The sequence below is a fragment of the Komagataeibacter medellinensis NBRC 3288 genome (genome assembly GCF_000182745.2).
Lineage (GTDB): Bacteria > Pseudomonadota > Alphaproteobacteria > Acetobacterales > Acetobacteraceae > Komagataeibacter > Komagataeibacter medellinensis.
Genome location: NC_016021.1, coordinates 1 through 57,671, shown reverse-complemented (window position 1 = coordinate 57,671; position 57,671 = coordinate 1). Strand labels below are relative to the sequence as shown.

Here is a 57,671-nt window from a genome sequence, read left to right as displayed (position 1 = left end):
CTCCATAGACGCAGAAATTATTATTCCACACTCTACGGATGTCATCGCACAGTTCTTTGTCTTTCTGGCTGCGCACACACGGATTTTTCTGTCTGGCAACAGTTGCATAATAGGCAGATGGTGCAATCGACAGAACCCTGCAGATTGACCCGACACCATATGTCTGCCGGTGCTCCTCAATGAAGCGTGTCATGGCTTGAAGATGCGGTCGAGCTCCGCCTGGGCAAAATATGCCGACGCCTTACGCAGGATTTCATTGGCCTGCCGCAATTCGCGATTCTCTCGCTCCAGTTGCCTGATCTTCTCTCGATCAGGCAGGTCACTCACCGCAGGCGCATTGGCACGTTCATGCAGACGGGTCCATTTTGACAGCGTGTCAGGATGAATATCCAGCTTTGGCGCTATCATCATCACTGCAGACCACCGCGAAGGATGGTTCTTCTCTTCCTCCAGAACCATGCGGGCTGCACGGTCACGAAACTCAGGCGGAAAACGCTTCGATTTATTGCTCATGAATTCTTCTTACCTCACGGGTCTTTCTGTCTCCACAAAACCCGGGGCAATTCACTCTAACGTCGAGCAGTTTTCCGCCGTGGCCGGTCGCGTCATGTCCGAGCTTAATTTTGTCCATCCTTTCCGCGAGGGAAATGGGCGGGTTCAGGAAGCCTTCATCGCCACGCTTGGGCAGAAGTACGGGCATGATGTCGATTTCTCCGTTATCACCAAGCCGCGAATGCTGGCCGCCTCCATCGCGGGTGCTGATGACCCTGCCAACCCGGCCATGCGTCATCTGGTCGAGGACGCGACGGACCGGGGAAGGGTGGCCGCCCTTCGGACAGCGTTTGAGCATCTGCGACAACAGGGTGCGGAGCCTTTGGCCCAGGACGTGCGGACCGCGCGTCCCGGCGAACAGATCACGGGCGTACTGGTCGCCACAGATACGCACAGCAGCAGCGTGAACACGGGAAAGGGCATCATCGTTGTACCGACGCAAGATCTCGGCCGCCAGAAGGCGGCCGCCGGCGACGACGTGACCGTGACTGTCAAATCCGGGTTCTCCGCAGCAGCGGCAGACCGCACAGCGCAGGAAAAGCCCGCCACCAGCCAGCGCGCTGCAAGCTACTGGTCCGGCCAGGTGCAGAAAGGGCAGGGTGCGCGATCCAGCCCCGCAGGCGTTATGAAGGAACCGGACGCGTCCGCGGCCAAACCGCGAGGCCCGAAGCTCCGCTAACCGGAAGGACCGCGCCCTGTTTCTTTCTCTCGAAACGCTCTGGTTGATTGGCGGCTCCTGCGTAATTGGTGCGGTCGTATGGCATGTCCGCCGCCGACCGCTTGGCAAGGCAACGCCGGCGACGCTCTCGGCCGACACGCCGGCCGAGAGCGTGCAGGAACCGCCCGAGCAGAACCAGACAGGGCGGGAAGCTATCCTGCGCAAACGCTATCAGCCCAAAGCCCTTCTATCGGATTGGGAACGCCGTGCCCTTCTTGCCTTTCGGGCGCAGATTCCGGCCGGACACTATGTCTGCCCGCAGGTGCGGCTTGCGGAGCTGGTAAGCATCGTGGTCGATCCACGCCGCTTTCCCGAGGCGTTGAATCGGGTAGCCGGTAAAAGTCTCGATTTCGTGGTGATCGAACTGGCGACGGGGCGGCCGGTCCTTGCCATCGAACTCGATGATAGAAGCCACCAGCAGCGACAGCGGCAGGACCGCGACCGCTTCGTCAACGATCTGATGGAAGCCCTCAACATTCCGTTGCGACGCTTTACACCGTCGATGACGCTCGACGTTTCCGGGCACTTCGCGCCCGGTCCGTCAGCGCGTCAGGTACTCGCGCGGCCAGCGCGCTAAAGCAGCCAGCGCCGCACATACTCCGCCCGCGATGAATGTCTTGTACGCAATGAGGATTCCGGCTGACCAGAGCAGCGACGCACCATGAATGAAGCAGAGCACCGCCAATATGGCGGCCGGAAGGCCGACGGCAAAAGCCAGCAGGGAGGCAAACGGGCGAAGCGCAAGCCACAGGCCCGGATTGAGTGACATTCTCCGCATAGTCTGCCCTCCCTTATGATACCGTGTCCCTGACTTTATTTGTTGTCCTGTGCAGCAGGAGGCCGAGGCGGCTCAAGCCAGAGCGGCGCGGCGCAAGCCTGTCGCCCGCCCTGATCGAAAGCATGAGCGCGGCAGGCCGATAGGACAGCCGGAATGTCGTTGTTCCGGACCAGTTCAATCAGGGCCGTCTCAGCGCCCGGGCCATGCTCCTGTAGCGCCGCGAACAGCGCCCCCTTGTCGTAAAGACCGTTCGTCCTGCCGTTTTTCCAGCCCGTGCCGTATCCGACACAGGCCGCCGTGATGGCGAGCACTCCGGCAATGCCGCCCGCCATGAGCAGCGTCTTGAGCTTGACCGTGCGTTCCTGAACCTTCACCTGCGAAGCGGTCAGCTTCAGGAGTTGGGGAGCCAGTTCCTGAACGATCCCGGCTTTCTGGCCTTCAAGTTCCAGCCGTCCAGCTTCGACCGCATCGCTTCGCGCGCGATCGAGGTCCGCGCTGATGTCGCGATACTTGTTGAACGTCGCCTTGTAGAGCGCGGCCTGAGCACCCAGCGTCTCGGACATCGCGTGCAAGGCAACACCCAACGGATCATCCGTCAGGTGCGCCTTGGCAATCGCCAACTGTAGATCCTGTCTTGCGCTGGCGATCGCGCCTTCAAAATCGTCTGCCGGTTCGTCCTGGCTTACGGAAGCCATGACATGATCCCAGCAAACCGGCGGTCCATCGCTTCGAGCCATGTCCGGACCTTTGAGCGGTCGAACATCCCGAGGGGAGGCGTGGTCAGGCCGTCGCGCGCGGCGCTGAACAGGCTCCGGCGGCTTTCGACGGCTGCCGCCGCATTGAGCCGGGGCATCCACAGCGGGACCGCCCCGTCCGTGACTTCATCCACGACCACGGCGCTTGTCAGCAGGCGGCCGAATGACTGATCGCGCGTGTGACCGATTTCCTTGGATGCCTCGTTGAACACGATCGCCCGCGCGTCCGGCGAAAACCCGCGATCGCGCAGTGTTGCAATCGGGGCCAGATCATCGACCTGCGACCCGACCAGCGAGATCAGGACGGGAACCGCGCCGGCCTCGGCAATCGCTGATGCGAAACCCGGCATTTCGGCCGCCGTCTCGCGCAGCGTGGTGTCGCCGCCGCCAAGATCGAGAACCGCCGTTGTCTGGTTTTCGACCGCGTATTCGATGAACCGCTGCATCCACTGCGCAACGCCTGCCGGATCGTCTGTGTTCGGTCGCGCCACGTCCTGAAAATACGACGAGAACGACGCATTGGTTGGGTCCAGATCCGCCATGAGGATCGGCCGGTTGCCCAGCAGAGCACGCTCGGCCGCCCAGCGCAGGAATGTGGTCTTGCCGGTCTTGCCGCGCCCGTTGACGAAGACGATCTTCGTCTTGCCGCTCAGGTCCATGCCCTCGGCAATCACCGGCTCGGCTTCTTCGACCTTACGCGGCGTGAAGGGTTTAACGTCAAAGACCGGTTCCTGCGCGAGTGTCTGGTTCAGATCGAACTTCGCAGGCTGGACCGGCTTCTTGGCAGCAGGCGCAGGGTTTTTGTTGCCTGATTTCGTGTCGCTCATTATGATTCCTCAGTCTTTACAGGACGATTAGTTAGCATTGCTAAAGCATCGGCTCTTGAGCGTTTCGGCCGCTCAGGAGCCGTTTGCGTTTTTACCGCCTTGGGTTCGGCTGTCGGGGGCAGAGGGGTTCGCAGTGAGATCGGCTTGAACTCCGGTTCGCCTTCCTCCCTTTCCGGGGCCTGTTCCAGCCACGCAGGCGAGGGGTCCGCTGACGGTCTGATGGACGAGGCAGCAGGAGCCGGTTTCACGCCTCCCGAGACGACTGGCGTTCTCGCGGGAACCGCTCGAACTGTCGTCGCCTCTGACCTGTCCTTCCGCGCCTTGTACGCTTTCGCGCGCAAGATCGACCCTTTCATGGGCACCTCGGTTTTATACGTGATGCGCGCACGAGCCATCGCCCGGCCGACATCATCCCAGGACCAGCCCGCACTCACCATCGCACTAAGCTCCGGCTCATGAGCGCGTATCCACGGCATCACCTGATCCTGTGGGGTCCAGTCCTGGCTGAACCGATCCGCAGCCTCCTGCAATTCCTCTTCAGTGCGAGGACGTTTGCTCGGAACTCCACGGATCGTCTGTCTGTTGGCGTTTTTCATGGCTTGAGAAAAATTGCATTTTTCTTCTCGTCCGTCACCTTCTTTTTTTTATTCCGTAGCCTCTAGAGTGCCCTCTAACGTATCCTCTGATGTGTCCTCTTTCGTGTCCTGATACGTGGCCTCTATCGTATCCTTCCATGAGAGGTAGGAGGGTGAGGGGGGAGTGGCGTTTTTTCTACAGACCAAGTCATGCTAGACGCATGGGGTGAAAAGGTGCGAAAAGAAGGCACTGATTCCGGCGCATCGCCTTCCGATTCATTGCTCACGTTTTCGTGATAATGCCGGGAATAAGGAGCCCGAACCCTCATGGCGAAAGACACCGACGGGGCCTATCTCGCCCATGTTTCCGATACGCTGGAAGAGCACGGTAAGCAGCTCTCGGCCATTCAGACCGTCCTCGGGATGATGCTCGACACGCTTCAGGCGCAGACCGAAATGCTGACCGAAGTGCTGGCAGCCGCCAGAGACGAGCCGGGGGATTCTCCGGTCGCGCAGGCCCTCACCAACCTGACCGCCGCCGTGGGCGAGAATACCCAGGCCGTCAACACAATGGCCGAAAGCATGAATGATATGGCGTCTCTTCTTGTCGCTTCCGGTCACGAGGCGTCCGATACCCCGGCACCCTGATGCTGACCTATCGGACAGGCGCGGCCGGGGCCACGTCCGCCGCCAAGGCCATGAGCGAGCACCTGCTTCAGCAGACCCTTCCGCCCGAGATGGCCGTGATGGCGGAGTACTACGCGCAGGGTGTAAGACCCCCGACCCCGGCCGAGGCCGCTGCCACCCGCTATGCCGGCACCACGAGCGGGATGGATGACCTGGCCGACACGCTGGCAATGGAAATCGACCGCCTGCGAGAAGCCACGTCCGATTCGGACAACGTGCTGGCAGTCCGCGCAGCCGGAACCTTCGTGGCGGCCAATCTGATCGACCGGGCCAAAGCCGAGGAATTGTTGCAGCAACGCGCCGTGCCCTTCACTGCCGACGCACTTGATAGCGAGATCCGCAACGCCAGCGCCGCCCGCGACTACAGCAGTGCGACAGCCATCCCACGCCGGGACATGAATCCCGAATTGGCCGCACGACTTGGGATCGACCCCACGAAGGGCCTGACACCGGCCGAAGTCGCTCACCTTCTGAACGGGCAACGAGCAGACGGACAGGATATTCCGGGGAAGACGAAAAGATCGGCCACGGAAGCAATCGGCAAAATCTTCGAGATGGATGAAAGCCGATTGCCCACGAGATCCGAACTGGAAGCCGTTCTGGCGGGCAAGACGGTTTCTGGCGGCGATATACCTGCTAAGAAAGCTGAACGGGCTGTACGGCGTTTTACGGCCGTCCTTGGTGCCGATGCGGCCAGCCTGACCAATGACCAACGCGAAAACATCCTGTCCGGGCGTATGGCCGACGGGCAGGAGTTGAGTGTGTCCGAATATCACGAGCGCATGGACACCAGTCGCGCCCGGATCGGGTATGTGGATTTCACCTTTTCCGCCCCCAAATCGGTTTCCGTTGCATGGGCATTCGCCCCGACAGAAGCCGAGCGCGGAATCATCCTTCAGGCACATCACGACGCGATCGCCTCAACCATGCAGGAAGTGGAAAAGGTGATCGGACGTGCGCGGAAAGGCGACGCCGGAAAAGATGGCTGGGACCCCGCATCCATCGGCTGGGTGTCCTTCGATCATTATACGGCACGGCCGACCGTTGAGGTCATCCGGACAGACGACCAGGGCGAGGTCTTTACCGAGCTGCATACGCTCCGTCAGGGAGGGGGCCGGGTGCCAGGCGATATGCAGCTCCACACGCATACTGCCATTCTGAACGCGGCACTGACCGACGAGGGCCGCATGGGCGGCCTGTGGCTCGATCAGCTTAACGGCAAGGTCAAGGAGTGGGGCGCCGTCTATCAGGCCCACCTAGCGACGAACCTGCGCAAGCAGGGGGTCGATATGGTGCTGGACGAGCGGACGGAAATGGGCAGGGTTGCAGCCATTCCCGAGAGTGTCTGTGAACAGTTCAGCCGCCGCACACTTTCAGGAACGGCCGCCGCGCGTGCCTATGCGGCAGGGCAGGGCCTTGATTGGGATACCCTCGATGCCAAGCGCAAAATCGGCCTTATCAAGCAAGGGGTGCAAGATCCGCGCGGCGCGAAGTCGGACGATCTTACCGACATGGCCTCATGGCAGCGTACGGCCGCAGAGATCGGATACAAGCACCGGAGCATTCTCCGGCCCGATGAAATCGCATCCGAGCGCGATCGGGCCGAGCGCCTGGAACACGCCTATGAAGCTGCACAGCATGTCTTTGACAAGCAGCTTCAGCAGCGCGCATCTCTTGACTGTTCTGATGCCCGGATCGCCGCCGCCAAAGGATTGATCGCAGCGGGGATCGACACAGCAGCCGACATCAACGCCGTGACCGCAGCCATGCGCAATCGCGGCGTCCGCCAGCACGGACGTCAAACCTCCCTGATTTGGGGAGAAGTCAAAGACCCGGAAGGCAGAGAGCGGGTCGGAATCACGACCGCCCTTCACGAAAGCGAAGAGCGCGACCTGATCCGCATGACGCGCGAGGCCGCGAAGGATCGAAGCGGCGCGCTCACGGACAAGCAGATTGACCAGGCCGTCAAGGCCCATCCCGAACTCAGTTTCGAGAGCGCGCACGGGCAGGCCCAACGCACGATGATGGAGGATCTAGGGAAGGGCGGTCAGGTCGTCGTGGGGATCGGCGTTGCAGGTTCAGGAAAAACCACACTCCTGAAGCCGCTCGTAACCGCGTGGAAGCAGCAGGGCCGGGACGTTCACGGCATCGCCTTGGCCTGGCGACAGTCCGACGATCTGTCTGCTACGGGTATGGAAGTCGCCAAGACCCGCGCTCTGGAATCCTTCCTGCGCCGGATCGACAGCGGCAAGCTCAAACTCACCAAGAAATCCGTCGTCGTCGTTGACGAACTCAGCCTCCTGGGCACACGCCAGCTCAATGACATCCTCAGGAAGCGAGAGGACATCGGCTTCAAGCTGGTGATGATCGGCGACCCGAAACAGATGCAGTCCGTTGAGGCGGGCGCGGTTATCGAATTACTGCAACGAGGGCTGGGCAAGGAAAACATACCCCTCTTGGGGACGTCCACGCGCCAGATTCAGCAGGAAGAGCGCGAAACCACCCTTATGTTTCGCAACGGGCAAACCGAGGAAGCCGTCAAGCGGAAGGCGGAAAATGGAACCCTGCGTGTTGCACCGGGAGGCTACGAGGAAGCCATCAAGGCCGTGGTCGATCTCTGGCAGCAACGCCGTACGGAGAATGCCGATCGCGACAAATACACCCTTTCGATCTCCACCCCGACGAATGCTGACGCCCACAACATCAGCCGCGCGATCCGTGATCGCCGGCGTGAGCTTGGGGAGATCAGCGCGGATCTGATTACCATCAAGGCACAGGCTACCGGAGAAAATACCTCCTATGACCTGTCCCTGGCACGCGGCGACAAGGTTCGCCTGTTCCAGCGGACAAATGCCCGCTTCCTCGACACCAATTCAGGCGGGAATCTCGGCCGCAACGGCACTGTGGTTGAAGTCCGTGACGTACGCGAAGAGGGGCTGGTTCTGCGAGGGGCCAATGGTCGGAATGGACTGGTAAAATGGGACTCCCTCAAGGAGAAGGAAACCGGTCGGTTTCTGCTATCCTATGGGGACGCGATGACCACCAATACCAGCCAGGGTGTCACCGTCACCGAGCATATTTTTGCCATTCCGGCCGGGTCACGGAATGTCACGGCGTTCGGTGCTTACACTTCGTCCAGCCGACACCGGGAGCAGACCTTTATGGTCACATCGGATGGCGCTGAACGGAGCGAGATTGCCGGCCGACGGCCTCTGGGGGATCAGCGTACAATTACCGCAACCGATGTCCTGAAAAATATCATCCGGAACTTCGAGCGCCAGCCCGAAAAAGAGACAGCACACGCCCTTCTGGAACGAGCGGAAAATATCCGGCGTGGCACCGTACGCGCTATGCAGCAGACAAAACAGGGTCTGGAAGCGCGGGAAGGAGAGGGCAAGCAACGTGCTACTCTGGCAGGCCGCTTCTCAACCCGCCGGCACGAGCAGAAGGCATCCGAGGGCCTTAAAAACACGGCTGAAGCCATGAAGGACCGAAACGGTATGATGGATCGGTTGCGTGAGATGACCAAAGCCTTGAAAGCGAAGGTCAGAACCATTCTCTCACGCAAAACCGAAGCCAAAGCGCAGGAAAAACAAAAGAAACGGCGCAGTGCGCGCCTATAAGGTAGGATCATGTCGGCAAATTATGAGCGTCCCAAGCCAATCGACACGATCCATTACCGGAAAGACTGCATCTTCCGCATTCGCTGCGGCTGCGGCCACTTCGTTGTCGAGCCTCTCGGTCAGTTTGCAACTGCTCGGGGGATTCCGGCTTCCACTCGCATCTATCGGATCATTGACCGCCTCAAATGCTCAAAATGCGGTGGATGCCCGACAGCCGAAGTAACACGATACTGATGATTTAGACCATTTATACTGTTGATTTTCACTGAGAACTGGGTTCTCCCGCACTTTTCGTGATGATGTTTTTGGTTATGCTGGCTGGAGGACACGAGCCCTGAGGAGTTCGAAGCCTGCTCTTCCGAACATGGTGCGCTTGATCATTTTCAGTCGGCTGATCTGTCCTTCAACCGGGCTGGTTGTCCACGGCGTGACGAGAGAAGCTTCAATGGCAGCCGCATCCCGTTCAAGCGCGGGAATCAGACGTGACAGGGGTCGTTTGCGGGAGGGGGCGAAATCCTACGCTAAGGATTTAGGCCAGCGATATTCACCGGTGAGGTTGATGTGTTCCCATCCCAGCGGTGAGACATGGGCGAGGAGATCAGGCGAGATGATGATGCCGTCCACGGCGCGTCTGTCCACGACCTCCCCGAGTTTCATGGTGTTCCAGAAGATGATGATGGCGGCGAGCAGGTTCATGCCGGCAATACGATAGTGCTGCCCTTCGCCTGAGCGGTCGCGTATCTCACCTCGACGATGGAAGCTGATGGCGCGCTTGATGGCATGATGGGCCTCGCCCTTGTTGAGACCGATCTGAGCCTGGCGCTGGAGACCGGCGTCGAGAATCCAGTCGATCATGAACAGGGTGCGCTCGATGCGACCGATCTCCCGCAATGCGAGGGCCAGCTCATTCTGGCGCGGGTAGGAAGCGAGCTTGCGAAGAATCTGGCTGGGGGCGACGGTGCCCGCTGCGATCGTTGCCGTGACGCGCAGGATGTCGGGCCAGTTGCGCTCGATGAGCGGTTCATTGATTTTGCCGCCAACCAGCGCTCGCACATTGGCGGGCGTCGCGTTGGGCGTGAAGGCATAGAGTCTTTTCTGAGAGAGATCTCGGATACGCGGTGCGAACCTGTAGCCGAGCAAGGAGCTGGCGGCGAACACATGATCGGTAAAGCCACCCGTGTCGGCAAAATGCTGGCGGACGCGGCGGCCTGCGTCATTCATGAGCAGCCCATCGAGTATATAAGGTGCCTCGCTGACCGTTGCCGGGATGACCTGGGTAGCGAAGGGTGCATATTGATCGGACACATGGCTGTATCCCTTGAGGCCTGGGACGTTGCCATATTTCGCGTTGATCAGATTCATCGCTTCGCCCTGCTCGGTAGCAAGGAAGAACTGCCCGTCGCTGGATGCGGATTTCCCTTGTCCCCAGAAGGCGGACATAGGCAGAGCGGCATGGGCTTCCACGATCATGGCGAGCGCCCGATCATAGGCGCTGCCTTCGACATGCCAGCGTGCGATCCGCAGCAATTCCCAGAAGCTGTGCGTATTGGTCGCCGCTGCCATCTTGCGTAGACCAAGATTGACGCCTTCCGCCAACAACACGTTCATCAGGCCGATCTGGTCGCGGCAAGGCACGCCAGTGCGCAGATGCGTGAAAGCCTCGGAGAATCCGGTTCGCTCATCCACTTCCAGCAACAAATCGGTGATCCTCGTGGACGGGAGCTGTTGATAGAGATCGAGTACGAGATCCTCAGTGCCTTCGGGTGTGTCAGCCTTCAGCTTGTCGATGTGCAGCTTGCCGTTCTCGATGATGCCGCCTGGGATCGTACCGGTTCGCGCCGCGCGGCCAAGCGCCTTCAGTTGTGTATCCAGTCGAGCCCTGCGCTCGGCAAGCCATTCACCGGGTTGCAGCGGCACAGCGAACCGCGCGGTCTGCTCTATCGCCTGTGGCGGGACCAGGATCTGCTTGAGGTCGCCATAGCGGCGCGATTTTGCCAGCCATATGTCGCCGGACCGGAAAGCGTCGCGGATATGGAACAGCACCGCGATTTCCCAAAGTCGGTAGTCGCCGGCGGGCGCAGCGCGAAGATGGCGATGCCATTTGGAGTTGGGACGTAGAAAATCCATAGGAGGATCGGATTTGATCCCGCTCTGTAGCAGCGCGATAGCCGTCAGAAGAGGCTTGGCAATCGGCGCCGCCTGCATGTCGAGCAGGCGCAGCATCCTGGGCGCATAGAGGCGGAAGCGATGATAGCCGTCCAGCACACGGCTGAGCGGGTCGGCAGCGAGCACATTGGTCAACGCAGAGGCCGTGGCGACAAGGGTTCTGAACCGTTCCCAGCCTGGACCGGTGGTGATTATCCCGTCCAGGGATGCGCCATCGTCCTGCGCTCCAAGCAAAGCACCACCGATTTCAGCAAAAGACTTCAGCGTGTCCCGAACGGCCGCCTTTTCGTCGGCGATCTTGGTGCTGCAAAGGCGTTCGGAGACCCGATAGAGACGGCCTACGATGCGATCGTGGGTCTCCACGATGACATCAGCCAGAGATGACCGCCATTCCATGGTGCAGACAGCGAGGATTGCAAGCCGCCTGCCTTCGGGCAGATCGCGCATGCCGTCGGCGTAATAGCGCTCGCCCTGCCGGCGAAGGCGGGTCACACGATGCGCGGGAACGCCGTCCAGCAAATCTGCCGGAAGATCGAACTTGTGGAGATATTCCAGTCGATCCATCAGCCGATTGGCCGCCGCCGAATTTGCGCCAACTTCGAACTGTCGCAGCCATACGAAGCGGGTGATGCGACCATCCACCGTATTCTCTAACAGATGAGCCAAATTCTCGCTCAGGGCTGGTGTTATGCGATGGGCGATACGATCTTCGATCCTGCGTTCGGCCTTGACCAGTGCATCGGCACAAAGGCGCTCAATCGTTGAGAAACCGGGAAGGATTGTGCGGGTGCGGCGACACTCTGCAACGAAGCGACGGGCAAGATCCTCATTCGATGTCGCCGCCTCGGCTTCCCGAGCGATCCAATCGCGCAAATCCCGTGCGCCCCGCCCCGAAAAGGAGCGATAGCCGTAGATCCGGCGTAGGTCCGCCAGATGCTCATGCCGGGTCTCCTCGCGCGCGGCATAGAGGAGTAGATCGTCACGGCTCAGCCCGAGCTGGGCCGCGATGAAATCCGATACCTGTGCCGGGATCAGCTCGCCAGGGGTGAGTACCCGGCCCGGGTAGCGCAGGACGCACAGTTGCAGCGCGAAGCCGAAACGGTTGTGGGCGCGCCGGCGCTGGCGGATATGCCCGAGATCCTCATCGCTAAGGGTATAGTGCCGCAGCAGATCACCTTGATCGACCGGTAAGTGAAACAGCGCCTCGCGCTGTCGATCGGTCAGGGTCACGCGACGCGGCATACATGCTCCTTATTCTTTCCAAGGTAAGGTTTGAGATAGTTTGATTGCGATGCTGGTTAAGATACACAATAGTGCAAGCTTATGTGCTCATGTTCGTCACCGCTTCAAACCAACGTTTAAGAAACATGCTGATCGGATATGCCCGCGTCTCCAAAGCCGATGGTTCCCAATCCCTCGACCTCCAGCACGACGCCCTGCGTGCCGCCGGTATCGAGCCAGGTAATATTTATGATGATCGTGCATCCGGTAGCCGCGATGATCGGCCCGGCTTAGCTGCATGCCTCAAATCCTTGCGCGACGGCGATGTGCTGGTGGTCTGGAAACTCGATCGCCTCGGGCGCTCGCTCGCCCACCTGGTCAACACCGTGAAGGATCTGTCAGACCGCAGGATCGGCCTGCGTGTGCTGACCGGAAAAGGCGCTCAGATCGACACCACGACCGCATCCGGCCGCATGGTGTTCGGTATCTTTGCCACTCTGGCCGAGTTCGAGCGGGATCTGATCCGCGAGCGCACCATGGCTGGCCTTGCCGCAGCCAGAGCGCGCGGACGAAAGGGAGGGCGAAAATTCGCCCTGACCAAAGCACAGGTGCGTCTCGCCCAGGCCGCCATGGCGCAGCGCGACACGTCTGTTTCCGATCTGTGCAAGGAACTCGGGATCGAGCGCGTCACTCTATACAGATATGTCGGACCGAAGGGCGAGCTCAGGGATTATGGGAAGCGCGTTCTCAGCTTAGCGTAGGATTTCGCCCCCTCCCGCAAACGACCCCTTCTACAATATCACGCCCCAGCCCGCGTGAACTGCCAGTTACAAACCAGATTTTAGACATTTTCCGATCCTTTCGATTGATTACTCACTCATTTAATAAAGACAATTACACTTACGACCTTATGCCGTTCCAAAAGACCTGAAAGCCGCTCTCCCGATACAGGTCGATCTTCTCGGGATGGGCTGCGATACAGTCGAGCGTTACATCCGACATCGCTATAATGAGCGCACCGACAAAGGCTGCAGATTCATCGCCAGCAGCGCCACGGTTAAGGTTATCTCGAATCATTCTGTTGATGTCTTGGAATGCGAGATTAACCGCATCACGAGTGTTTTCTGATATTCTGTCTGACACAGAAAGCTGCCGCATCGCCTTATGCTGCGCGGGGTGCTCTGCTCCCCAGTTCACCAGCCTGTCCCAGCAGTGTCGAGTACGCTCGAAAACCCCGGCCCGTGATGGGTAATCTGCCATGATCGCTTCGGCCAGAGCAGATTTGATGCTCAAATAGAGTTGGTTGAGCAAATCGTCTTTCGTTGGAAAGTAAGTGAACAAGGTCCCGTCAGCGATGCCTGCGCGCTTTGCGATCTGGGATGTGGCAGCACTTATACCTATGGTTGCCACCAATTCGGTTGCGGCGCGCAGAATGGCGGCACGTTTTTCTTCGCTTAAGGGTCTGGCCATCTCGATACGTTCTTATGAGTGATTAGTCACTCGTCTATAGGGCAAGCAGGCCGTAGTCAAGAAAAATGGCAAGAGCGGTAAAGGGATCCGGAGTCCATGTCTGCTTCAAGATACGTCAATTCGGCCCCTGTTTGTCTCAAATGAGGGCGACTGCCGCCTGTCTGCTCCTGCATCATTGAGCGGACAGGCGCATCAGGGGAAAAGCGTGGGTCCAGTTTTCGACTAAGATTCGCCTGAAGCAAACCTAATTTATTTCAATTCATAAAAATCATGTTGATATATGAAGAGATGGTCAGAAAATTTTTACAATTGAACCATCCGGTATCCAACTCCCGTTTCAGTGATGATATGACGTGGCCTCTCCGGATCGATTTCGATCTTCTGACGTATCTGCCTGATATAGACACGAAGTTGCTGTACATCTCCTGTTGCACCCCACAACTGACTCATGATGGTCTGATGGGTCAGGACACGCCCCGCATAACGAACCAGCATGCGCAGAATATCCCATTCACGCGGTGAAAGTCGGATTTCACTTTCGCCACGAGATATCTGGCGGCGCACGAGATCAATACTCAAATCGCCTGACACGAAGAGCGGAATGGTACCTTCCTGCTGGAGTGCGTGTCGCACTGCGTTGCGCATGCGCGCGACAAGTTCAGCCATGCTGAATGGTTTGGTCACATAGTCATCAGCACCGGCTTCAAGTGCCGCGACCTTGCCCCGTTCGTCATCTCGAACCGAGAGGATCACGACAGGCAAAGTTGGATGAGCGCTTCTCAGGCGTCGAAGAACGTCCACGCCATCCATGTCAGGAAGCCCCAGATCAAGCACAACAATATCCGGCACAACCTCCATGGCCATGTTCAGGGCCATTTCCCCCGTCCGGGCTTCGATCACACGCCATGCCTGACTGCCGAGGGCTGTTCTGAGGAGGCGCCGAATGGCAGGCTCGTCGTCCACGACCAAGACCGATGGATTGCTCATTTTGTATTTTTCTCGTCCAAAGGAAACGTCATAACCAACTCTGCTCCAGAGCAGTCCTGACGATTGCGTGACACAATCTTTCCTCCCATGGCTTCAATGAAACCCCGAGAGATGGCAAGCCCTAAACCAGTTCCAGGACGAGACCGATCAGCAGATTTAAAACGTTTGAACTTACTGAAAGCGGTTTCCGGATCGTGAGCCGCAAATCCGTCGCCCTCATCTGTCACACGAATAAGCAGAGTATCAGCAGCGACGGACGCCGTGACAACTATTTTCGTCCCAACAGGCGTATATTTCCCAGCGTTGTCGAGGATATTGAAGAGTGCCTGTTCTAGAAGGACATCATCCAGAAGTAGCATCGGCAGATCAGGCTCGATGACCATTTCTGTCTCGTGATCAGAGAGCAAACGAGCTGCACGGCAAAGAGCACTGGCGATCACTTCGCCAATATCCACACGTTCCTTACGAGGCTGGAGCGCCCCGGCTTCAAGACGGGTCATGTCGAGCAGATTGGCGACAAACCGATTGAGCCGGTCGGCTTCGTCATGAATGGTCGAGAGCAGTTCCTTGCGCGCATTTTCGTCGAGCTCCTCGCCATAACTTTCGAGGCTGGACGTTGCGCCCAGAATAGAGGCCAGAGGCGTTCTCAAATCGTGGGAAATCGACGTCAGTAATGCCCCCCGTAATTTATCGGTTTCGACATCAAGGCGTGCCTGATCCAGTTCGCCGGCCAGAAGGATACTCTCAATGGCGGAGGCGGTCTGATCGGCCAATGCATCCAGCAGCCCCTGTTGTTCAAGGTCGAGAATGGGTCCTGTTCTTTCTGCATGAAGACCGATCACGGCGACTGGTCCACGTCCGGTCCGCAGAGGAATGAAAAGCCATCGCCCACCCGGCAGATTATCCGATCCTCGGCCAGCTACTTTATTGTTCTTCCAGGCCCATGTTGCCGCCGCCAGATCGGCAGCCCCAACGGCTTTTCCGCCATTGTAGGATGCCTTGACTTTCAGAATCTCACCGTCAGGGAGCAACATGGCCACATCACAGTCAAGCATTGTCGCAATTTGATGGCTTGCCGACCACAGCAAATCTTCGAGTTGGAGGATCCCGGTGATCGTACGGCTGAAATGATACAATGACTGTGTGATGTCCGCCCGATGCCGTGCCACGACGGCCTGATTGCGAACACGCGCACCTAAATTGCTAGCAATGAGTGCCGTTACCAAGAAAAAAAATAGGGCCACCACATTGTCTGGAGCCGCAATTGTCAGCGTATAAAAAGGAGGGAGAAAAAAAAAGTTGAAGCAGAGCATCGCCATCAGAGAAGCCCATAGCGAGGGCCAAAGACCATAGGCGACCGCCACACCGAGGATCGCGGTCAGAAAGGCCAGCGACACGTTGCTGACCTCGAAGCTCTGACGCAGGAGAAGTGCCACGACTAATGCACCGAGCACAATCAGGGTCCCGACGACATAAGGGCGTGCCGTGAAAGGAGCGATATTAAGTAGTTGTTCGGTTGGGGCATTCTCGCCTGGAGAGCGCGGTACAACGTGGACAGGAAAGCCCTGCGCAAACTGTATCAGGCGTTCCGTCGTCGACCTGCCGAGCCATTGCCGAACTCGGGCGCTCCAGCCCCGCCCAACCGGATGCGCGGCTACGATCTGCGTCACATTTTGCGTCCGCGCATAGGCGACAGCATCAAGTGCCACGTCCTGTCCTGGTATCGTGACAAGCTCCGCGCCGAGCGATTGCGCCAGATGCATCTGTGAGGCCATTGTTGCGCGAGCGGCATCGCTCAGATCACGGTTCGTCTCGACATGCAGCACGATCCAGGGAGCGTGAAGATGATCTGCCAGACGCTTACCATAACGTAAGAGACTGGCATCCCCGTCCTGAAGAGTCAGGCAGACCATTATTCGTTCACCTGCCGCCCATGGGCCAACAATCGCATTGGCCTTCATGTGGTCAACGAGCTGTGCGTCCACCTGCTGCGCGGTTTGGCGCAGCGCCAGCTCACGCAGCGCCGTCAGATTGCCTGGTGAAAAATAATGGAGCATCGCCCGTCCGGCAGTATGCTCGGCATAGATTTTGCCGTCTCGCATCCGCTGTAGCAAATCGTTCGGAGTGAGGTCGATAAGTTCGACCTCATCTGCATCTCCGATCACGTGGTCGGGAACTGTTTCCCGCACGCGGATCCGCGTAATAGACGCAACAATATCGTTGAGGCTTTCAAGATGCTGGATATTGACGGTCGTCAGAACGTCAATTCCGGCAGCGAGCAGCTCTTCGACATCCATCCAGCGTTTCGGATGGCGTGAACCTGGCACGTTCGTATGCGCCAGTTCATCGACGGCCGCGACGCACGGAGCTCGCCTGAGCACCGCGTCAAGATCCATCTCTTGCGCCATCCGGTCCCGGTAAGTCATGGTACGTAGTGGCACCAGTTCCAGCCCATTCACCAGCGCAGCTGTCTCAGCACGGCCATGCGTTTCGACCACCCCAATCACGACGTCCACACCATCGCGCTGCAACTGATGCGCAACAGTCAGCATTTCGAATGTCTTACCTACACCGGGAGCCGCCCCAAGAAATACCTTGAGACGACCTCGTTTGCGGCTTTCACCGTCCAACACAGTCTGCCGAAGAAGGGCGTCAGGATCCGGGCGAATGAGATGTGCCTCCATTACCTGTGCAGGGCGTCCAGAGCCATGTTGAGTTCCAGCACATTAACATGCGGTTCGCCAAGCCACCCCATTAGGGGATGTGCAATCATGTGTTCCACCAGTTGCCTGACCGTCTGCTCGGGAAGGTTACGTGCATGTGCAACACGCTTGACTTGAAAAAGAGCGGCCTGCGGCGAAATATCAGGATCCAGCCCACTGGCGGACGTGGTCACAAGATCCATGGGAATCGACCAGCCCGCCGCAATGGCGTCCGGATTCTCTGTCTTCAATTGCGCCACAGCAATCCTGACACGTTCGATGAGCGCCCTGGACGTCGGGCTGGCGTTGGACCCCATCGAAGCCGCGGCGTTATAGGGTGTCGGGACGGTTTTCGTCGGATCATTCGGGTCAGCACCTGTCGTTGCCGAGGGGCGGCCATGAAAATAGCGCGGTTGCGTAAAATTCTGACCGATCAGCGCGGAACCAACCGTTTGGGCATTTTCATGGACCAAACTGCCGCCCGCTTTTTCTGGCAGTAAGAGATGCGAAATGGCAGTGATGCCGAGGGGATAGAGCAGACCGGTGAGAACGGAAAGAAACCCCAAAATCACCAGCGCGGGACGAAGTTGACGGATAAGAGTCATGCCAGTGTCCTCAGGCCAGACCGATGCTCGTCACGAGCATGTCGATAAGTTTGATTCCGATAAACGGGACGATAAGGCCGCCAATACCGTAAACCAGAAGATTACGCCGCAGAAGCGATGCCGCGCCGACCGGACGATAACGAACCCCCTTTAGCGCCAGAGGAATGAGCGCGATGATAATCAGGGCGTTAAAGATGATCGCCGAAAGCACAGCGCTTTCCGGTGTAGCAAGATGCATGATGTTCAACGCGGAAAGCGCCGGATAAAAGCCAACAAACATGGCGGGAATGATGGCGAAATATTTGGCGACGTCGTTGGCAATCGAAAACGTCGTCAGGGCACCACGCGTCATGAGCAGCTGCTTACCAATCCCCACGATCTCAATGAGTTTCGTCGGATCACTGTCCAGATCAACCATGTTGCCGGCCTCACGCGCGGCAACAGTCCCAGTATTCATGGCCACGCCAACATCGGCCTGGGCTAGCGCTGGAGCATCGTTGGTACCATCTCCGCACATTGCCACCAATTTGCCTGATGCCTGTTCCGAACGGATCAGTGCAAGCTTCGCTTCTGGCGTTGCCTGAGCCAGGAAATCGTCCACGCCGCTCTCCGCTGCGATGGCTGCGGCCGTCATGGGATTATCCCCGGTGATCATGACGGTCCGGATCCCCATCCGGCGTAGTTCCGCAAAGCGTTCGCGAATTCCTCCTTTTACAACGTCTTTCAGATGTACTACGCCAAGCAGGCGCGTATTATCCGCGACTGCCAGCGGCGTGCCACCCTGACGAGCGATGTCGTCGGCAATCTGACGGATCTGTTCGACAGATGGCAGGGTTTCCCCGAGGCTTGCGATTACACTATCCACCGCACCCTTACGGATCTGCCTGTCCCCAACGTCTACCCCGCTTATGCGGGTTTGCGCCGTAAATGGGACAAAATGCGCACCGAGGTTATGCATATCACGCCCCCGGATACCAAATTTCTCCTTGGCCAGCACCACGATCGAACGCCCTTCCGGCGTTTCATCAGCCAAAGATGCAAGTTGTGCGGCATCCGCAAGTTCGTGTTCCGTTACGCCAGAAACAGGAACAAACGCTGTAGCCTGCCTGTCTCCAATAGTAATCGTACCAGTCTTGTCGAGTAGCAGCGTATCGACATCCCCTGCTGCTTCTACCGCGCGACCCGACATGGCGAGAACATTGAAGCGGATCAGCCGATCCATACCCGCGATACCGATTGCCGAAAGCAGAGCACCGATGGTCGTCGGGATCAGCGTCACGAACAGCGCGACGAGGATCAGAACCGAAATATGGCCGCCCGCGTAATGCACGAAGCTCGGGATCGTCGCGACCGCGAAGATAAAGATCAGCGTCATGCCCGCCAGCAGGATCGTCAGTGCAATCTCGTTAGGCGTTTTCTGGCGTTGTGCGCCTTCGACAAGCGAAATCATCCGATCAAGGAAGGTGGAACCCTGGGCTGCTGTAATCCTCACAATGACCCAGTCTGACAGGACGCGCGTGCCGCCTGTCACTGCGGAGCGATCACCACCGCTTTCGCGGATTACTGGAGCGGATTCACCGGTGATGGCAGATTCATCAACCGACGCAATGCCGTCGACGACTTCGCCGTCGCTTGGAATGAAGTCGCCAGCTTGAACCAGCACGACGTCCCCCACTACGAGTTCGGGAGCTGGCACTTCCTCATACAACCCGAGATGCGAATAGCCGCCCTCGTCATTCATCAAGAGACGCTTGCCAAATGTTTCAGTCCGGGTGCGACGCAGACTGTCGGCCTGCGCCTTGCCACGTCCTTCCGCGACGGCTTCAGCGAAATTGGCGAAAAGGAGTGTAAACCAGAGCCAGAGATTGATCTGGATCGCAAAGCCAAGATGTGTTCCCCCGGCGACTATGTCGCGTATGAGCAGGACGGTCGTCAGAATGGTCACGACCTCCACGACAAACATGACCGGGTTGCGCCACATGATGCGCGGATCGAGCTTGCGGAAGCTCTCCCTGATCGCAGGCAGCAAAAGCGACGCCTGCATCAGACTGCTCTGACTGCGATGTTCCGAATGCCGCCCTCCATGAGGGGTTTCGGAATGAGGTAAATGGAGTGCCATGAACGATGCGCCTCTTAGAACAGGGTGCCGCCCAGCATCGCAAGATGCTCGACGATCGGCCCGAGAGCGAGTGCAGGAAGGAAGGTGAGGCCGCCCACGATAAGGATCACGCCTGTCACGAGGGCGATAAAGAGACCGGTATCAGTGGGGAACGTGCCGGGCGTAGGAGCGGCTGTTTTCTTAGCTGCCATTGCCCCTGCGATGGCCAGTACCGGAATGATGACGAAGAAGCGCCCGACCATCATGCCGATCCCCAGCGTCACGTTCCAGAACGTGTTTGCCGTCAGGCCGGAGAAGGCACTGCCGTTATTCGCTGCAGCGGACGTGTAGGCGTAGAGTGCCTCAGTGAAGCCGTGTGGGCCACTCGCCGATAGAGCGGACAGGCCCACGGGCACGACAACGGCGAGCGCGGTGAAACCAAGCATAATCAGAGGCAGGCATAGGACAGCCAGCATCGTCATTTTGATCTCTCGCGCCTCGATCTTTTTGCCGAGATACTCCGGCGTGCGTCCTACCATCAGCCCCGCCATGAAAACGGCAATGATGGCAAACAGTAGGAAGCCATAAAGACCTGAACCGACACCACCGAAGATCACTTCACCCAGCATCATGTTTACGAGTGGTATCATTCCACCAAGCGGTAGGAAGCTCTCGTGCATGGCGTTGACTGCACCACAGGAGGCATCAGTTGTGACCGTTGCAAAAAGCGCTGATCCTACGACGCCAAAGCGTGTTTCCTTGCCTTCCATATTGCCTAGAGACGGATCAATGCCGAGCGCGTGCACCAGAGGGTTGGCATGGGCTTCGGACCAGTAAGTCACAGCGGATCCGACGAGAAACAAAGCCGCCATCGCGGAGAAAATTGCCCATCCCTGCCGCTCCCTGCCGACCATGCGCCCGAACATATTGGTCAGTCCGGTGCCCAGCGCGAAAATCGCAAGCATCTGCACGAAATTGGTCAATGCGTTCGGGTTCTCAAATGGATGGGCGGAATTCACGTTGAAGAAACCGCCGCCATTAGTTCCAAGCAACTTGATCGCTTCTTGCGACGCAACAGGACCGAGCGCGATCGTCTGGCGTGCTCCTTCCATTGTCTGAGCCGTAACAGAGCCAATCAGAGTCTGCGGCACACCTTCAAACACGAAGAAAAGGCTCAGAACCACACAGATTGGCAGAAGAACATACAGTGTTATACGGACGAGATCTGTCCAGAAATTGCCGATCGATGAGGCGTTACGACGGGCAAAACCACGGATGACGGCCGCTGCAATGGCAATGCCGGCCGCCGCCGAAACAAAATTCTGTACCGTCAATGCCAGCATCTGGCTGAGATGACTCATGGTCGTCTCGCCCGCATAGCTCTGCCAGTTCGTATTGGTCACAAAACTGATCGCCGTGTTGTAAGCGAAATCAGGCGCGACGCCTCCCATGCCATTCGGATTGAGCGGCAAGAAGCCTTGGAAACGCAAAAGCGCGTAAACTGCAATGAAACAGATGATCTTGAAGACGATGACTGCAATTGCATACTGCGACCAGGATTGCTCCCGATCCTGCTGAATGCCCGCAATACGATAGATGCCGCGTTCAACCGGACTAAATATCTGCCCGAGAACGTGCCGTTCTCCTTCGAGAACACGTTTGAGGAAACCACCAAGCGGCCTCGTCATCGCCACAACGCAGATGAAGAAGGCCATGATGGTGACCCAGCCATAGAATGACATGATCAGAATTTCTCCGGGCGTAGGAGAACCGCTGTCATGTAGACCAGGAGGCCGAGCGTAACGACGCTGGCCATGATGAGTTCAAAGGTCATGATCAGACCCTCGTGCAGATGGAGATGTAGGCAACGCAGACGCCGAAGCCGAACACCCCAAGTGCGAGATACAGAATATCCAGCATGCGAGAATGCTCCTTGTGTGCAGCTCGAAGTATCCAGCCAGACCGCATAGGAATGACAGATAAGAACGCAGCAATTTTTATAGGAAAGTCATAGGAATTTGCCCTAAAACGCTGGTTCTATCCCTTTCCCGACTTGTCGCGCCCTGTCTTCGGAGACTAGCTCCGAAATGTCGCTCGACCGGACTTCTGATGTCAGATCCGTTTTATGCGGCGTTTCTTTCCGGCGAGAGCACGACAATGATGACAAGAGTTTATCTGGACAAATCTGCATTCCTGAAATGGACGCCCCGATCTGGAAATGTAGGTTTTTTCCTGACAGCAGCCATTACGATGGTTCTTCTGGACATGAACGATGCGATCGCGAAGCCTGCCACGGAGTGGCTCGATGACATCACCCTTGCAGGGCAGATCGAGGGAGGAATAAACGCAAACGTTTCTCGCCCTGCAAATGGGATTAATTTCGGACAGTTCTTCGGTGACAGGGCCAATCAGGCGCAACTCGACCAGCTGACGCTGACGGCTGCGCGTGCAGTCGATACGACAGCATCGTCTTACGACGTGGGCTTCATGGTCCGGGGGCTCTACGGTGCCGACGGGCGGTACTTTAATATTGCAGGCATCACAGACCGGTTAATGACCAGTCGTTACCAGTTCATTGTGCCTCAGGCCCATCTCGACGTTCACCTGCCTTGGTTAACCCGCCATGGTCTGGACATGCAGGCTGGCATACTGGCCTCCCCTATGGGCGTGGAATCCCTCGACCCCTCACTCCGTCCTTTCTATACCCTGTCCTATACGACTGAGTATTCCACGCCGTTCGAGCATGTGGGCGCAATGTTTCAATGGCACCTGACCGACCATATCGACGCATTATTCGGAGTGGACACGGGCAATCAGGTCTCGTTCGGGGGAGGTGACAACAATCATACTGCTGCGGGATATTTCGGTCTGACAGCGTCCAGTCTGGCAAATGGCAAACTGTCTCTGACATACCTCGGTCGCGTCGGTCCTGAAAACTCTACCCGGTCCCTCGGACAGCGTGCAAACTCGGCTCAACGTTACTGGAATGATCTTAGCGGAAGTTACAAGATTTCAGACCGACTGACCTTCACCGGTGAGCTGAACTTCCTGCACGATGAAGGGCTTCATGCCAACACCTACAGCTTCGTAAGCTACCTTTCCTATCAATTAACTCCCACACTTCTTCTAAATTACCGCGGCGAGATCTATCGTGATGATACCGGTCTGTTTGTAACATCCTTCATCGCAAATAATGCCTACATGCAAGCGACGCTCGGTAAACCCACCGTCACGCAATCAGCACCGCCGACGACGTACGGTGCCCTGACACTGGGTGCTACCTGGCGTCCCGTGCTCGGTCATTCCGTCAAGTTGTTCGAGATCCGTCCTGAAGTCCGGTTTGATCGCTCACTGAACGGAACGAGGCCATTTAATGACCTTAGAAATGTTGGTCAGTTCACTTTCGGAGCTGATGCGGTATTAGGTTTCTAACTACGCAGACATAGGCTAAAAAGGACGACAAAGGCTATGATTAAAAACATACCAGGATTTGAGAAGATTTCTTCTATTTTCGATCTTTTTGAAGAGATCGCTATGCTGGTTCTTACGCTCTGCATCATGGTCGTCGCGGCCCTTGGTCTCATACATGTGCTATACGCCGTTTTTGAAATGCTCCGAACAGCAACCCTTTCCCCGACCAATCCTGTGGTTCTACAGAGCCTTTTTGGTCTGTTTTTTACAGTCCTGATTGCACTGGAATTCAAACACTCTATTCTTGTCTCGCCCGACACACCCTCGCACAGCATGGTCAGAATGCGGTCCGTCCTTCTCATCGGTATGATGGCGACCGTTCGCAAATTTATTGTCCTGGATCTCAGCGGCCTCGACGTCATGGAGGTTCTGGCACTCTCGGCGGCAATCCTGGCCTTGGGGATCGTCTATTGGCTCGTTCGTGGCAATAATAAAATAACGAGTTAACTCGGAGATCTCAGCATTTTAATTCTAGAGATAACGTCCGCTTTCGGAGCATTGTTTGGCTCTTTTCTATGTCTGACATGTAGGCGACTGCTGCCTGTCTGCTCCTGTATCGCTGAGCAGACAGGCAGATCGGGGGGGAATGCAGAAGGTCGGTTATTGAGATCCGTAACCACGGCATCGGACATTCACCTAAACGGCTTTTCACGGCTGCTTCGTCCTCAGAACCGCCAGTTACCGGAATTTTCGTACATCTGGAAAAGCTACCTACGGCGTGTCGTCAGTTAGGTGTTTAGTCCCGGGGTTTGATGGTGTGATATTTTCACGAGAGTGGAAGGAAGCATTATGGGACAGATACGTCATGGGAGCGCCACGACCACGCACGCCGTGCGAGCAGCAATACAGCGATCGCAGGCTTCGCTCGCGGCGCTGAGCGAGGAGTTCGGGATCAACCCGAAGACAGTGGCTAAATGGCGGAAGCGACAGAGTGTCGAAGATCAGAAGACAGGTCCTAAAGAGCCGCGCTCAACGGTCCTGTCCGAGACGGACGAAGCGATGATCGTGGCCTTTCGCCGGCATACGTTGCTGCCGCTGGATGACTGCCTTTATGCCCTGCAGGCCAGCATTCCCTATCTGACACGCTCGGCCCTGCATCGCTGCCTTCAGCGTCACGGGATTTCACGACTGCCGGACATAGAGGGGGACAAAGCCAAACGCCAGCGCTTCAAACGCTACCCGATCGGGTTCTTTCATCTCGACATAGCGGAAGTCCAGACCGCTGAAGGCAAGCTGTACCTCTTCGTTGCCATTGACCGGACAAGCAAATTCGCTGTCACACAACTGGTCGAGAAAGCTGATCGGAAGACGGCCTGGGAATTCCTCGAACATCTCCTGAGCATCATCCCTTACCGGATCCACACCATCCTGACCGACAATGGGATCCAGTTCGCTGACCAACCCCGTAATCGCAATACGGCCTGGTCGCGTCCCATGCGCTTCGACATGATCTGCGAAGCCCACGGGATCGAACATCGTCTGACGAAACCCAATCATCCCTGGACCAATGGTCAGGTTGAACGGATGAACCGGACAATCAAAGAGGCAACCGTCAAACGCTTCCATTACGACAGTCATGAGCAGTTGAGGACACACCTCAACGACTTCATGGCAGCCTATAATTTTGGGCGAAGGCTCAACGCGGAAATCTCACAGAAGGGTTGTACATCGGGTTAGATTATGAAAAAGTCTGTTTTGTAGAAAAGAAATTTTCGTAAGCTATAAGAAAACCCGATGCAGACAGAGTGTAGCGCAGGCGCGTATGAGTTTCCAGCCTCCTGTGGACGGCGTGTTGTGGCCCGTTTTGACGGGGGGTGCATGAGTTCGGATGGGGGCGTCATTCTGGTGAAGCAGGCTGATGACATTCTGGGTCTCAGCCGCCGCTTTGCTGCCTGTTTTCGCGATAAGCGGCATCCCGGCTTTGTGGAATACCGGGTTGAAGACCTTGTCCGTCAGCGGATCATGAGCCTGGCACTGGGCTATGAAGATCTCAATGATCACGATGCCCTGCGGCATGACCTGATCTTTGGTCTGGCCTCGGGCCGTCTGCCAGGAGGCCGGGCAAACTGCGCAGCATTGGCTGGCAAATCTACACTGAACCGGTTGGAGCGCAGTGGGCAGCAGGCAGATCGTTACTGTCGGATCATTGCTGATCATGAGGCCCTGGCTACCCTGTTCGTCACGCTCTTCCTTGACCAGCATGAGCACGCACCCGCCCGGATCGTTCTGGATGTGGATGCCACCGATGACCGTATCCATGGCCATCAGGAAGGCCGGGCCTTTCATGGATATTACGGCCATAACTGCTATCTTCCCCTGTATGTCTTCTGCGGGGACCATCTCCTCAGCGCTACCCTGCGCACGGCAGACAGGGACCCGGGGAAGGAAGCACTGGCAGACATCCGCCGGATCGTGGAGCAGATCAGGAGCCGTTGGCCCCGGGTGCGTATCCTGGTGCGTGGGGACAGCGGTTTCGCCCGGGACAGTCTGATGACATGGTGCGAAGACAACCACGTTGACTTCCTGTTCGGGCTTGCAGGCAACACCCGCCTGTATGACCGGATTGCCTCTTTGTCCGCTGAGGTTCGTGACGAAGCCGCCACGACAGGCAGAGCTGCGCGCGGCTTTGCCTCCTTTGACTGGATCACAAAGGACAGCTGGACGCGCTGCAGGCGGGTGGTGGCCAAGGCCGAATGGCGCCACGGCAACCGCTATCATCGCTTTATTGTCACCACGCTACCGCAGGGAATGTCCGACCCTCGCCATCTCTACGAACAGATTTACTGCGCACGCGGGGATATGGAAAACCGCATCAAGGAATGCCAGATGGATCTGTTCTCAGACAGGACCTCGTCCCACACCATCCGGGCCAACCAGCTCCGGCTGTGGTTCTCGGCCGCAGCCTATGTCCTGCTGACCGCTCTGCAAAGACTGGCCCTTGGCCAGACCAGCCTGGAGACGGCGACCTGTGGCACCATACGCGCACGGCTGCTCAAAATCGCGACACGTGTAACGCTCAGCGTCCGTCGGATTGTCCTGTCCATGCCGGACATGTTCCCCTGTCAGCACGAATTCGCCCTCGCTCATGCACGATTGCGAAGGCTCCGGCAGGCCATCTGAAGAAACAGACAGTGCACAGACCACATAGCTTCCACCAACACTGCCTTCTCAGGCCGTGACACCCTCACTGCGTTCAGAACCCGCCGCCAGAAGCACAATATCGTCAATATTCCAGATCGGGCTCCTGTGGGATGACTGAATTCTACAAAATAACCCAAAATTTCCTCAAGTGTGAGATGGGGTGGTTGCCGTCCTCCCCGCACGGCATCGCAATGTGCCAGAATGGTCGTTGAAAGAAACGACTGCGCGAAAGAACGGCAGATGAAGGATACAGTGATAGGCGTTGATCTGGCAAAGAACATTTTCCAGGTTCATGGAGCTTCGCGTGCGGGCGAGGTGATGTTTCGCAAAAAGCTGCGTCGTCAGCAGTTTATGCAGTTCATGGCCACGCAGCCGCCTGCTCTGGTCGTTCTTGAAGCGTGCGGGAGCGCGCATTACTGGGCTCGCGAACTGGCAGGAGCTGGTCACGAGGTCAGACTGATCGCTCCGCAGTATGTGAAGCCTTTCGTGAAGCGCCAGAAGAACGATGCTGCTGATGCGGAAGCGATCGTCATTGCGGCCCGTCAGCCGGAAATGCGCTTTGTCGAACCACGCACTGAAGCGCAGCAGGCGCGTGGCGTTCTTTTCCGGGCCCGGCAGCGTCTGGTGCACCAGCGCACGGAACTGGTGAATGCCCTGCGTGCCGTTCTGTATGAATTCGGTCTCGTCGTGCCACAGGGGATTGCGCATATCAGACACATTGAAGCCATGCTGGATGAGGCGGTTCTGCCAGAGGCTGTGAAGCAGGAATGCCTTGATCTGCTGCGACAGATTTCGGAGCAGAGTGTGCGGATTGATGTCAGAACAAAGAAGATCAGGATGCTTGCCCAGGAAAGTGAAAACACCTGCAGATTGCAGAGCATGCCTGGAGTGGGTCCTCTGACCGCTCTTGCGATTGAAGCTTTTGCGCCTGACCTGCAGAGCTTCCGGCGCGGGCGCGACTTTGCTGCGTGGCTGGGGCTGGTGCCCCGTCAGTTCTCATCTGGCGGAAAGGAAAGGCTGGGGAAGATATCAAAAGCCGGGCAGGCTGATATCCGCAGGCTTCTCATCATGGGCGCCATGACCCAGGTGAACTGGGCCAGCCGTAAGGCCCCTGCACCGGGAAGCTGGCTGGCACGGATGCTGGCCCGCAAGCCCCGTATGCTGGTAGCCATTGCGCTGGCCAACAGGATGGCACGAGCCATCTGGGCCATGGCAACAAAACAGGAGGATTATCGGGATCCGGCCCTGTCCGTGGCAGCCTGAGCGATGGCTCGGCTTCCGCGGATGGAACCGGTAGGGGTGTGAGAGGGCGATGACCTGAATGGGCGCATGATCGTTTGATCCGGATCGGAAAAACCAGTGGATTTCTCTGTGCTTTAAAGCACGCCTGTGAGATTTGGATCTGATCCGCTGATCACCATACCGGCCAGTGGCTTCTGAAAGGCCACATCAACAGGCCTTACAGAAGACCGCACACGATCACACGTCAATATTGGTCAGAAAACTCTTGCATAACGGACGGTAACCACAGAAGAAATCCGCGTCAACTGCTCAGGCGGCCTGGAGGCGACCGGGAAATGGCTGAAATCCTCGCCCTTGTGCTGCAGCATGATGAGCAGGCTGTCCTCTGCGCGGTTGAACTGGCACTTGAAGACGGCGTGGCGACCAAGACCCATGTTCTCAATACGCTTCATCGCCTGATCGATGCCAAGAGAACCGTGGTTCCCCGGCTCGATGCCCCACAGGCCCTGGTGCTCGAACACGAACCGTGCGCCGATACAGGGCGGTATGACATCCTGCGAAGGGACAGCCGCCATGCGTCATGATCCTGCGGCTGCTTCACTTGTGGTCATGCTCCGTGGATTGCGGATGTATGGCATGTCCCAGGCCACGGCCGACCTCATCGAGCAGGGGGCACCTGCCTTCGAGGCGGCCATCCCCATCCTCTCACAACTCCTGAAGGCGGAACTGGCCGAACGCGAAGTGCGCTCCATCGCCTACCAGACAAAGACCGCCCGGTTCCCCGCCTACAAGGACCTGTCCGGGTTCTCCTTTGCCGATACGCAGGTCAACGAGCCCATGATCCGCCAGCTCCATAGCGGGGACTTCATCGAGCGTGCTGAAAATGTCGTGCTGATCGGCGGTCCGGGAACCGGGAAAACCCACATGGCGACCGCGCTGGCCATCCAGGCGATCACCCATCACCGCAAGAAGGCGCGCTTCTGGTCAACGGTCGACCTGGTCAATGCGCTCGAACAGGAAAAGACCGCCAACCGGGCCGGGCAGATTGCCGACAGGCTGCTCCGCCTGGATCTCGTGATCCTTGATGAACTCGGTTATCTCCCCTTCAGTGCGTCTGGGGGCGCCCTGCTGTTCCATCTGCTCAGCCGCCTCTACGAGCGCACCAGTGTCATCATCACAACCAATCTGAGCTTCAGTGAATGGGGAGACGTCTTTGGTGACCCGAAGATGACAACGACGCTCCTCGATCGGCTGACCCATCACTGTCATATCCTCGAGACAGGAAATGACAGCTACAGGTTCCGCGCCAGCACCGCCGCGTCAAAAAACAGAAAGGACAGATCCTCTTCTTGACCGCCCGCCCGACTGTGCCTGAAATAGCATCTGGCTGGGTCAATTCCTGATGAAAAACCCGGGTCAGTTCTCAGTGAAAATCAACATCGTCATCACACATTGTTCGAACAGGTCAAACTTCGCTTTAATTTTATACTATTTTTTCATGCACCTTATTTTTGTCGGTATACCACGCCGCTTCGTACGGCGCGATGGTCATCAGATCCCGATACGGACGCCAAGTTCGACAACTCGATCGAGTGGAATGCGCAGGAAGTCGGTAATAGGCGTTGCGTTTTTTGTCATAAGAAGAAAGAGCGCCATGCGCCAACGCGAGATATGGGACGGCTGCGAACGAACAAGCAATTCGCGAGAGACGAAGTAGGAAGCCTGCGAAACGTCGAAACCGGTACTCTCAAATTGTAGTTGCGCCAGCGCGGGCGGCAGGTTGGGCATTTCCATGAAGCCGTAACGAAGAGTGACGCGATAAATATTCGGCGCGACCTCCGCGACTTCCGCGCGCTGATCAGTCATCACCTGCGGAAGATCGAGATTTTTTACCGTCAGAAGAATGACATGCTCATGCAGTACCTTGTTGTGCTTGAGATTATGAAGAAGAGATGTAGGAATAAATTCAGGATTTGCGGTCATGAACACGCCTGTCCCTGGCACGCGGATGATGCTTCGGGAATGAGGGAGGCGTGCCATGAATGCCGCTACGGGCACAGCGTCATGCTGTTGCCGCGCAAGAACGAGACTTCGTCCTTTTTTCCACGTGAACATCATCAGGATAAGCACCGCTGCAAGCAGGACTGGTACCCATCCGCCCTCAATGATTTTCAATGTGTTCGAGGCGAAGAAAATTCCGTCTATGATAAAAAAACCGCCAAACACGGCGATGGTCGCCCAGGGAGACCATTTGTACCGATCCCGATAAACAACTGCCGCCAGAATGCAGGTGCAAAGGAATGTGCCGGTCACGGCGATGCCATAGGCAGACGCCAGAGCTTCGGAACTACGGAACGCGATGACCAGAAGCAACGCGCCCACCATGAGCGAATGGTTGAGACCGGGCAGGTATATCTGGCTCTCTTCCGTGGGGTTTGTATGTATGATTCGCATGCGTGGCACATAACCGAGTTGGATCAATTGCCGGCACAAGGAGAACCCACCGGATATGCACGCCTGGCTGGCGATGACAGTTGCAATTGTCGATATGATGATCATGGGGACCTGGAGCCATTGCGGTCCCAGCAGAAAGAACGGATTGGAGATCGTTGCCGGATCAGAGATCAGCAATGCCCCCTGACCGAAATAATTGAGTGCCAGACAGGGAAGGACAAAAAATAACCATGCTTCACGAATTGGCCTGCGCCCAAAATGGCTCATATCGGCATAAAGGGCTTCGGCACCGGTCACGGCCAGGACTACGGAACCAAGGGCCAGGAACGACAGATAACCATGTTGGGCGATGAACATGATTGCATAGATGGGAGAAAGTGCGAGCAGAATGCCGGGATGATGAATGATCGCAAGAACACCCAAAATCCCGATCATCAGAAACCAGACCACCATCACCGGACCAAAGATGATGCCAATCCTGCCCGTGCCATGAAACTGGATCGAGAACAGTCCGATCAAAACGACAATCGATAACGGAACCACAAGATGGCTCGCGGCTGGAAAGGAAACCTCAATGCCCTCGATTGCCGAGATGACCGAGACTGCTGGTGAGATGATACCATCGCCAAAGAACAGGCAGGCTCCTATGACACCGGTCATGCCAAGAAGAAGCTTGACGGATCTACGCTTCGCGGTCTGCTGCGCCAGAGACATCAGGGCGATAATGCCGCCCTCGCCATTATAGTCTGCGCGCATAACAAGAATGACATATTTTACCGTCACAATCAGCATCAGCGTCCAGAATAGGAGGCTTTCGACCCCCAACACCTCGCTCGCGGCGATGGTTCCATGATCCGATACGACCTGTGCAGTCGTGCGCAACGCATAAAGCGGGCTGGTGCCGATGTCGCCAAACACGACCCCGAGCGCGCCTAATATTGCGGCAAAGCCGGCTGGACGAGCATCATGTCCCGCTGCCCCCTTTCCGACCTGAACGGAGGCCGATGCTGTTAAAGACACTATCTCATCTCCTGTAATGTTGATTGGTCAAACCGCGTGTTCCGCACACTCTTTCGAGATGTGAGTTGCTGCGTTAACAATTGCCTGTCCTCAAAAGCCGAGCACTGCGTCCGCGCCGAAGGTGAACTGCCCTGTGTTGCGCAGGTCGTTGAAGGGTAATCCCCCCATTTTTAGTGGGGCATTGAATGAGAATTCAGGCAGCTCCTTTTAGTTTCTGGGCGGGTGTGAACCCACCGTTTCCCATGTTGGGTCTGTCATTGTTATATGTCCAGAGCCATTGTGTTGCGACCTCCTGTACGTCCTGGATGCTTTCAAACAGATGCTGCTCCAGCCATTCCTGCCGGACAGTCCTGTTGTAGCGTTCAATATAGGCGTTCTGCTGCGGATTGCCCGGTTGTGTATAGATCAGGGTAATCCCCTGCTTTTCGGCCCATGAAACCAACGTATGACTGACATATTCAGGGCCATTGTCCATTCGGATAGCCTCTGGCCTGCCACGCCACTCCATAACCTGTTCCAGACAGCGGACAACCCGACAGGCTGGCAGGGAAAAATCAACCTCGATCGCCAGTCCTTCACGATTGAAATCATCCAGAATGTTCAGGAGCCGAAAAGCACGTCCATCCATCAGCCTGTCCGCCATGAAATCCATGGACCAGACCCTGTTGGGAAGGGCCGGAACCGACAGCTTTTCAGGCTTTTCGCGAACCAGACGCCTGCGGGGTTTAATCCGCAGGTTGAACTCCAGTTCCCGATAGATCCGATAAACCCGCTTATGATTCCAGACACGTCCCTGCACATTGCGCAGATACAGGAAACACAGGCCAAATCCCCATCTCCTGTGAACCTGGGTCAGTCCTACCAGAAGATCGGCAATCCTGTCGTTCTCCGCCGCCAGTCGTGGACGATAGCGAAAGCAGGTCTCCGATATCCCAAAAATCCGGCAGGCCAGCGCAATGCTGAGAGGTGGTCCCCATTTTTCGGACAGGGCGATAAGCTATCATCTGGCCTGAACGAGGACGGGTTTTATGGGCAAGGTTACGCGGAAGAGGTATGCGGCAGAGTTCAAGTCACGGGTTGCGCTGGAGGCGATCCGTGGGGAACTGACGCTGGCGGAACTGGCTTCGAAACATGGGGTACATCAGACGATGATCGCCCAGTGGAAACGGCAGGCGATCGAGGGGATGGCGGCGACCTTTTCCGGGAAGACGGTGGCTGAGCCCCCGGTCAGCCCAGCTGACGTGGAGAAACTGCACGCGAAGATAGGCGAACTTCTCGTGGAACGGGATTTTTTACGCGATGCCTCTGCTCGGTTGGGCGTGATCAGAGGCGGCAGATGATTGACCCGAAGCGAGCGCGTCTGCCGATAATCCGGCAATGCACGCTACTGCAACTCAACCGGTCGGGCGTCTACTATCGGCCTGTGCCACAGAGCGAAGCCAATCTGGAGCTGATGCGGCTGATCGACGCCCAGTTCCTGGAAACGCCGTATTATGGTTCACGGCAGATGACATGGCATCTGCGCCGCCACGGACATGAAGTGGGCCGCAAGCGGGTCCGGCGGCTCATGGCGATCATGGGCCTGCGGGCGATCTACCAGAAGCCGCGCACGACCGTGCCCCATCCGGAGCATCGGAAATATCCATATCTGCTACGGGATCTGGTCATCAATCGGCCTGACCAGGTCTGGTGTTCCGATATCACATATATTCCCATGAAACGGGGATTTCTCTATCTCGTGGCGATCATGGACTGGTTCACGCGCAAGGTCCTGTCCTGGCGTCTGTCGAACACGATGGACGTGGAGTTCTGTATCGAGGCGCTACAGGATGCCCTCATGCGCTATGGCGCCCCGGACATTTTCAATACTGACCAGGGGTCGCAATTTACGACACCCCGTTTCAGCGGGATACTGGAAGAGCGTCAGATCCGCATCAGTATGGACGGGCGTGGGCGATGGCTGGATAACGTGTTCATCGAGCGTCTGTGGCGGTCGCTGAAATATGAATGCGTCTACCTGCACGCGTTCGAGACCGGATCAGAGCTGAGGGCCGGGCTTGGCAGATGGATCGCCCATTATAACGAAAGGCGTCCGCATACGGCGCTGGCTGGACGTACGCCCGATGAGGCGTATTATGACGTGCCGACGCCATCTGGTCCGGGGTTAACCCCGGACCAGATGGCCAACAGCAACGCCGTCAGAAGGGCGGCATAACAACAATCGGGTATAGCTTATCAAGCCCGCAAAACTGTCCGAACGGACGGGACCACCTCACTGACCCCATGATGCGCCACAGCCTGTGCGGCCAGTTCCCGGCGCTGGGCTGGCCGCTTCATTTTTTTCCCAGGGCTTCCTTCAGGATATCCGTCTGCATGCTCAGATCCGCATACATGCGCTTCAGCCGACGGTTCTCCTCTTCCAGAGCCTTCATCTGACTGATCATCAAAGCATCCATGCCGCCATATTTCGCCCGCCACCGGTAAAATGTGGCGTTGCTGATCCCATGCTCCCGACACAGATCAGGAACCGGGACGCCGCCCTCAGCCTGGCGGATCACACCCATAATCTGCGCGTCAGTAAAGCGATCACTCTTCATCAGAATCTCCTCATTTCTTACGCTGAGAAAATTCTCATCCAAAAGCCACTCTTTTTATGGGGGGATTACCATCAGGATTTTCCACTTTCCACCTGTATAGGGCTTGGGATAAGTGGTGCCGTCAAAATCAGTCTTTGAAGACGTGTATTGAGTTAGGTGTTTAATCCCGGGGTTTGATGGTGTGATATTTTCACGAGAGTGGAAGGAAGCATTATGGGACAGATACGTCATGGGAGCGCCACGACCACGCACGCCGTGCGAGCAGCAATACAGCGATCGCAGGCTTCGCTCGCGGCGCTGAGCGAGGAGTTCGGGATCAACCCGAAGACAGTGGCTAAATGGCGGAAGCGACAGAGTGTCGAAGATCAGAAGACAGGTCCTAAAGAGCCGCGCTCAACGGTCCTGTCCGAGACGGACGAAGCGATGATCGTGGCCTTTCGCCGGCATACGTTGCTGCCGCTGGATGACTGCCTTTATGCCCTGCAGGCCAGCATTCCCTATCTGACACGCTCGGCCCTGCATCGCTGCCTTCAGCGTCACGGGATTTCACGACTGCCGGACATAGAGGGGGACAAAGCCAAACGCCAGCGCTTCAAACGCTACCCGATCGGGTTCTTTCATCTCGACATAGCGGAAGTCCAGACCGCTGAAGGCAAGCTGTACCTCTTCGTTGCCATTGACCGGACAAGCAAATTCGCTGTCACACAACTGGTCGAGAAAGCTGATCGGAAGACGGCCTGGGAATTCCTCGAACATCTCCTGAGCATCATCCCTTACCGGATCCACACCATCCTGACCGACAATGGGATCCAGTTCGCTGACCAACCCCGTAATCGCAATACGGCCTGGTCGCGTCCCATGCGCTTCGACATGATCTGCGAAGCCCACGGGATCGAACATCGTCTGACGAAACCCAATCATCCCTGGACCAATGGTCAGGTTGAACGGATGAACCGGACAATCAAAGAGGCAACCGTCAAACGCTTCCATTACGACAGTCATGAGCAGTTGAGGACACACCTCAACGACTTCATGGCAGCTTATAATTTCGGGCGAAGGCTCAAGACGCTGAGTGGCCTCACGCCTTACGAATACGTCTGCAAAATATGGACTTCAGAGCCAGAAAGATTCATCATCAATCCAACCCATCAAACCCCGGGACCAAACACCTAGGGTGTCCACGATTCAGGACACGTACGACATCACCCCAAGGGTGACTTGGGCGCATTCGCCGCACGATCGGTAGCCAAGTGTCGAGGCGTGCAAGAACAGCGTCGAGATACGCGGCGTTGCGACTTTGCCGGATTTTGCGGATGGCATTTGCATCGCGAGTCCGCAGGCCCGGATTGCCGCCGACGCGCCCACAGCTTCGGGCTGCACACAGACCGGCTTTGGTGCGTTCGGAAATGAGCGCTCGCTCGAGCTGAGCTACGGCGCCGAGCACCTGCAGCGAGAACATACCCTGCGGGGTCGTAGTGTCGATGGGGTCGTCCAAACTACGGAAATGCGCGCCAGCGTAATCCAGTTGCTCGATAACGGCGAGTAGGTGGCTGACCGAGCGGGCCAGATGGGGTGGACGGCCTCCCTGCGGCATCAATGTGCCATGATGGAGGTTCACTGACCATCAGGAGGAGACCGCCCGTATGAAAGCTAGCATAATTGGCCTTGATATTGCCAAATCCGTTTTTCAGGCTCATGGGGCTGACGCAATTGGAAAGTGCGTTTTCAAGCGCAAGCTTGGTCGCAGTGAAGTTTCAGCATTTTTTGCAAAACTTGACCCATGTGAAGTTGTTCTGGAAGCCTGCGGGTCAGCTCATTACTGGGCACGGGTGATCAGCAGGATTGGTCATGATGTCAGACTGGTTCCTCCTGATCGGGTCAAATCATTTGTCAAAAAAGGCAAGAAAAATGACGCTGTTGATGCGGCTGCGATCTGCATGGCGGCGACTCATCCTGATACGATGTGTGTTCCGATCAAGAGCGAAGAGCAGCAAGGTGTCTTGTCACTGCATTCTGCCCGCGCTCTTCTGGTCAAACAGCAGACCATGCTGAGTAATGCGTTACGGGCTCTTGCTTCCGAGTTCGGGCTGATAGCCCCTCTGGGCACACGCCATCTGCCAGAACTGATGGCAAAAATAGAGACATCAGCCGACCTGCCTGCTGCCATGAAGCAGAGTGCCATGTTGTTATTTGAGCATTATGAAAAGGTCGCTCAGAGCATTGATGCTTTGGAAGTGCAGATCCGGGCGCGTGCAAAAAGCGATGACGATGCGCGTCGGTTGATGACCATCCCTGGGGTCGGTCCTATAACGGCTTCTCTGATTGTCGCCTCGGTCGCGGATATTGGCTCTTTCGCCTCTGCGCGCCATTTTGCCGCCTGGCTGGGGCTTGTGCCTCGTCAGCATTCTACCGGCGGTAAAACCCGTCTGGGAAGGATTACCAAAACGGGCAATCGGCAGATAAGAACGTTGCTGGTTCTTGGTGCGACGGCCATGCTTCATCGTGCCCATAAGTGGGATAGCGCTGCGGGTCAGTGGCTATGCGAACTCATGGCGCGTCGTCCAAGGCGTCTGGCAACAGTTGCACTTGCCAATAAAATGGCTCGTATCATCTGGGCGTTGTTGTCACGTAAAGAGATCTATCGTCCGGCTGGTGTCAGTGTTTCAGCAGGCTGACCTGCACCAGCAGAACGATGGACACCGGAGCTTGCTCCGGTAGATCCGGCAGTATGTACGAACCGACGTGATGGGAAGACAGTCATTCAGCAACAGTTCAGGCCATACCGTTCGACCGTCTGTGCCCCTGAGCACGTGATACCAGATTGGTGCCTGACACGTGAGCGCACACCCATGATGGCCAGCGCATAAAGTCGCATAAACAGGCCGGACATAAGAGCGCATCTGACCGGGTCTTCACGTTAAATCGGTATTCATCATCCAGCCGGTAGAATAATACGTTTTAGAAATGACATCGGGAGAACAATGTGAGGTATTGCGCTTAAACGGCCGTCCACATAAGACGATCGAGCCGGACCACGACCAAGGTGTCACCAGCGTTCATATCCCTTAGCAGGCGTATAAGCACAGGGCGGTTCCGGTCGGTACCGGAGGCATGTTCCTCGAAAATCATCGTGCAGCCAGCGTCGCGTAGCTCATTCAACTGTGCGTCGGTGCCCTGATCGTCTGTGGAGACGCGAGCGTAGCCAATTAGACGGCCGCCAACGGGTGTTTTTCCAGGTTTGGGTGGCACCACGGCGACGAAGCTCCTTCTGAGTCCATTTTTACAATTCAAGAAGACATTCGTAAACGATCGTTTGCAAAGGTGGCCAAGCCACCTGCGCGTGCCAACGGTCGTTCGTATAGATTCAAGTGCAATCAACCAGGGTATTTTTTGTCAGGAATGAGGGAACATTTTGCAGTCAATTAGGCTTCAAAAAACGGCCCGAAGCAGCGTCAATGTGATCTTTGTCATCATCTAGGGAAACGCGACATGAGCCTAAGGAACTTCGACAAACCTGTCGAAATTCCTTAATTAAGTTAGTCAATACTCCGATATTTCAGCACGTTATTGATTCCCTTAATTAGGCGAATATTCCTTATTAAAGCGAAAAGTATCTTTAATTATGTTAAAGATTGCATCGACATTTTTGTAAGGGGACAGTCTGCTTTCGCCTCATGTCGGTCGTAAAGAGAGTCGCTCAAGGTTTTGGTAAGCGGACACCCTGTGCCGGTGACGCAAGCCAGGCCGCCAGTTGTCGGACCATGGATCGCGCGACACGGCCCGCCCCCAGCAGGGTGGCGCATGCGGGGCCGCACCAGGAGCCATAACCCAGCAGCCAGAGACGTGGCTCCCTGACGGCCTGCTGCCCGTTAACGCGGATCAACCCGTCCGGCTCGATCACATCGAGTGGTGCAAATGCAGAGAGTGCAGGACGGAAGCCGGTACACCAGATGATCGCGTCGATGGCTTCTTCCCGCCCATCGGGCCAGACGACGCCCCTTGCCGTCATACGTACGAACGGACGCAGCGCGTGAAGCACGCCTCGCTCCCTGGCGGCGCGCACAGGCGGTACCATAACGATATCGCCAAAGCCGCCGGTGGGCATGGCCGACGGGCCGCCGAGAACCCGAGCGGTCGCCCGCTCGAACAGGACCCGTCCGTCCACGTCATCGGGCAGGAAGACGGGGTCATGCAGCGTGACCCATGTTGCCTGGGCGACAAGGGACAGCTCCGCCATAATCTGCGCACCGGAGTTGCCCCCACCCACCACGAGCACACGCTGGCCGGTAAAAGGTGCCGCTTTACAATAATGGGAGGAATGGATTTGCGCCCCAGAAAATAACCTTTGGCCCGGATAATCGGGAACAAAGGGTGCAGACCATGTGCCGGTCGCCCCGATGACAGCGCGGCTGAGGAAATCACCCGCGTTCGTTCGGACATTCAGGAATTTCTGGTCAGCGCGTTCCACACGTCGGACCGTCACAGGACGGCGGATCGGCGGCGCATAGCGCGCCTCGTAGCGGTGCAGATAGTCAAGTACCTCGTCGCGGGTGGGGTAGCTGCCATCGGGCGTGTCGGGCATCGGCCAGCCGGGGAGCGAACTGTAGGACGCGGGCGAGAACAGATGCAGGGAGTCCCAGCCATGCACCCACGCACCACCCGCCTGCGTCCCGTTATCGAGAATGACGTAACGCAGCCCGGTCCGTCGTAGAAAATACGATGCGGCGAGTGCCGCCTGACCACCGCCCACGATCACAACATCGAACTGTTCCGCCATTGCCCGGCTCACAGGCTTTCCGGGAGACGGAATTCCGTCTTCCGTTCGCTATAGCGGTCCACAAGGTAGTCGGCCCGGTCGCGCAACAGCGATGTGAACTTCATCAGTTCCTCCATGACATCCACCATCCGGTCATAGAGGGGGGACGGCTTCATGCGGTCATCGTCACCGAACTGCGTATAGGCCATTGGTACGCTGGACTGGTTGGGGATGGTGAACATCCGCATCCACCGCCCCAGCACCCGCAGGGCATTGACGGAATTGAAGCTCTGCGACCCACCCGAAACCTGCATGACCGCCAGCGTGCGGCCCTGCGTCGGGCGGATCGAGCCTTCGGTCAGAGGCAGCCAGTCGATCTGGTTTTTGAATACTGCCGTCATGTTGCCGTGCCGTTCAGGGCTGCACCAGACCTGACCTTCCGACCAGATCGAGAGTTCCCGCAGTTCCTGCACTTTCGGATGGGTCGTGGGCACAGAATCCGCTATCGGTAGGCCGGTCGGGTCGAACACCCGTGTCTCGGCCCCCAGTACCTTCAGGATACGTTCCGCCTCAAGCACCAGCAACCGGCTGAAGGATCGGGGACGCAAAGAGCCATAGAGCAGCAGGATACGCGGCGGATGGTCCACACGCGGTTGCGGTTCCAGCCGCGCGAGATCGACCCGTTCAAGATATTCGGGGTGGAGGGCCGGCAAGTCAGGTTCGGTCATTGTGATATTGGTCCATTCGTGCATTACGAGTGGCTGATCCAGGGCAACCACAGGGACAGCGCCGCGAGTGTGACCAGCAGGACGGGCGGGGTGATCGCCAGTCCAACTTTCATATACTGCCCCCATGTGACCCGATGGTTCCTGGATGCCAGCACATGCAGCCACAGCAGTGTTGCGAGACTACCAATCGGCGTGAATTTTGGTCCGAGGTCGCAGCCGATGACGTTGGCATAGATCATCAGGTCGCGTGTCAGCGGCGTGATGTCGTGAGCCTGCTGGATCGCCAGCGCCCCGACCAGCACACTCGGCATATTGTTCATGATGGACGACAGAACAGCCGCCAGAAAGCCGGTGCCGATGGTGGCCGTGAACGTCCCTTGATGACCGAGCCAGACCAGTGCGGTCGCAAGATAGTTGGTCAGCCCGGCATTGCGCAGCCCATACACCACCAGATACATGCCCAGGGAGAAGATCACGATCTGCCACGGGGCGCCCCGCAGCACCTTGCGAACAGCGATCACCCGGCCATACCCGGCGACGAGTAACAGGGTTCCGGCGGCCAGGCAGGCTACGACACAGACCGGGATATGAAACGGCGCTGTCAGGAAATAGGCCGCCAGAACGAGGGCCAGTAGCGGAAATGCCGCCCGGAATACATGAGGGTCACGAATGGCCGTGGCAGGTGCGGGCAGTTCGGCGACGGGATAGGTCGCAGGCACCTGCCGTCGATACCACAGCCACAGGACGGCAAGCGTTGCACCAAGGGCTACCAGATCGACAGGGACCATGATCGCGGCATAGCGATCGAACGCAATGCCGAAGAAATTCGCGCTGACAATGTTCACCAGATTGGAAATCACCAGCGGCAGGCTGGTGGTATCGGCGACGAAGCCCGTGGCGACAATAAAGGCCAGGGCCGCAGCAGGACTGAGGCGGAGTTGAGTGAGGATGGCGATGACAATGGGCGTGAGCAGCAGGGCCGCGCCGTCATTGGCGAAAACCGCTGCAATGGCCGCTCCCAGCACCACGATCAGCGGGAATAGCGTCCGGCCTCGCCCTTTGCCCCAGCGCACGACGTGCAGGGCGGCCCAATGGAAGAACCCGGCCTCATCCAGCAACAGCGAGATGACGATCAGCGCGATAAAGGTGAAGGTCGCGTCCCAGACGATGTGCCAGACGACGGGGATGTCGTGCCAGTGGATCACACCAGTTGCCAGAGCCACGGCGGCACCTGCCATTGCGCTCCAACCGATACCCAGCCCCCGAGGCTGCCAGATGACAAAAACGAGCGTGACAACGAAAATCAGAAGAGCCAGCATCAGGAGATCCGCTTACCGGATTCATCGACGATCTTCTCGCCATCCTCTTTGACGAAAGCACCCCGCTGCGGGTTGGGCAGGATGTCCAGAACCGCCTCGGACGGACGGCAGAGTGCCGCACCCAGCGGGGTGACGACGATCGGCCGGTTCATCAAGATTGGGTGTGCGATCATGGCATCGATCAGCGCGTCATCGCTCAGGGCCGGATTATCGAGGCCGAGTTCGTGAAAGGGCGTGCCCTTTTCCCGCAGGACCGAGCGCACCGGAACGCCCATACGGGCAATCAGACTGACCAGTTCCTCACGACTGGGAGGCGTTTTCAGATACTCAATAATGCGAGGTTCCTCGCCGCTGTTGCGGATCAGTGCCAGCACGTTGCGCGACGTGCCGCAGGCTGGGTTGTGGTAGATCGTGATGGTCATGAGCAGGATTCCCGGGATGGGCAGCAGGAGGACAGGGTCGCGATCAGGGGCGCGCAGAGCTCGGGGCTGCCCGCACAGCAGTCCCTGACGAGGAAAAGCATCAGGTCCCGCAGGCTCGGAAGACAGGCGCGATAGACGATCAGCCGGCTATGGCGTTGCGAGGTCAGCAGGTCGGCGCGGGCTAGGGTGGCGAGGTGGGCCGAGATCGTGTTCTGCGGCATATCAAGATGGCGTGCGACGTCCCCGGCGGGCAGCCCGTCCGGCTCATGGCGCACAAGCAGGCGGAAGATATCCAGCCGCGTGGACTGTGACAGGGCGCTAAGTGCGGCAATGGCAGAGTTTGTATCCATATATCTGGCTTTTCAGATATATGGATACAAGTCAAGGTATCCTATCAAGCAAACGGAGATCATGACCGTCGATTTTCTCAATTTTGCTGCTCAGATCAGACACCTCGCTTATCTTCCTAAGCCGCCGATCAACAGCCCTACTGTTACTGTATGGCTTTTTTTGATCGCCCATCACTGTCTTTACCAAAGCATCATACTCAGCGATTCCAGCCATTCGAGCGAAGCCGCTATAGGCCACGGTAGCCAGTTCACATCCGGACGCACCGCCATAATGACAGCAAGAAGCATCATAGGAACCATGAGCGCATTAAACCCGGCCGCCCGGCCAGTCGGCCGATAATGCCTTGCCAGTTTGCGTCGCCCTTTCCATCCTGATCGAAAGGGCTGACACCGACCTGGGCGAGCTGCCGCCAGCAGCAAAGATCGCGCGCGCACGCGAGAAGCAACAATGACCTCAAGGACCGACGTGACGTCCTGGACATTCGCCCGATAAAACTCGCGGGACCGGGCAAAAGCCACATGACCAAGCACCCGGTCTGCACGTCGCAGCCGCTTGGCAACCAGCATCCGATGCGCCTGCTTTTCGGCCGCTTGCGCATCAGGCACAGGTTTCTTCCACGCGACAACCAGCTCAAAGGGGCAATCCGCGCCGCCCACCCCGCGGCATCGTAACGTCGGATCTCTGGACGTGCGCCCGATCTTCACTACCCCAGGTAATGCCGGAATTTCGAGAACGTACAGCCAGCCCGCTTCAGGCATGTCAGCCTCCTAGTTACGGACTGCTTTTGGGCTTTGCACGTGGCTTGTTGCTCTCCGCCCGCTGTCCAGGGGTCTGTCCCTTTTCGCTTGTTTGCTTCCAGTAGCGATCAGCGACATTCTCACGCGATGCCGCTTTCTGCGCCTCGGCAATACCGGCCGTCTTCTGGCTTCCCTGCTGACGCGCCTTATCCCGACGCTTCTCATTGTTCGTTTCCGACATTGCTCATGTCCCCCTGACACTCAGGCCGAGATCTTATTGAACCGATTGGCCGCTATTTTTTCTCTGATTTCAGGCCGTCGAAAATAGATAGGCATCCCGCAACGCAACGGACGACCACCACGCACCACCACAAACGCTTCATCTACCCGGACATCGTTCAGCAGTTCTTCCCGTCGGATCAGCGGGCGGCTGATTTCGTGATAGCTCGTGTTCGCCCCGCGCGAACGGTTGCTCGCTTCCCAGCCTTTCCCCGACGTGCCGGTATTGCTGCCCACGGATGTCGCCATGACACCATACTGACCGAAGGTTTCTTCCAGCTCTTTCGCGGTATCGAGATCGGAGATCGCAACATATGTCCGATGTGCGGCCGCCTCGTACCATGCTCGCTTTCCCTCACGGCCCCATTGTTCTTCGAGTTGTCCGACCGACTGATAGAGCAATCTCAGGGTAATACCGTATTTGCGCCCGGCATCCCGTGCTGTTGCCATGATCCGCATAGGACCGAGACGTGCGACTTCGTCCAGAAGGAAGAGGACACGATTCCGAATATTGCCATCAGCTTCATAAACGGCATTCAGTAACGCCCCTATAATCGTGCGACCAATTTCGGGTGTGTTTTCCAAAGCCCGCAATGGCAACTGTACGAAAACATCCATCTTGCCATCGACCAGATCTGACGAGCGAAAACTGTCTCCGGACACCAGGTCCGCAAACGCAGGATTACTGAGCCAGGCTGTCTTGTCATCGGCATTGCCATACACCCCGGAAAACGTCTCATCGACCAGTCCCTTGAGCGCGCCGGCCGTCTGGCTCGCATAGGCGCACGGACTGCTCGCATGGATCGTGTTCAGCAGATTCCGCATTTCTTCTTGCGGCGTGCAGACCCCGCTTCTCAGCGTCCGCAAGGTCTTTTCCTCGGCTGGAAGGTCCGGATCAAACATCATGTGCGCCAATAAACACGTCACGAGATTGCGGCCCTGCCGGTCAAAAAACTCGTTATTGGCGTCTTTTTTGGCACCACTCTCCCGGCATATCCATGACACCACGTCCTGTATATTCGTGATTGCTTCGGGCGAACGAATGTCGATCCAGTCCAAGACATTAAAGCCAACATCTCCACCGAGCCGCAGCTCGTAGACCTGATGACCCAGCGTTTCGCGGAACGGTCGAAGCATCGGCCCCAATTCTGTACTCGGATCAAGCACCACGGCAGAGCCCGTCCATGTGGTCAGCGTGGTGACGGCCGACGTGGACTTGAACGATCCCGGTCCGGCAAAAACCAGACTGTGGGTCGATCCTGTCTCACAGGGATCTATGAGCAATGGCGCACGGCCGCCCTGTCCCCATGTTTTCGGCTCTTTAGGATGAAAGGGCACCCTTGCATGCCGGTCTTCGTCCACGCGATAGGCTTCGCCTACAACGACACCTCCATATTCAGCGGAAGGACGTGGAAAGAGCTGCCTGGCCTGCTTCATTGTCATCCAGTCCGCATAGCCATGATTCTCTGTCACGCCACGGATAGGCCGTTGCCTTCGACTGAATATGGACGGGCGCAGAGAAGGGCCGATTGCACCACGCCGGAAGATCACCGCCAGCATTACCAGCGCAACCACAACACCGCCTGCCCCCGCGCCGATCTTGAGCCATTGCACTACGATCGGATTATCCCGGCCATACAGAAAATAGAGCCACCATTGATAGAAAGGATGCTCGAACGAGCCCGATAAACCCGTTCCCTTCAGAAAAACAAAAGACGCGACAACGGTCCAAGACACAAATACCATCAGAATTCCGAGGATAATCCGGGCGATCAAGACGATCGACTTGTTTTCTGACGCCATCGTGCGCTTCCTTTCAGTATTTCGTCAGAAGATCTGCTGCTGTCTCGCCTCTACGGCGCGCATCCGCTGCCAGCCACACTTCGCCGATGGAATAGATCTCGCCTGTCGTCTCGAAGGGCACGATTACGTCAATCGCGGCGGAGAGCATGTCCACAAGAGTTTTGTCTTCTAGCGCCGCCCCCTGGGGCGAGCCCTTGATAAGCGAGAAGAGCTTCTTGAACGCCTGAACCGGATTTGCGCCATGAATGGTAGAAATCGAACCGGGATGCCCCGATACGACCTCATTGAGATATGTCCATGCGGCGTCGTCGCGAAGCTCCGCCGGCAAGATCCGATCCGGTCTCATGCGCAGACTTGCGTGCAAAAGGTCTTCCGCACTGACCGAGCTGATTCCTGTTCCCGACTTTGAATAGAGCAACCGCACATGGTTGGGGTGCGGAATAACAAGCTCTAACGTGTCTTCGATCGTTATCAGCCGCTCATGCAGCGGAATGGCCGAAATCAGCGTTCGGCCCATCGTGGTCTTTCCAGAGCCCGTCGCCCCGCACAGCAGCATGGTCATACGGTTCCGTACACACGCAGCGAGGAAGGCTTCGAAATTGCCTTCATCGTAATACCGCAGAACCTCTTCGTGCCGTTTCTCTTCGGCCTCTGTCCGTTTATCCCAGCGGTTCCAACGCGCAATGTTGTACCGCTTTGTCACGGAACTGAGGGCAGCCACACTCCCCCCTGGCCGCCGGATCGTCAGGCTCACCGTCCCCGCGGGTACGGCTGGCGGCAAACACACTTGCAGACGCTCCCCGTTTGGCAACTCGGTAGAGCACAGAGGATGCCGTTCACCCACGTCCTGTTTGCGCAAAGCTCCTGCCAGGATCGCGATGTCTTCCAGATCCGTATAGCTCAAGGGAAGAGCGTGTTGTGTAAACACACCCCTCTGCCGAACAAAAACCTCTCCGGGCTTATTAACGCAGATCTCTTCCGTCGCCGGGTCTTCGAGCCAGCCCGCAAGGGGCTGCATCAGGAAACGGAGCTGTACCGCTGCTTCATTGAGCATTGCTACCTACCGTTGGCTTCAGGTCATAGATGTCCGAGAAATCAAGATCGCGCGCGACAAAAATAGCGACCGTCTTTCCCTGTGCTTTTTCTCCAGTTGGTTGAATATTGATGTCCGCTTGCAACGCCGTATTCGCGACTGTCTGCCCGTTTGACTGGAATGAATTGAAGTATGCACCGCTATTGTTGCTACCAACCCGGGATGCCAGCTCGACCCCGGCATCGAGACCACCCTGAATCACGCTTAGAAGAATGGCGCTGCCAAAGCGCGACCACCAGTGATTGTTCACCGTCACTTTAACACCGCTCTCGCCCAGCTCACCCGTCGCGGGTGATGCAAGATCAATGATGCCGTGTTCCGGTGTCTCTGCCCGATCCCAAATCACGAATGCCCGGTCTTCACCGCGCATTAAACCGTGCTGCATCTCACCGGTGACAATCGTCCCCTTGTCCATGAGAACCACATTCCCCGTTGTGCTCCGCACATCTAGGGGAATCACACATTTCGCGTATCCGGCGAGTTGAGTGTTTAGCTTGGTCTGAAGAATGCACGGGATAATTGTCCCCTTCGTAACCAGAAAGTCCGGGTGCGGAAGCAACCGCGCGCGCGCTTCCTCCAACACTGTCGGCTTTAGCCGAACGGCCAGTGACCTATCCCCCTGCGGATCTTGTCCGGCCGGGGGCTGTGCTCCATTGACCGTCACCGTCTTGGGAGATTCCTGCGCAGACGCGGGCTGAGGTGCAGAGCTTCCCCCCGAGCCTCCTGACGCGGCAAAAATCGGGCTTTCTGCCGGCGTTACCTCGTGATGCGTTGCTTGCGCAGGCATAAAAAACCGCTGCGGAGCTTGCTGCGGCATTGGCAGATTTTGGTCTGTAAGAGCAGGTGGCGGTGTCAGCGGTGCGCTGCGCATGTGCGTCCCAGCCGCTACGACAGGCTGATTATTCTGTTCCTCTGTTTTCTTCGCTCTATCGAGAGCACGAAGCCAAATAAAACCCAGCGCAACTACGACAACGAGTATGAAAATGCCAACCTTTTGCCATGCGTTTAGTTCGCGTCGATTGTTGTTTGATACGAGAGAGCCGCCGTCGTTAATTCCACTATTGTTGTTTTGTTCGTCGCTCATTGGGCGGCCTCCTTCAGCGTGCGGACCACGTTCGGGCTGATGGTATTTGTGCCTGGGTTACGACCAACCGGATCAAATGCCTTGTTGAAGACGCACAAGACGGTGTTTCCATCTCGCAGACGCCATGCTGGGGCGAGATGATCGGCAATCATCAGTGTTCCCCACCCAGCCGGATCGTTCTTCACGCTATAATTGGCAGTCGCTTCTTTGCCGTCCGGATTGATCGTGAAAAGCGAGGGAAGACGCACATTCCCCGGAAACCGGAAAACAGTGATGTTTCCATTGTCCCATACTTCGATAGGAAGAATAGAACGATCACCCTGAGCAATGTATTTCCAATTCTTGGGACCGAAATTCGGGTCTTTTGTTTCCCGTTCCATCCTTTCATGCGCGAGCTGAAGTTCCAACTCTTTTGCTCGTGCCTCGGCCTGAGCCCGCTCCTGTTGCTGCCGGGCCAGGACGGCTGCACGACGCGCTGCGGCTTCATCAGCGGGATAAGTGAACTGCACGCTGTAGTAAACGCCGTCCGTCGCATTCGCGAGCGACGCACTTGCAACTGTCGTCACTTCAAAGACGTATCGCCGCTCGGCACCGGTATCGTTTCGTGTCAACACGATAACAGGCTGAAGGCCAAGCCCCTGTGTCGCTTTGAAGAAAAGATAGTTCCCTGCCGGGGCTGCCTTCAGATGTATGCTGTCACTCACTGCGACGCGATCGACGGTTTCATGAGGACTGAAACCAACCACCAGTGTCGCCCCCACGGCAGTCGAAAGATGAACAACCTGATCCGCTACATAAGGCACGTACCGCATTCGCGTGTCATGACGGCTGGGTAGAGGGTCTTGCTCTGCAAATGCGGGCACGACCGAAAGAGAGGTCGCTGCAAGGAAGGCAGCAACTGCGAGACGCTGAATCATACCCCATCCTCCGACGACTGATAGGACGTGACGATCACACCGCCCGGATTTGCCAAGCGGGCACTGGCCGGAAGATCCGTGACCCTCTGAATCTGCACAGTCGCGGTCCAGGTCGTCGTCTGTGGGCGCGCTCCCTCCATCGACACAATGCGCCGGAAGCGCACCTGAATGACGTTATTGCCAATGGGAGCGAGAGACAGACGTTCGGCGTCGATCTGGCCCCTTTTTCCAACCGTTACCTGTGGGCTCTTGGGGTTGGGGAAATTAAACCACGACTGATATTGCTCTCTGACTTGTTCGTTGCTCATGAGAGAAACCGTGTCATAGGCATAGCGCGCCGTGGCATATGTATAGCCCTCGCGCAGCCGAACATATTGCCACACCGCTGCATTGACGACTGCTTCGTCCATTGTCTTCGGCAAGCGTGACATGGAGATCTCGCTATCAACCGTTCCGTCCGGGCGAACCCACAACGGCATGGGCACCAGCTTTTCCAACGGCAACAGCGAAGCAACCGACCAGGCCAAGCCGACGTTAGCCAGCAATGAAATTCCTAAGCCGATCGTCAGGTACTTATTGATCTTGACGACCGCGCGCGCTCGCGACTTCTGGAAATTCTCGACCTGCTCATAATATTCCGCCATCTTTTCCTTCGGAACGGGCGGGACAAATTTCTGATCTGTCATTTATGCCCAATCTCCTTTGGCTTTTTGAGGTCCGCTTCTGTCGGTTTCCAGTGCCCCGAGTTCAGAGCAAATGTCGGTCCTTTGCATTTTGGGACCGGATCGTGACTTGCGCACGCCGATAAAACAGAGAGCATGAGTACAGAAATACTTATACGGATCTTTGCCATCCGTCTTACTCCCCTAGTAATGTTAAAACTTAACTTAGTTATTTATTAGAAGACTTCCTGCCGATGTTGGCCCCTGCCTTTGCGACAGTCCCAACACCACCCGTTGCGCCGCCAATGATTGTATTCAGGATTGCCCCAGCAGGATTGAGCGATACTCCCCCGCCGATAAAAGCAGCAGCAGCCGGCAACGAAATAAGAATAAAGGTCGATACGGCAATAAACATCGCCGTCTGTTCCATAATCTGAATGGCAATACCCGGCGTTCCCGCAGCAGAAACTGCATTAAGATTACAGGCCAACATATAAGTCCGTATGCCTGTCGCCACGATTATCATCGTAACATCAACAAGCAATGACAGGAGAGCGAGGCCCACCAGCTTTCCTATCCATCGTTCGGAAATATTTCTTGTCGCATCGAATAGGAAACCTGCAATGACGAATGGACCGAGAGACAGAATCACCGCAGTCATGAGGCTTGAGCAGATGTAGATGGCAAAAGCTATTGTCAGCATCGCACCATCTGCGATCGCTATCATTGCCAGCTCAATCAGATCGACAACCTGAAACCAATGAAGTTGCTTATCTATTGTTGCCGAATAATTGACGAGGCTGTTCCAGATGTCGTCCAGCAATTTAGGTGTCGAAGCCGTAGAGCTGGATACCGAACTCGCAGCCCAAGTCGGAAGCACAGTCTGGAAAAGATTCACGACGTAACCGTTGTATATGCCAGCTTCCAAGATGAATGCGGAAACTAGCGTCACCCGAATAATCCTTGATATGCCGCGTCTGGCATCCAGATCACCACGCATGACGAGTACGCCCTGGACAATCACCCACAGAACAATCAACGCCGTGAACGGGGACGCCACAGCAGACAGTCCTTGGCTGATGACATTCGATGTCCCGGTCGAAAAAGCTGTCCGTAGGCTTGTGTCGAAGTCTTCAAATGGCGTCGTCATAGTCTTTACCCCGCGTCAACGGCGCACCGTCTTTAAGTTCACGTCTATTGCCGACCGCTTCCCTTTTTGTTGGCTGCCGAGGCTGCGTTTCTTGCTGCGCTACATACGGCGGCCGGGGGAGGATGGTTCACCCCGCACAAAGCCAGCACGATGTCACGCTGCCGCTTGTCCACGTAATAACCCGGCTGCGTCATGTCGTCCGTTGCTGGCTGGGCCGGGGCTTCGGCACCTGTCTCAGCCGCAACGGCATTCCTACAATCCGGATAATTCTCATACGTCCGGTCGTTCATGCACTCACGGTTTACCTGACGCCGTTCGGCCGCGTGCGATGAATACCATTCCACTGTATGCTCCGCGGCATTGGGTAACGGGTGAGCAGAAGCCACACCACTCGCAAGCACGCCCAAAGATGCCACAACAAGGGTCTTGTAACCGTTCACAGCATATCCCTTCACTGGATGGCCGCAGGGAAATAAGCAGCGGTCGCTTCGTCGTCCTTCCGCGCCGCCTCTTGCTCCTGCAATTCCTGATTTCGGATCTGCGCCATAGAGAGAGTCTGAAGATTTTGGGCCGCAGCCGCCTGTGCCTGGATGGCCTGATTCTCGACGGCTATCCGACCGTTAATCGTGCTGACCTGCGTAATATCCTTTGCGTTCGACAGTTCCTGCTTCATTTCATCAAGCGAAGCGAGGCGCTGGTTAATAGAATCAAGGTTCTGCGCTGCTATACCTTGAATGTTTGCTAAAGAAGTTTCTCTCTGCTGATATGACTGCGCAACTGGATCTGTTCCCGTAGCTGAATACCTGTTCAGGCTCATAAATGACTGACCATAGCTATTCAGTGTATTGGTTGCTCCCGTGATCTGACCGGTTGCTTGTGTAACTGTCGGCAGAGGATTTTGCAGATTGGCGCTGTTGAAAGTCGTCAGCATCCCCGTTGCAACATTCGGAATGTTCTGAAGGAGCTGATATTGCGCTTGTAGCTGCTTCAGCTCGTCCATCATCTGATTGATTTCATTTGTGGTATTGGTGACGCTTTGCGCAATGCTTGCATTATCAAATACAGCTACCTGCGCATGGGCGGCATCCGCTCCAATGAGAGAAAACCATACCACTGCAACCAGACTATATGCCTTCATCGTGCCCTCCCTCGCCTCAGTCTTTCGCTTCGTGGTAACGGGCCATGAAATGGTCGAGCCACTGGCTCGGATCGGCCCCGTATTCTGCCCTCAACCGTTCGGCAAAATTCGCTCGATTGGCGCGGCCGGACAGTACCGCGATGTATTCCGGCATGGAGGACAGATCGAATTCACAAATGACGCTGCCGTTTTCCCGCTTCATGAGAAACCGTTTGGGATCACCCACCATCCCTTCCCGTACAGCACGATACTCGCCCTCGGTGCAGCTTAGTCCCGTGATGTAGGCGTGCCGGTCAGCCGTGGGAGACGGGTAGAGAATCTTTGTCATGCACTGCGCAACGAGCGACGAACCCAGCTTTGATTCCAGAACGTGCTCCGGCTGTTGTGTCGCCAAAATCAGCATCCCGTTGTTTTTACGAACGGTCAGCAGGAACTTGTCGATTACAGCGGCAAATTTCGGGTCCAAAAGATAGGCCCTAAATTCATCGCAGCTCATAAGAAAACGTCGGCCGTCAACCACCTTCTCGATCCGATAGAGCAGATACGCAGCCGTCGGGGCGCATATTTCGTCATGATCGAGAAAAGCCGTCAGATCGAAGCCTGTTATGGCACTCGACAGATCCACTTCATCGGTTTCGCCGTCGAACAGCCATCCCAATGCGCCGCCTCTGCACCAGCGTTCCAACCTGGCACCAGCTCCCTCTTCTGGCCCGTGCATCAAGAACTGGCGCAATCCAGCAAGTGAGCGCATTTCGACGGGATAGGACATCTGCCGTTCGATCCCCCGTTGCAGTCGCTTTGCATCTTCTGACGAGACCGTGTCCTTGCCGTCACTCTCAATCAGCCCGGTGAGCCACTGCCGCAGAAACTCCCGATCCTCGGGCGTGTTCGTCAGGCCACGCAACGGCGCAAGGCCGCAGGAAACACCACGCTTGAGAACAAGATACGTGCCACCAGTAGCAAGGACCAGAAGCTGCCCTCCCCGATCCTTGTCGAAGAATACGACGGCACCGTTCACCTCAGAGAGCGCCTGTTCCATCATCGCCATAATGAATGTCAGCAGGGTCGTCTTGCCCGAGCCGATCGGGCCAAAGATCGCCGTCATGCCCACATCCTTGACGTGAGGCACATAATCGTAAGACGTCGCACCATCCGTCCGAAAACGGGCGATTGCCGTGCCCCAATGGCCTTCGCGTGCTCCTGCCGGAAAATTGTCAAAGGTCGAAAAGCAAGCAAAATTATTGCTGTTGATAGCGCCGGGACGGGTGCGGTACTCCCAATTTCCGGGCAACTGTGACCAGAATGCGGCCTCTAGGCCGATACCTTCCTGTACGACTACTGCACCGGCATCGGTCAGCCGTGCCCGCGCACGAGCAGCATTATCGCCTAGCTGCGCAAGGGTATCAGCATAAACTGCCAATGAAAGATGATGCGATCCGAAGACAAATTCATTCGATATGAGCTTATCTACGGCATCCGTGAGCTGGTCGATCTGGCTGGTCGCCTTGTCACCTGCGCTTACCATCTGATTACCCTTCAGCGTCAGCTTTTCATCAGCCTGTGAGCGTGTCAGAAAGCCAAAGGACTGACTTACCACGAGGGGAAAACCCACACTGAGCAGGGCATTCAACATTCCGGGCCTGGTCTTGGCCGGATATTCACGGAACGAAAAAATGCCACCGACATAGCTCCGATCCAGAGAACGAACTTCGAAGCCACGTTTGCCGCAGATTACCCGATCCGTGTAAATGGACGCTCCAAGATGTCCCGATACAACCGGGACAGGCATCCAGCGTGCAGAGATGATGAGACGCAACGCCTCGCCGATTTCAGTGAAGACGACATCATCATGCTCACGCAGCCCCAGGCGCCGCACGCTATAATTGTCGAGAGCAGACGAAACGATCTGCCAGACATCTTCAAGCTGCCTGACTGTCGCGTCACTGGCCTCTGTCGCCTCGCCTTTACCCACCCGAAAGAGCTTGCTGCCCATCTTGCCGAGTGCATTCCGGGGAGTCACCACAACAGAGAGAAAATAGTCGTTTCTAAACAAACGATCTTTTAGAACTCTTCTATTGTAATCTTCATGAAGTCTCGACGCAAAATCTGACCTAAAATGCGTCTTTGGCAATCCCGGCACATCCGAATGCCGTACCATGTGAGTCGTAATTGTTACGTTATCATCGGAGATATTCCGAAGGACAGTATTCATATTGCGCTTGCGGCCATTACGGACGACAGTATCTTCCAGCTCGAAGGGAACGCCTTTGACGTAGCCCATTGCCATAACTGATCCATCACGAAGCAGAATGACATTTTCCGTAATGTGCCCAACATACGGAAGATAAATCTCACCTGAGCGTTCGCCATAACCGGGATTGCCAAACATCACACGATGCCCCTCCCCCGTTTATGAACCTTCAGCGGATTTGGGCTGACAGATGCCCCGCCCCACAAGGAACTATCCAAAGAACGTCCGGCCGTCTTCAAAAACAAAACTACCACGCCAACCGCATTATAGTCTCTCGCGACAAGTATTCGCGATCCGAACCAAAGCGGAACCATTACTGCTTCATATAGTGGGTTTTGAAGAAGGACCATTATGAGCCCAATCATCGTCAGCAATAGTGCAGCTACCGGCAGAGGGACCCCTGCCAATAGCGCCGGACGGGTTGCTGCAAGAAAGAGGGTGTCTTCTTCCAATTTTTCCATGAGTCACCCGGTAACCATGGACCCGAGATAGGCCGCGCCAAACATTAAGAGGATACCGCCAACCATTCCGGCGAATATACCCAACGAAAGACGGCCGAATGCCAGCATCAATCCGGCAGCCGCGAGTACGACGACAGCAATGCTCTTGCCGAAATCACCCAAGATGAATGTGCAGATATTGTTAATCATCTGTGTGGGCGTTGAACCACCAGAAACAGTCTGTGCATGGGCCACTGCCGGAAGAACAGATAGAAAAACCACCCATGCAACCAGACCCGCCTTCAAGCGTGGACTACGAACTGCAACGTAATGACTGGACGACAGCATATCTTATTCCTTGCTCAGTTGAGGAAAAACGGCCGAACCATCCCTAGCCTGGACAAACAACACCGCATCTGAAGCCCGAGGATCATTTCCTTTTTTCTTGGTGTCAGACGCTGTGCTGTATTCGAAGCTGCCCCACACGTCCCACACCGGGGGGGCGTTTGGATCAGTAGGAACAGCAACCTGTTGCGGCTGGGGAGCGGCCGGCACGCCGCTCTGACCCATGCCTACATCGAGCGCAGGAACAACCTTGCGGGCAGATGCTTCCACCTTGCCCACATAGCCATTCGTAAAGCCGCGCTGTGCATCTCCGGTATTGTATCGGGAGATTGTTACCCGAAGCGCCTTCTGCTGCGCCTCGTGGCTCTCACCGCCAACATAGGTATCGGATAGGATAATCGACGCCGCACCTATCGAAACACAGGGGTCAAACGCATCCTGAACCCGTAATCCAAGAGCGGGCAGGTTATGCGAATTGATCTGCATAAGCCCAAGATCGACCGAATGGCCGATCGAGATCAGTCGGCTTGCCAGCTCCGCAGCTTCGGCATCTGTTTCCAGATTGAACGCTTTTTTCGTGTTGTTGTCGTGAACCAGAAATGGATCAAACCCTGATTCAGTCTGCGCGATCGAGGCCAAAGTAATAGGCGCGACATTCGGACCGCATTTCAGCGCGAGCTGTCCGAAATCCTTTATTGCCAAAGGCTGCGCGCACACTTCGCCCGCTGCGAGCGGTAATAATAACGCGGCAGCAGCAAAGTGTGCGGTTTTTAGATTACTCTTTGTCGCCTTCCGACGTGACCATATCTGCGGGATGGTCGCCGAGATCTTCAGGAAGGACGCCCACGAACGTATGAAGCGCGTTGTCGCCAGACGGATAAATCGTGATCCGTCCGTCGTAGCCGATGCTGCGGATGGTCTTATAGAGACTGCCGAGATTCTTGTACGTTCGTACGCCTTCGGTTCGGAACCTGGAAAGAATCCTGAACGTGCGGCTTTGTGTCCAGTCCGCTCGGAAATAGACCACAAAGACCGGTCCTTCATCGCTGTCCGGTCGTGCGACGATGAAAACGCCCAAAATTTTCCCGCCGTCCCGAAGTCCGACCTTGATGTCTGCCAGCTCGAACGGTTCCAGCAAGTGACAATCCCCCTTCCTACAATAGCCTTCTCCTGAACGCGGAGAGGCCCAGCAGGAAAACAAACCGGGGCGTTAAGTTTTGGCAAGGCCGAAGAATTTCGCATGGCAAGGACGAAACCTCTCGTTTGAGACACCCGATCGTCAGCGATCTGACCGCATCGAAATATCTTGCCTTGTAGAAATATCGAATTTTTCTCACGAGCCGCAACAAAAAAAGCCTTGGTCCGAGAAGTCGTTCAGGCTGATGAAATGATCTCGAACAGCGGTAATCCGTGGAAATTTAGAACAAATTACGTTCGACTTCTGTCGAACATAACGGAATTGTGACAAATGTAAAGAAAACGATCAGGCGTGAACGACGATATTTGTTATGTGGGATTTTCACTTTTTTTCGTGGCAAAAATGGTGCTGAAATGCCGTTCATGCTCAAAATAAATTTGTATCACTTTGTATATTCGTACTGATATTATAAATACGGAAAAAGGCGTTATAAACGATTATTCCACGTTTCGTTTGATGGTTCTGTATACTGTTGGGCGAGAAATAGAGAATACATCAGCTAAATCACTGATAGAATACTCACCAGTTTCGTGCATTCTGCGTAATTCTTGCTGTTGCCTTACGCTAAGTTTTGGCTTTTTGCCTTTTAGTTTACCTTTTTGTTTGGCAATTAACATGCCCTCGCGTGTTCGCTGTCGCACCAAATCGACTTCAAACTCGGCAAATGTTGCCAAGACGTTAAAGAACATCTTGCCCATTGGGTCAGTCGGATCATAGACGTTCGAGCCGATTGCCAGCTTCGCCCCTTTGGAGGTCAGCATTTCGGCAATGCTTCGCGCATCGGGAACAGATCGGGCGAGGCGATCAAGCTTCGGCACGACAAGCGTGTCACCCCGCCTTACCGCAGCCAGTGCCTGGTCAAGACCCGGCCGCTCCCGCTTCGTGCCAGAATATCCAAAATCGACATAGATGCGATCTTCATCCACCCCGAGAGTAGCGAGGGCAGCGCGTTGCGCGGCCAGATCCTGTGTGTCCCGTGAGCAACGGGCGTAACCGATCAGCATCATGTAACGTAAAGCCCCCCTCTATTGAGATTATTACCGTACCACCCTTATGAGACGAACTTTGTGTAGGGTTTTCGTTCCGCTGTCACGTCTTTTGAAAGTGTCCGTTTAACGATCGTCTTATGAGACACTATTTTTAAGAGGAGAACGGCATTGTCGTACCGGCCCGCCCTCACCGCTGCTGTTTCCCAACTGGTTTCACGTTTGAATGTCTGCCTGGTGTCAACAGTCCGAACGGTATTGCCAGCGAGCTCGTCCAAAAATGCCGCGTGGCCTCATCCAGATTATTTCACCAGCCCATGCCGGCGCGGTCATAGTCCGTCGGTTCGCGGCTAATATCCTCGGGTGTCATGTCGATAACCCTCTAGACGGAGACGATCGTCTTGGTGGCCTCACTGTCCAGACGATGACCCTGCCTAGGGGGAGAGTATCCCGCGAAAAAACAGACTCGCATCAGAACGGCTTATAGGCCGGATATGACCATGTGCTGCTTCCTGGGCACTATCTGAGTAAGAAGATCATGAGGGCTCGTTTCCACCGCGGAACCCCGTTCGATCGCATACGATCAGCGAGCACCCGATCAGTCGCGAATGTGTTCTTGAACATCGGGGAGACAGCTAATCGCTTAGCGACAGCGGCTTTCTCGCGTCGCAGTCGTTTTCGCTCCCTGATAATCAGGATGTCTCTCAGAAAACCCATTCTTCGTTTCCTCCTAGGTCTGCGCATAGCGCCGCGCCGAAGGCGAGCGGCGCCCTCCCCTTAAATCTATCAAAAAAAATCTTATTGAAGTTGTCCGGTGGACTTGTGGTCAGAGCCGGAGCGTGTGGGCAGGTCGAAGAGCTGTCCACACGCTTCGAGCGTTCGCCCTTGGGCGACTGTCCACAAATCCACCGGAAAACCGCAGGCAACTACCGGAAAAACCTATCGGTTTATTTATCGGGAATCATACCGGTTTTAGGGGGGTGGTGATTGCACCGTCCTTACGGGTGGCGATTGCACCGTCTTTTGGGGTGGTGATTGCACCGCATCCGGGTGGCGATTGCACCGGGATAACTTTTTTATCCACAGAGGCGAGCCTTTCTCCAAAAAGGGTGGCGATTGCACCGTGTTTTTGGTGGCTGTGAGGCGGATAAAAGGGGTGGTGATTGCACCGTCTTTCCTGCGGAGATCCGCTTGGAAAAAGGGTGGCGATTGCACCGTCTGTTTCTGAGGACGAATCGGACGCAAAGGGGTGGCGATTGCACCGCACCGAGGATGTCGGAATCGCTCCCAAAAGGGTGGTGATTGCACCGTGATAAACCGGGAGACACGCTGTCCAAAGGGTGGTGATTGCACCGCCCATTATACCCGAATTTTTGAGTTAAGCCTCTGACCCAATTACTTTTTGAAAAGAGACAACGGTCTGTCGCGGGACAGGGGGTGGCGATGCGATCAGCCTCAGACCCGTTCGAACCTGTTCTAGCTTCGCATCCGGATAAACAGCCGAAACCTGTCGCAAGGCTATCAGGAATGCCTTCTTGAAATTCTTGTCGTCCGTATATTCCTGCCCAAACTGTAGCCGAAGGTTGGACCAGGTGAGCCGTTCGCCAGATCCCCGCACGCGATGAAGCCGATGGGCAAGCCACGTATAGATGTCGAGTGCCAGTGCGGAATGCTGCAAGCCCTCAAGTGCACGAGGATCAAGGGGGACGGCGTTTTCTTTTAACTCGTGCCAGAATTTCTCGGACAGTTCGATTGTGCTGTCTTTAGCGAGATTTTTGGTCCACGCATCGAATTCGTCTACCGGTCGGGCGTTCAGATTGCGCGACCCGTAACCGAGCTTCATTTCACAGGCGCACAAGGCGTTCATCTGTGCCCTGAATGCCTCACGGGATGGGCCGTTTTGGCTGATGTTCAGCCGTTTCATGAATTCGCTGATGGTCCGGCCGACCGCGACAGTGCGCGATTTGGTCCGGATGGCTTCGGTACTGATATGGAAGAGGGCCAGGCGCGGCTTTGTCCCATAAGGAACGAAGAGCTTTTCCCAATGACCGTCGTTGTACATTTCGCCGGCTGTAATGAGCAGGGACGCCTTGCCATTGTTTCGCTCGAAGCGCGTTTCCTTCGTCCTTTTGCGGGGGAGCCCGACTTGGCAGAGGACCGTGTGCATGAACTCAATGTCGTCAGGCGGTGTTGCCTGGATTTCGGCCGAGAGCTGGATGACGCGCGCGGTTGTCGGAGAAAGCACAAGCTCACTCTGTTCAGGCGGTGATTTGCGTTTGCTCATTCGTCCGATCCCTCTCTTCCCTGCTACGTTGTTCAGCAT

49 protein-coding genes, 6 pseudogenes and 1 other annotated feature (1 of these 56 running past the window's edge) are annotated in these 57,671 nt (G+C 56.5%); of the genes and pseudogenes, 15 read left to right on the top strand and 40 right to left on the bottom strand.

Annotation, left to right across the window (positions count from 1 at the left end):
* A protein-coding gene (locus GLX_RS16005; protein WP_087652208.1) for an IS3 family transposase occupies nt 1–513 on the bottom strand; the annotation gives its coding sequence in 2 pieces (ribosomal slippage) (nt 1–228 and nt 228–513; 1,212 coding nt in all) (it extends 698 nt beyond the left edge of the window).
* Nucleotides 119–235 (bottom strand) — a sequence feature (AL1L pseudoknot). (Overlaps the previous gene by 117 nt.)
* 94 nt (nt 514–607) lie before the next feature.
* On the opposite strand from GLX_RS16005, the gene GLX_RS15995 reads away from it, so the two are divergent.
* Together GLX_RS15995 and GLX_RS15990 are read left to right on the top strand one after the other, a co-directional pair.
* Nucleotides 608–1,231, top strand: a complete 624-nt coding sequence (locus tag GLX_RS15995; protein WP_231850471.1) for a cell filamentation protein — start codon at nt 608–610, stop codon at nt 1,229–1,231.
* Between the two features lie 151 nt (nt 1,232–1,382).
* Complete coding sequence (locus GLX_RS15990; RefSeq protein WP_014095389.1) at nt 1,383–1,847, top strand: DUF2726 domain-containing protein; 465 nt, start codon at nt 1,383–1,385, stop codon at nt 1,845–1,847.
* On the opposite strand, the gene GLX_RS15985 is transcribed toward GLX_RS15990, so the two are convergent.
* The 3 genes from GLX_RS15985 to GLX_RS15975 are packed head-to-tail and all read right to left on the bottom strand — an operon-like array spanning nt 1,812 to nt 3,630.
* Nucleotides 1,812–2,039 (bottom strand): hypothetical protein, encoded by a 228-nt coding sequence (locus GLX_RS15985; RefSeq protein WP_041247969.1) that lies wholly within the window; start codon nt 2,037–2,039, stop codon nt 1,812–1,814. The genes GLX_RS15990 and GLX_RS15985 overlap by 36 nt on opposite strands.
* Before the next feature lie 44 nt (nt 2,040–2,083).
* The gene (locus GLX_RS15980) at nt 2,084–2,743 is read right to left on the bottom strand and encodes a hypothetical protein (RefSeq protein ID WP_007284571.1); all 660 of its coding nucleotides are present in this window, start codon (nt 2,741–2,743) and stop codon (nt 2,084–2,086) included.
* A complete protein-coding gene (locus GLX_RS15975) occupies nt 2,731–3,630 on the bottom strand; it encodes a P-loop NTPase family protein (protein WP_007284570.1) in 900 nt (299 codons plus the stop codon). Before GLX_RS15975 ends, GLX_RS15980 begins: the two co-directional genes overlap by 13 nt.
* 902 nt (nt 3,631–4,532) lie before the next feature.
* On the opposite strand from GLX_RS15975, the gene GLX_RS15965 reads away from it, so the two are divergent.
* Nucleotides 4,533–4,853, top strand: a complete 321-nt coding sequence (locus GLX_RS15965; protein ID WP_007284568.1) for a hypothetical protein — start codon at nt 4,533–4,535, stop codon at nt 4,851–4,853.
* Nucleotides 4,853–8,515, top strand: a complete 3,663-nt coding sequence (mobF, locus tag GLX_RS15960; protein WP_014095387.1) for a MobF family relaxase — start codon at nt 4,853–4,855, stop codon at nt 8,513–8,515. The genes GLX_RS15965 and mobF overlap by 1 nt, the downstream gene beginning before the upstream one ends.
* 516 nt (nt 8,516–9,031) lie before the next feature.
* On the opposite strand, the gene GLX_RS15955 is transcribed toward mobF, so the two are convergent.
* The gene (locus tag GLX_RS15955; RefSeq protein ID WP_041247968.1) at nt 9,032–11,923 is read right to left on the bottom strand and encodes a Tn3 family transposase; all 2,892 of its coding nucleotides are present in this window, start codon (nt 11,921–11,923) and stop codon (nt 9,032–9,034) included.
* A 125-nt stretch (nt 11,924–12,048) separates the two neighbouring features.
* On the opposite strand from GLX_RS15955, the gene GLX_RS15950 reads away from it, so the two are divergent.
* On the top strand, nt 12,049–12,663 hold the full coding sequence (locus GLX_RS15950; RefSeq protein ID WP_010512305.1) for a recombinase family protein: 615 nt from the start codon (nt 12,049–12,051) through the stop codon (nt 12,661–12,663).
* Between the two features lie 139 nt (nt 12,664–12,802).
* Here GLX_RS15950 and GLX_RS15945 read toward each other — a convergent pair whose 3' ends face one another.
* The 7 genes from GLX_RS15945 to GLX_RS19410 form a co-directional block, all read right to left on the bottom strand.
* Nucleotides 12,803–13,372: a TetR/AcrR family transcriptional regulator gene (locus tag GLX_RS15945; RefSeq protein WP_012813329.1), complete on the bottom strand. Its 570-nt coding sequence runs from the start codon at nt 13,370–13,372 to the stop codon at nt 12,803–12,805.
* A gap of 303 nt (nt 13,373–13,675) precedes the next feature.
* On the bottom strand, nt 13,676–14,359 hold the full coding sequence (locus GLX_RS15940; RefSeq protein ID WP_012813137.1) for a response regulator: 684 nt from the start codon (nt 14,357–14,359) through the stop codon (nt 13,676–13,678).
* On the bottom strand, nt 14,356–17,043 hold the full coding sequence (locus tag GLX_RS15935; protein ID WP_014095385.1) for a sensor histidine kinase: 2,688 nt from the start codon (nt 17,041–17,043) through the stop codon (nt 14,356–14,358). Before GLX_RS15935 ends, GLX_RS15940 begins: the two co-directional genes overlap by 4 nt.
* Entirely contained in the window at nt 17,043–17,666 is a 624-nt protein-coding gene (gene kdpC / locus GLX_RS15930; RefSeq protein WP_014095384.1) for a potassium-transporting ATPase subunit KdpC, read from the bottom strand. The genes GLX_RS15935 and kdpC overlap by 1 nt, the downstream gene beginning before the upstream one ends.
* Before the next feature lie 10 nt (nt 17,667–17,676).
* Nucleotides 17,677–19,710, bottom strand: a complete 2,034-nt coding sequence (gene kdpB, locus GLX_RS15925; RefSeq protein ID WP_041247967.1) for a potassium-transporting ATPase subunit KdpB — start codon at nt 19,708–19,710, stop codon at nt 17,677–17,679.
* A gap of 89 nt (nt 19,711–19,799) precedes the next feature.
* The gene (gene kdpA, locus GLX_RS15920; protein WP_014095382.1) at nt 19,800–21,506 is read right to left on the bottom strand and encodes a potassium-transporting ATPase subunit KdpA; all 1,707 of its coding nucleotides are present in this window, start codon (nt 21,504–21,506) and stop codon (nt 19,800–19,802) included.
* Nucleotides 21,507–21,508: 2 nt separating this feature from the next.
* Nucleotides 21,509–21,580 carry a potassium-transporting ATPase subunit F gene (locus tag GLX_RS19410; protein ID WP_371413316.1) on the bottom strand — a complete coding sequence of 24 codons (72 nt, stop codon included), beginning with the start codon at nt 21,578–21,580 and terminating at the stop codon, nt 21,509–21,511.
* A 293-nt stretch (nt 21,581–21,873) separates the two neighbouring features.
* Between GLX_RS19410 and GLX_RS15910 the strand changes: the two genes are divergently transcribed.
* The 7 genes and pseudogenes from GLX_RS15910 (at nt 21,874) to istB (ending at nt 28,971) form a co-directional block, all read left to right on the top strand.
* Nucleotides 21,874–23,196, top strand: coding sequence for an outer membrane beta-barrel protein (locus GLX_RS15910; RefSeq protein ID WP_012813132.1), 1,323 nt, complete (start codon nt 21,874–21,876; stop codon nt 23,194–23,196).
* 36 nt (nt 23,197–23,232) lie between these two features.
* Nucleotides 23,233–23,682 carry a phosphate-starvation-inducible PsiE family protein gene (locus tag GLX_RS15905; protein ID WP_012813131.1) on the top strand — a complete coding sequence of 150 codons (450 nt, stop codon included), beginning with the start codon at nt 23,233–23,235 and terminating at the stop codon, nt 23,680–23,682.
* Between the two features lie 342 nt (nt 23,683–24,024).
* Nucleotides 24,025–24,873, top strand: a pseudogene (locus tag GLX_RS15900) (IS481 family transposase); the annotation flags it as partial.
* Nucleotides 24,874–24,969: 96 nt separating this feature from the next.
* Nucleotides 24,970–26,355: an IS1380-like element IS1380A family transposase gene (locus GLX_RS15895; RefSeq protein WP_014095380.1), complete on the top strand. Its 1,386-nt coding sequence runs from the start codon at nt 24,970–24,972 to the stop codon at nt 26,353–26,355.
* A gap of 261 nt (nt 26,356–26,616) precedes the next feature.
* Nucleotides 26,617–27,639, top strand: a complete 1,023-nt coding sequence (locus GLX_RS15890) for an IS110 family RNA-guided transposase (protein ID WP_041247965.1) — start codon at nt 26,617–26,619, stop codon at nt 27,637–27,639.
* Nucleotides 27,640–27,923: 284 nt separating this feature from the next.
* A pseudogene (locus tag GLX_RS17795) lies at nt 27,924–28,202 on the top strand (IS21 family transposase); the annotation flags it as partial.
* On the top strand, nt 28,192–28,971 hold the full coding sequence (gene istB, locus GLX_RS15880) for an IS21-like element helper ATPase IstB (RefSeq protein ID WP_014095377.1): 780 nt from the start codon (nt 28,192–28,194) through the stop codon (nt 28,969–28,971). The pseudogene GLX_RS17795 and the gene istB, both read left to right, overlap by 11 nt.
* A gap of 198 nt (nt 28,972–29,169) precedes the next feature.
* Here istB and GLX_RS15875 read toward each other — a convergent pair whose 3' ends face one another.
* Together GLX_RS15875 and GLX_RS15870 are read right to left on the bottom strand one after the other, a co-directional pair.
* Nucleotides 29,170–31,092 (bottom strand): potassium transporter Kup, encoded by a 1,923-nt coding sequence (locus GLX_RS15875; protein ID WP_014095376.1) that lies wholly within the window; start codon nt 31,090–31,092, stop codon nt 29,170–29,172.
* Nucleotides 31,093–31,285: 193 nt separating this feature from the next.
* Nucleotides 31,286–32,056: pseudogene (locus tag GLX_RS15870) on the bottom strand (IS3 family transposase); the annotation flags it as partial.
* A 64-nt stretch (nt 32,057–32,120) separates the two neighbouring features.
* Between GLX_RS15870 and GLX_RS15860 the strand changes: the two are divergent.
* Nucleotides 32,121–33,307, top strand: a protein-coding gene (locus tag GLX_RS15860) for an IS3 family transposase (protein WP_110914815.1) whose coding sequence is annotated in 2 segments (ribosomal slippage) — nt 32,121–32,379 and nt 32,379–33,307 — 1,188 coding nt in all. Because the reading frame shifts where the segments join, the coding sequence is not laid out codon by codon here.
* A 59-nt stretch (nt 33,308–33,366) separates the two neighbouring features.
* Here the strand turns inward: GLX_RS15860 and GLX_RS15855 are convergent.
* A pseudogene (locus tag GLX_RS15855) lies at nt 33,367–33,689 on the bottom strand (transposase); the annotation flags it as partial.
* Between the two features lie 213 nt (nt 33,690–33,902).
* On the opposite strand from GLX_RS15855, the gene GLX_RS15850 reads away from it, so the two are divergent.
* Nucleotides 33,903–34,862 (top strand): IS481 family transposase, encoded by a 960-nt coding sequence (locus GLX_RS15850; RefSeq protein WP_041247961.1) that lies wholly within the window; start codon nt 33,903–33,905, stop codon nt 34,860–34,862.
* Nucleotide 34,863: 1 nt separating this feature from the next.
* Here the strand turns inward: GLX_RS15850 and GLX_RS17785 are convergent.
* Nucleotides 34,864–35,268: pseudogene (locus GLX_RS17785) on the bottom strand (recombinase family protein); the annotation flags it as partial.
* Between the two features lie 64 nt (nt 35,269–35,332).
* Between GLX_RS17785 and GLX_RS15840 the strand changes: the two are divergent.
* The gene (locus tag GLX_RS15840; RefSeq protein WP_010511145.1) at nt 35,333–36,364 is read left to right on the top strand and encodes an IS110 family RNA-guided transposase; all 1,032 of its coding nucleotides are present in this window, start codon (nt 35,333–35,335) and stop codon (nt 36,362–36,364) included.
* A gap of 340 nt (nt 36,365–36,704) precedes the next feature.
* Here GLX_RS15840 and GLX_RS15835 read toward each other — a convergent pair.
* The 24 genes and pseudogenes from GLX_RS15835 to GLX_RS15725 all read right to left on the bottom strand — a co-directional run.
* A pseudogene (locus tag GLX_RS15835) lies at nt 36,705–36,980 on the bottom strand (recombinase family protein); the annotation flags it as partial.
* 406 nt (nt 36,981–37,386) lie between these two features.
* Complete coding sequence (locus GLX_RS15830) at nt 37,387–38,466, bottom strand: ArsO family NAD(P)H-dependent flavin-containing monooxygenase (RefSeq protein ID WP_014095370.1); 1,080 nt, start codon at nt 38,464–38,466, stop codon at nt 37,387–37,389.
* Nucleotides 38,467–38,474: 8 nt separating this feature from the next.
* Nucleotides 38,475–39,173: an arsenical resistance protein ArsH gene (gene arsH, locus GLX_RS15825; RefSeq protein ID WP_014095369.1), complete on the bottom strand. Its 699-nt coding sequence runs from the start codon at nt 39,171–39,173 to the stop codon at nt 38,475–38,477.
* A gap of 23 nt (nt 39,174–39,196) precedes the next feature.
* The gene (locus GLX_RS15820) at nt 39,197–40,492 is read right to left on the bottom strand and encodes an arsenic transporter (protein ID WP_014095368.1); all 1,296 of its coding nucleotides are present in this window, start codon (nt 40,490–40,492) and stop codon (nt 39,197–39,199) included.
* Complete coding sequence (gene arsC, locus GLX_RS15815; protein WP_014095367.1) at nt 40,492–40,914, bottom strand: arsenate reductase (glutaredoxin); 423 nt, start codon at nt 40,912–40,914, stop codon at nt 40,492–40,494. Before arsC ends, GLX_RS15820 begins: the two co-directional genes overlap by 1 nt.
* Complete coding sequence (locus GLX_RS15810) at nt 40,911–41,264, bottom strand: ArsR/SmtB family transcription factor (RefSeq protein ID WP_014095366.1); 354 nt, start codon at nt 41,262–41,264, stop codon at nt 40,911–40,913. The genes arsC and GLX_RS15810 overlap by 4 nt, the downstream gene beginning before the upstream one ends.
* A gap of 180 nt (nt 41,265–41,444) precedes the next feature.
* Complete coding sequence (locus GLX_RS17780; protein WP_010665820.1) at nt 41,445–42,023, bottom strand: GIY-YIG nuclease family protein; 579 nt, start codon at nt 42,021–42,023, stop codon at nt 41,445–41,447.
* Nucleotides 42,024–42,036: 13 nt separating this feature from the next.
* Nucleotides 42,037–42,243: a hypothetical protein gene (locus tag GLX_RS15800; protein WP_007284438.1), complete on the bottom strand. Its 207-nt coding sequence runs from the start codon at nt 42,241–42,243 to the stop codon at nt 42,037–42,039.
* A 20-nt stretch (nt 42,244–42,263) separates the two neighbouring features.
* Nucleotides 42,264–44,084: a type IV secretory system conjugative DNA transfer family protein gene (locus GLX_RS15795; RefSeq protein WP_007284439.1), complete on the bottom strand. Its 1,821-nt coding sequence runs from the start codon at nt 44,082–44,084 to the stop codon at nt 42,264–42,266.
* Nucleotides 44,085–44,097: 13 nt separating this feature from the next.
* Complete coding sequence (gene virB11 / locus GLX_RS15790; RefSeq protein WP_007284440.1) at nt 44,098–45,138, bottom strand: P-type DNA transfer ATPase VirB11; 1,041 nt, start codon at nt 45,136–45,138, stop codon at nt 44,098–44,100.
* Nucleotides 45,128–46,261: a type IV secretion system protein VirB10 gene (gene virB10 / locus GLX_RS15785; RefSeq protein WP_010665819.1), complete on the bottom strand. Its 1,134-nt coding sequence runs from the start codon at nt 46,259–46,261 to the stop codon at nt 45,128–45,130. Before virB10 ends, virB11 begins: the two co-directional genes overlap by 11 nt.
* A complete protein-coding gene (locus GLX_RS15780; protein WP_007284442.1) occupies nt 46,258–47,178 on the bottom strand; it encodes a TrbG/VirB9 family P-type conjugative transfer protein in 921 nt (306 codons plus the stop codon). Before GLX_RS15780 ends, virB10 begins: the two co-directional genes overlap by 4 nt.
* Complete coding sequence (locus GLX_RS15775) at nt 47,175–47,864, bottom strand: type IV secretion system protein VirB8 (protein WP_007284443.1); 690 nt, start codon at nt 47,862–47,864, stop codon at nt 47,175–47,177. Before GLX_RS15775 ends, GLX_RS15780 begins: the two co-directional genes overlap by 4 nt.
* Complete coding sequence (locus GLX_RS19405) at nt 47,861–47,998, bottom strand: type IV secretion system lipoprotein VirB7 (protein WP_369689251.1); 138 nt, start codon at nt 47,996–47,998, stop codon at nt 47,861–47,863. Before GLX_RS19405 ends, GLX_RS15775 begins: the two co-directional genes overlap by 4 nt.
* A 71-nt stretch (nt 47,999–48,069) precedes the next feature.
* Nucleotides 48,070–48,990, bottom strand: coding sequence for a type IV secretion system protein (locus tag GLX_RS15770; RefSeq protein ID WP_007284444.1), 921 nt, complete (start codon nt 48,988–48,990; stop codon nt 48,070–48,072).
* Between the two features lie 44 nt (nt 48,991–49,034).
* Complete coding sequence (locus GLX_RS19400; protein WP_407927275.1) at nt 49,035–49,334, bottom strand: entry exclusion protein; 300 nt, start codon at nt 49,332–49,334, stop codon at nt 49,035–49,037.
* A gap of 107 nt (nt 49,335–49,441) precedes the next feature.
* The gene (locus GLX_RS15765) at nt 49,442–50,128 is read right to left on the bottom strand and encodes a type IV secretion system protein (RefSeq protein WP_007284446.1); all 687 of its coding nucleotides are present in this window, start codon (nt 50,126–50,128) and stop codon (nt 49,442–49,444) included.
* A gap of 16 nt (nt 50,129–50,144) precedes the next feature.
* Nucleotides 50,145–52,517: a VirB4 family type IV secretion/conjugal transfer ATPase gene (locus GLX_RS15760; protein ID WP_007284447.1), complete on the bottom strand. Its 2,373-nt coding sequence runs from the start codon at nt 52,515–52,517 to the stop codon at nt 50,145–50,147.
* Nucleotides 52,517–52,840: a type IV secretion system protein VirB3 gene (locus GLX_RS15755; protein WP_010665815.1), complete on the bottom strand. Its 324-nt coding sequence runs from the start codon at nt 52,838–52,840 to the stop codon at nt 52,517–52,519. The genes GLX_RS15760 and GLX_RS15755 overlap by 1 nt, the downstream gene beginning before the upstream one ends.
* A 3-nt stretch (nt 52,841–52,843) precedes the next feature.
* Nucleotides 52,844–53,167 (bottom strand): TrbC/VirB2 family protein, encoded by a 324-nt coding sequence (locus tag GLX_RS15750; protein ID WP_007284448.1) that lies wholly within the window; start codon nt 53,165–53,167, stop codon nt 52,844–52,846.
* A gap of 3 nt (nt 53,168–53,170) precedes the next feature.
* Nucleotides 53,171–53,881, bottom strand: a complete 711-nt coding sequence (locus GLX_RS18305) for a lytic transglycosylase domain-containing protein (protein ID WP_050796931.1) — start codon at nt 53,879–53,881, stop codon at nt 53,171–53,173.
* Between the two features lie 58 nt (nt 53,882–53,939).
* Nucleotides 53,940–54,302 carry a hypothetical protein gene (locus GLX_RS18300; RefSeq protein WP_007284610.1) on the bottom strand — a complete coding sequence of 121 codons (363 nt, stop codon included), beginning with the start codon at nt 54,300–54,302 and terminating at the stop codon, nt 53,940–53,942.
* A 497-nt stretch (nt 54,303–54,799) separates the two neighbouring features.
* Nucleotides 54,800–55,369 (bottom strand): recombinase family protein, encoded by a 570-nt coding sequence (locus GLX_RS15735; protein ID WP_007284612.1) that lies wholly within the window; start codon nt 55,367–55,369, stop codon nt 54,800–54,802.
* 1,357 nt (nt 55,370–56,726) lie between these two features.
* Nucleotides 56,727–57,632: a replication protein RepA gene (locus tag GLX_RS15725; RefSeq protein WP_007284615.1), complete on the bottom strand. Its 906-nt coding sequence runs from the start codon at nt 57,630–57,632 to the stop codon at nt 56,727–56,729.
* Nucleotides 57,633–57,671: the final 39 nt, after the last annotated feature.

Bases quoted from the DNA above. Each gene is read 5' to 3' on its own strand.
- GLX_RS15965 (WP_007284568.1), top strand. From the start codon at position 4,533: ATGGCGAAAGACACCGACGGGGCCTATCTCGCCCATGTTTCCGATACG.
- GLX_RS15800 (WP_007284438.1), bottom strand. From the start codon at position 42,243: ATGTCGGAAACGAACAATGAGAAGCGTCGGGATAAGGCGCGTCAGCAG.
- GLX_RS15755 (WP_010665815.1), bottom strand. From the start codon at position 52,840: ATGGAAAAATTGGAAGAAGACACCCTCTTTCTTGCAGCAACCCGTCCG.
- virB11 (WP_007284440.1), bottom strand. From the start codon at position 45,138: ATGCTCAATGAAGCAGCGGTACAGCTCCGTTTCCTGATGCAGCCCCTT.
- GLX_RS15735 (WP_007284612.1), bottom strand. From the start codon at position 55,369: ATGATGCTGATCGGTTACGCCCGTTGCTCACGGGACACACAGGATCTG.
- GLX_RS17780 (WP_010665820.1), bottom strand. From the start codon at position 42,023: ATGCCTGAAGCGGGCTGGCTGTACGTTCTCGAAATTCCGGCATTACCT.
- kdpA (WP_014095382.1), bottom strand. From the start codon at position 21,506: ATGTCATTCTATGGCTGGGTCACCATCATGGCCTTCTTCATCTGCGTT.
- GLX_RS15820 (WP_014095368.1), bottom strand. From the start codon at position 40,492: ATGCTGGCTCTTCTGATTTTCGTTGTCACGCTCGTTTTTGTCATCTGG.
- GLX_RS15840 (WP_010511145.1), top strand. From the start codon at position 35,333: ATGAAAGCTAGCATAATTGGCCTTGATATTGCCAAATCCGTTTTTCAG.
- GLX_RS15955 (WP_041247968.1), bottom strand. From the start codon at position 11,923: ATGCCGCGTCGCGTGACCCTGACCGATCGACAGCGCGAGGCGCTGTTT.
- GLX_RS15910 (WP_012813132.1), top strand. From the start codon at position 21,874: ATGTCAGATCCGTTTTATGCGGCGTTTCTTTCCGGCGAGAGCACGACA.
- GLX_RS19405 (WP_369689251.1), bottom strand. From the start codon at position 47,998: ATGCTCTCTGTTTTATCGGCGTGCGCAAGTCACGATCCGGTCCCAAAA.
- kdpC (WP_014095384.1), bottom strand. From the start codon at position 17,666: ATGACTCTTATCCGTCAACTTCGTCCCGCGCTGGTGATTTTGGGGTTT.
- GLX_RS15725 (WP_007284615.1), bottom strand. From the start codon at position 57,632: ATGAGCAAACGCAAATCACCGCCTGAACAGAGTGAGCTTGTGCTTTCT.
- GLX_RS15995 (WP_231850471.1), top strand. From the start codon at position 608: ATGTCCGAGCTTAATTTTGTCCATCCTTTCCGCGAGGGAAATGGGCGG.
- GLX_RS15760 (WP_007284447.1), bottom strand. From the start codon at position 52,517: ATGTTTGGCAATCCCGGTTATGGCGAACGCTCAGGTGAGATTTATCTT.
- GLX_RS15895 (WP_014095380.1), top strand. From the start codon at position 24,970: ATGCAGACAGAGTGTAGCGCAGGCGCGTATGAGTTTCCAGCCTCCTGT.
- GLX_RS15810 (WP_014095366.1), bottom strand. From the start codon at position 41,264: ATGGATACAAACTCTGCCATTGCCGCACTTAGCGCCCTGTCACAGTCC.
- GLX_RS15945 (WP_012813329.1), bottom strand. From the start codon at position 13,372: ATGGCCAGACCCTTAAGCGAAGAAAAACGTGCCGCCATTCTGCGCGCC.
- virB10 (WP_010665819.1), bottom strand. From the start codon at position 46,261: ATGAGCGACGAACAAAACAACAATAGTGGAATTAACGACGGCGGCTCT.
- GLX_RS15890 (WP_041247965.1), top strand. From the start codon at position 26,617: ATGAAGGATACAGTGATAGGCGTTGATCTGGCAAAGAACATTTTCCAG.
- GLX_RS15830 (WP_014095370.1), bottom strand. From the start codon at position 38,466: ATGGCGGAACAGTTCGATGTTGTGATCGTGGGCGGTGGTCAGGCGGCA.
- kdpB (WP_041247967.1), bottom strand. From the start codon at position 19,710: ATGCAGGCGTCGCTTTTGCTGCCTGCGATCAGGGAGAGCTTCCGCAAG.
- GLX_RS15975 (WP_007284570.1), bottom strand. From the start codon at position 3,630: ATGAGCGACACGAAATCAGGCAACAAAAACCCTGCGCCTGCTGCCAAG.
- GLX_RS15770 (WP_007284444.1), bottom strand. From the start codon at position 48,990: ATGACGACGCCATTTGAAGACTTCGACACAAGCCTACGGACAGCTTTT.
- GLX_RS15940 (WP_012813137.1), bottom strand. From the start codon at position 14,359: ATGAGCAATCCATCGGTCTTGGTCGTGGACGACGAGCCTGCCATTCGG.
- GLX_RS15780 (WP_007284442.1), bottom strand. From the start codon at position 47,178: ATGATTCAGCGTCTCGCAGTTGCTGCCTTCCTTGCAGCGACCTCTCTT.
- GLX_RS15750 (WP_007284448.1), bottom strand. From the start codon at position 53,167: ATGCTGTCGTCCAGTCATTACGTTGCAGTTCGTAGTCCACGCTTGAAG.
- GLX_RS15980 (WP_007284571.1), bottom strand. From the start codon at position 2,743: ATGGCTTCCGTAAGCCAGGACGAACCGGCAGACGATTTTGAAGGCGCG.
- GLX_RS15905 (WP_012813131.1), top strand. From the start codon at position 23,233: ATGATTAAAAACATACCAGGATTTGAGAAGATTTCTTCTATTTTCGAT.
- arsH (WP_014095369.1), bottom strand. From the start codon at position 39,173: ATGACCGAACCTGACTTGCCGGCCCTCCACCCCGAATATCTTGAACGG.
- GLX_RS15935 (WP_014095385.1), bottom strand. From the start codon at position 17,043: ATGGAGGCACATCTCATTCGCCCGGATCCTGACGCCCTTCTTCGGCAG.
- GLX_RS15795 (WP_007284439.1), bottom strand. From the start codon at position 44,084: ATGGCGTCAGAAAACAAGTCGATCGTCTTGATCGCCCGGATTATCCTC.
- GLX_RS15765 (WP_007284446.1), bottom strand. From the start codon at position 50,128: ATGAAGGCATATAGTCTGGTTGCAGTGGTATGGTTTTCTCTCATTGGA.
- GLX_RS15950 (WP_010512305.1), top strand. From the start codon at position 12,049: ATGCTGATCGGATATGCCCGCGTCTCCAAAGCCGATGGTTCCCAATCC.
- istB (WP_014095377.1), top strand. From the start codon at position 28,192: ATGCGTCATGATCCTGCGGCTGCTTCACTTGTGGTCATGCTCCGTGGA.
- GLX_RS15850 (WP_041247961.1), top strand. From the start codon at position 33,903: ATGGGACAGATACGTCATGGGAGCGCCACGACCACGCACGCCGTGCGA.
- arsC (WP_014095367.1), bottom strand. From the start codon at position 40,914: ATGACCATCACGATCTACCACAACCCAGCCTGCGGCACGTCGCGCAAC.
- GLX_RS15775 (WP_007284443.1), bottom strand. From the start codon at position 47,864: ATGACAGATCAGAAATTTGTCCCGCCCGTTCCGAAGGAAAAGATGGCG.
- GLX_RS15985 (WP_041247969.1), bottom strand. From the start codon at position 2,039: ATGTCACTCAATCCGGGCCTGTGGCTTGCGCTTCGCCCGTTTGCCTCC.
- mobF (WP_014095387.1), top strand. From the start codon at position 4,853: ATGCTGACCTATCGGACAGGCGCGGCCGGGGCCACGTCCGCCGCCAAG.